Annotated in this window: 37 protein-coding genes, 1 pseudogene and 1 other annotated feature; of the genes and pseudogenes, 5 read left to right on the top strand and 33 right to left on the bottom strand. The window is 43.8% G+C overall.

The window, feature by feature from the left end:
- From AC1DVJ_RS23105 to AC1DVJ_RS23085, 5 genes and pseudogenes are all read right to left on the bottom strand, one after another.
- A pseudogene (locus AC1DVJ_RS23105) lies at nucleotides 1-275 on the bottom strand (toxic anion resistance protein); the annotation flags it as partial.
- A gap of 15 nt (nucleotides 276-290) precedes the next feature.
- Nucleotides 291-953 carry a hypothetical protein gene (locus AC1DVJ_RS23100; RefSeq protein ID WP_477593715.1) on the bottom strand — a complete coding sequence of 221 codons (663 nt, stop codon included), beginning with the start codon at nucleotides 951-953 and terminating at the stop codon, nucleotides 291-293.
- Between the two features lie 335 nt (nucleotides 954-1,288).
- Nucleotides 1,289-1,897 (bottom strand): LysE/ArgO family amino acid transporter, encoded by a 609-nt coding sequence (locus AC1DVJ_RS23095; RefSeq protein WP_477593713.1) that lies wholly within the window; start codon nucleotides 1,895-1,897, stop codon nucleotides 1,289-1,291.
- A gap of 65 nt (nucleotides 1,898-1,962) precedes the next feature.
- Nucleotides 1,963-2,865, bottom strand: a complete 903-nt coding sequence (locus tag AC1DVJ_RS23090; protein ID WP_477593711.1) for an aminoglycoside phosphotransferase family protein — start codon at nucleotides 2,863-2,865, stop codon at nucleotides 1,963-1,965.
- A 50-nt stretch (nucleotides 2,866-2,915) separates the two neighbouring features.
- Nucleotides 2,916-3,824, bottom strand: coding sequence for a DUF3221 domain-containing protein (locus AC1DVJ_RS23085; RefSeq protein WP_477593709.1), 909 nt, complete (start codon nucleotides 3,822-3,824; stop codon nucleotides 2,916-2,918).
- Nucleotides 3,825-3,979: 155 nt separating this feature from the next.
- On the opposite strand from AC1DVJ_RS23085, the gene AC1DVJ_RS23080 reads away from it, so the two are divergent.
- A complete protein-coding gene (locus AC1DVJ_RS23080; RefSeq protein WP_477593707.1) occupies nucleotides 3,980-4,408 on the top strand; it encodes a DUF1801 domain-containing protein in 429 nt (142 codons plus the stop codon).
- A gap of 42 nt (nucleotides 4,409-4,450) precedes the next feature.
- Here the strand turns inward: AC1DVJ_RS23080 and asd are convergent, their stop codons facing one another.
- The 12 genes from asd to AC1DVJ_RS23020 all read right to left on the bottom strand — a co-directional run bounded on the left by asd (nucleotide 4,451) and on the right by AC1DVJ_RS23020 (nucleotide 17,683).
- Nucleotides 4,451-5,536 carry an aspartate-semialdehyde dehydrogenase gene (gene asd, locus AC1DVJ_RS23075; protein ID WP_477593705.1) on the bottom strand — a complete coding sequence of 362 codons (1,086 nt, stop codon included), beginning with the start codon at nucleotides 5,534-5,536 and terminating at the stop codon, nucleotides 4,451-4,453.
- A 150-nt stretch (nucleotides 5,537-5,686) separates the two neighbouring features.
- Nucleotides 5,687-5,948: a binding site (T-box leader), on the bottom strand.
- Nucleotides 5,949-6,007: 59 nt separating this feature from the next.
- On the bottom strand, nucleotides 6,008-7,102 hold the full coding sequence (locus AC1DVJ_RS23070; RefSeq protein WP_477593703.1) for an S-layer homology domain-containing protein: 1,095 nt from the start codon (nucleotides 7,100-7,102) through the stop codon (nucleotides 6,008-6,010).
- 118 nt (nucleotides 7,103-7,220) lie between these two features.
- Complete coding sequence (locus tag AC1DVJ_RS23065; protein ID WP_477593702.1) at nucleotides 7,221-8,501, bottom strand: L-cysteine desulfidase family protein; 1,281 nt, start codon at nucleotides 8,499-8,501, stop codon at nucleotides 7,221-7,223.
- Nucleotides 8,502-8,589: 88 nt separating this feature from the next.
- Nucleotides 8,590-8,898 (bottom strand): hypothetical protein, encoded by a 309-nt coding sequence (locus AC1DVJ_RS23060; protein WP_477593701.1) that lies wholly within the window; start codon nucleotides 8,896-8,898, stop codon nucleotides 8,590-8,592.
- 31 nt (nucleotides 8,899-8,929) lie between these two features.
- A complete protein-coding gene (locus AC1DVJ_RS23055) occupies nucleotides 8,930-9,460 on the bottom strand; it encodes a hypothetical protein (RefSeq protein WP_477593699.1) in 531 nt (176 codons plus the stop codon).
- A gap of 211 nt (nucleotides 9,461-9,671) precedes the next feature.
- Complete coding sequence (locus tag AC1DVJ_RS23050) at nucleotides 9,672-12,194, bottom strand: winged helix-turn-helix domain-containing protein (RefSeq protein ID WP_477593697.1); 2,523 nt, start codon at nucleotides 12,192-12,194, stop codon at nucleotides 9,672-9,674.
- Nucleotides 12,195-12,399: 205 nt separating this feature from the next.
- The gene (locus AC1DVJ_RS23045) at nucleotides 12,400-12,834 is read right to left on the bottom strand and encodes a hypothetical protein (RefSeq protein WP_477593695.1); all 435 of its coding nucleotides are present in this window, start codon (nucleotides 12,832-12,834) and stop codon (nucleotides 12,400-12,402) included.
- Nucleotides 12,835-12,843: 9 nt separating this feature from the next.
- Nucleotides 12,844-13,389: a VanZ family protein gene (locus AC1DVJ_RS23040; RefSeq protein WP_477593693.1), complete on the bottom strand. Its 546-nt coding sequence runs from the start codon at nucleotides 13,387-13,389 to the stop codon at nucleotides 12,844-12,846.
- Nucleotides 13,390-13,426: 37 nt separating this feature from the next.
- Nucleotides 13,427-14,290: a M15 family metallopeptidase gene (locus AC1DVJ_RS23035; protein WP_477593691.1), complete on the bottom strand. Its 864-nt coding sequence runs from the start codon at nucleotides 14,288-14,290 to the stop codon at nucleotides 13,427-13,429.
- Between the two features lie 94 nt (nucleotides 14,291-14,384).
- Entirely contained in the window at nucleotides 14,385-15,473 is a 1,089-nt protein-coding gene (locus tag AC1DVJ_RS23030) for a sensor histidine kinase (RefSeq protein WP_477593689.1), read from the bottom strand.
- Nucleotides 15,466-16,161: a response regulator transcription factor gene (locus AC1DVJ_RS23025; protein ID WP_477593687.1), complete on the bottom strand. Its 696-nt coding sequence runs from the start codon at nucleotides 16,159-16,161 to the stop codon at nucleotides 15,466-15,468. The genes AC1DVJ_RS23030 and AC1DVJ_RS23025 overlap by 8 nt, the downstream gene beginning before the upstream one ends.
- A 142-nt stretch (nucleotides 16,162-16,303) precedes the next feature.
- Complete coding sequence (locus tag AC1DVJ_RS23020) at nucleotides 16,304-17,683, bottom strand: exosporium glycoprotein BclB-related protein (RefSeq protein WP_477593685.1); 1,380 nt, start codon at nucleotides 17,681-17,683, stop codon at nucleotides 16,304-16,306.
- Nucleotides 17,684-17,890: 207 nt separating this feature from the next.
- Here AC1DVJ_RS23020 and AC1DVJ_RS23015 point away from each other — a divergent pair, with 207 nt between their 5' ends.
- Complete coding sequence (locus tag AC1DVJ_RS23015; RefSeq protein WP_477593683.1) at nucleotides 17,891-18,925, top strand: YheC/YheD family endospore coat-associated protein; 1,035 nt, start codon at nucleotides 17,891-17,893, stop codon at nucleotides 18,923-18,925.
- A 50-nt stretch (nucleotides 18,926-18,975) separates the two neighbouring features.
- Here AC1DVJ_RS23015 and nasC read toward each other — a convergent pair whose 3' ends face one another.
- The 5 genes from nasC to nirB (AC1DVJ_RS22990) all read right to left on the bottom strand — a co-directional run bounded on the left by nasC (nucleotide 18,976) and on the right by nirB (AC1DVJ_RS22990) (nucleotide 27,541).
- Complete coding sequence (nasC, locus tag AC1DVJ_RS23010; protein WP_477593681.1) at nucleotides 18,976-21,111, bottom strand: assimilatory nitrate reductase catalytic subunit NasC; 2,136 nt, start codon at nucleotides 21,109-21,111, stop codon at nucleotides 18,976-18,978.
- Between the two features lie 4 nt (nucleotides 21,112-21,115).
- A complete protein-coding gene (gene nirB / locus AC1DVJ_RS23005) occupies nucleotides 21,116-23,497 on the bottom strand; it encodes a nitrite reductase large subunit NirB (protein ID WP_477593679.1) in 2,382 nt (793 codons plus the stop codon).
- 66 nt (nucleotides 23,498-23,563) lie between these two features.
- Nucleotides 23,564-24,739 carry an MFS transporter gene (locus AC1DVJ_RS23000; RefSeq protein ID WP_477593677.1) on the bottom strand — a complete coding sequence of 392 codons (1,176 nt, stop codon included), beginning with the start codon at nucleotides 24,737-24,739 and terminating at the stop codon, nucleotides 23,564-23,566.
- A gap of 19 nt (nucleotides 24,740-24,758) precedes the next feature.
- On the bottom strand, nucleotides 24,759-25,094 hold the full coding sequence (nirD, locus tag AC1DVJ_RS22995; RefSeq protein WP_477593675.1) for a nitrite reductase small subunit NirD: 336 nt from the start codon (nucleotides 25,092-25,094) through the stop codon (nucleotides 24,759-24,761).
- 14 nt (nucleotides 25,095-25,108) lie between these two features.
- Entirely contained in the window at nucleotides 25,109-27,541 is a 2,433-nt protein-coding gene (gene nirB, locus AC1DVJ_RS22990; protein ID WP_477593673.1) for a nitrite reductase large subunit NirB, read from the bottom strand.
- A gap of 622 nt (nucleotides 27,542-28,163) precedes the next feature.
- Here nirB (AC1DVJ_RS22990) and AC1DVJ_RS22985 point away from each other — a divergent pair.
- On the top strand, nucleotides 28,164-28,625 hold the full coding sequence (locus AC1DVJ_RS22985) for a GNAT family N-acetyltransferase (protein WP_477593671.1): 462 nt from the start codon (nucleotides 28,164-28,166) through the stop codon (nucleotides 28,623-28,625).
- A gap of 93 nt (nucleotides 28,626-28,718) precedes the next feature.
- Here the strand turns inward: AC1DVJ_RS22985 and AC1DVJ_RS22980 are convergent, their stop codons facing one another.
- Complete coding sequence (locus AC1DVJ_RS22980) at nucleotides 28,719-29,600, bottom strand: hypothetical protein (RefSeq protein WP_477593669.1); 882 nt, start codon at nucleotides 29,598-29,600, stop codon at nucleotides 28,719-28,721.
- 40 nt (nucleotides 29,601-29,640) lie between these two features.
- Nucleotides 29,641-31,134, bottom strand: coding sequence for a hypothetical protein (locus AC1DVJ_RS22975; RefSeq protein ID WP_477593667.1), 1,494 nt, complete (start codon nucleotides 31,132-31,134; stop codon nucleotides 29,641-29,643).
- Nucleotides 31,135-31,310: 176 nt separating this feature from the next.
- Between AC1DVJ_RS22975 and araC the strand changes: the two genes are divergently transcribed.
- On the top strand, nucleotides 31,311-32,156 hold the full coding sequence (gene araC / locus AC1DVJ_RS22970) for an arabinose operon transcriptional regulator AraC (RefSeq protein ID WP_477593665.1): 846 nt from the start codon (nucleotides 31,311-31,313) through the stop codon (nucleotides 32,154-32,156).
- Between the two features lie 52 nt (nucleotides 32,157-32,208).
- Here the strand turns inward: araC and AC1DVJ_RS22965 are convergent, their stop codons facing one another.
- The 3 genes from AC1DVJ_RS22965 to AC1DVJ_RS22955 all read right to left on the bottom strand — a co-directional run bounded on the left by AC1DVJ_RS22965 (nucleotide 32,209) and on the right by AC1DVJ_RS22955 (nucleotide 36,820).
- Nucleotides 32,209-34,101, bottom strand: coding sequence for a rhamnogalacturonan lyase (locus AC1DVJ_RS22965; protein WP_477593663.1), 1,893 nt, complete (start codon nucleotides 34,099-34,101; stop codon nucleotides 32,209-32,211).
- A gap of 278 nt (nucleotides 34,102-34,379) precedes the next feature.
- The gene (locus AC1DVJ_RS22960) at nucleotides 34,380-35,363 is read right to left on the bottom strand and encodes a phosphotransferase (RefSeq protein ID WP_477593661.1); all 984 of its coding nucleotides are present in this window, start codon (nucleotides 35,361-35,363) and stop codon (nucleotides 34,380-34,382) included.
- 158 nt (nucleotides 35,364-35,521) lie between these two features.
- A complete protein-coding gene (locus AC1DVJ_RS22955; protein ID WP_477593659.1) occupies nucleotides 35,522-36,820 on the bottom strand; it encodes an NCS2 family permease in 1,299 nt (432 codons plus the stop codon).
- Between the two features lie 238 nt (nucleotides 36,821-37,058).
- Between AC1DVJ_RS22955 and AC1DVJ_RS22950 the strand changes: the two genes are divergently transcribed.
- Nucleotides 37,059-37,277 (top strand): hypothetical protein, encoded by a 219-nt coding sequence (locus AC1DVJ_RS22950; RefSeq protein WP_477593657.1) that lies wholly within the window; start codon nucleotides 37,059-37,061, stop codon nucleotides 37,275-37,277.
- 7 nt (nucleotides 37,278-37,284) lie between these two features.
- Here AC1DVJ_RS22950 and AC1DVJ_RS22945 read toward each other — a convergent pair whose 3' ends face one another.
- From AC1DVJ_RS22945 to AC1DVJ_RS22920, 6 genes are all read right to left on the bottom strand, one after another.
- Nucleotides 37,285-38,019, bottom strand: a complete 735-nt coding sequence (locus AC1DVJ_RS22945; RefSeq protein ID WP_477593655.1) for an MBL fold metallo-hydrolase — start codon at nucleotides 38,017-38,019, stop codon at nucleotides 37,285-37,287.
- Between the two features lie 28 nt (nucleotides 38,020-38,047).
- Nucleotides 38,048-39,064: a Gfo/Idh/MocA family protein gene (locus AC1DVJ_RS22940; protein ID WP_477593653.1), complete on the bottom strand. Its 1,017-nt coding sequence runs from the start codon at nucleotides 39,062-39,064 to the stop codon at nucleotides 38,048-38,050.
- A 167-nt stretch (nucleotides 39,065-39,231) separates the two neighbouring features.
- Nucleotides 39,232-39,834: a class I SAM-dependent methyltransferase gene (locus AC1DVJ_RS22935; RefSeq protein ID WP_477593651.1), complete on the bottom strand. Its 603-nt coding sequence runs from the start codon at nucleotides 39,832-39,834 to the stop codon at nucleotides 39,232-39,234.
- Nucleotides 39,835-40,027: 193 nt separating this feature from the next.
- Nucleotides 40,028-40,210 carry a twin-arginine translocase TatA/TatE family subunit gene (locus AC1DVJ_RS22930; RefSeq protein WP_477593649.1) on the bottom strand — a complete coding sequence of 61 codons (183 nt, stop codon included), beginning with the start codon at nucleotides 40,208-40,210 and terminating at the stop codon, nucleotides 40,028-40,030.
- Between the two features lie 33 nt (nucleotides 40,211-40,243).
- Complete coding sequence (locus tag AC1DVJ_RS22925) at nucleotides 40,244-41,452, bottom strand: ZIP family metal transporter (protein WP_477593647.1); 1,209 nt, start codon at nucleotides 41,450-41,452, stop codon at nucleotides 40,244-40,246.
- Between the two features lie 20 nt (nucleotides 41,453-41,472).
- Nucleotides 41,473-42,522 carry a multicopper oxidase domain-containing protein gene (locus tag AC1DVJ_RS22920; protein ID WP_477593645.1) on the bottom strand — a complete coding sequence of 350 codons (1,050 nt, stop codon included), beginning with the start codon at nucleotides 42,520-42,522 and terminating at the stop codon, nucleotides 41,473-41,475.
- Nucleotides 42,523-42,651 lie beyond the last annotated feature (129 nt).

Below are 42,651 nucleotides of genomic sequence, written 5' to 3'. Positions count from 1 at the left end.
CTCTTACTCAACGAATCAATTTCGCCGCGCAGCTTTAAAATGTTGTTTTGGACCTCTGAGCGTTTACCAGACATCAATTCATTTACTGGACGTTCTAGCATAGCTAAGGATTGTCCAGCCTGCTCCATGGTTTTGGAGCCCATTCGTCCGATTGAATCCATTAAGGTTTCTAATTCCATTGTATCCGTCGAAGAGACTTTCTCGAGCAGTTGTTTCGCTTCTTGTTCAACTTTCTGCAAATCTGTCGACTTTAATTGCACCAATTGGGTTGTCATGGTTCCATGCCTCCTTTAGTCTGTTGAACGATAGCGCTGTTGGATCAAATCCATGCGTGTTTGTAACTCAATCAAATCTTTTTGTTCAATGGTTTCTACATAATCCGAAAGTTTAGAGTTTATATCTTTGATACCGGTAAGCAAAAGTCGACGATTTAATCGTTTCGCTTCCCCGCCTAACTTCAGAAAGGGGTTAATCGCACTATTTAGGTCCTTGAAGATCAATCGTTGTATGTTATGATTCATATTTGCATCGTTTAGCTCTTTTAGTTGCGGAATTAATCGACCTACMCTGGCAAGTAAGCTAAGTGTCTTTTCGACGATTTCATCATCTAACGTATTCTTCTGCCCCTCTGATATGATCGTTTCTTCGATTACATGTATATACTCAGAAATGGGCTCCCAGAAGGGATCATTTTCCGCTTTGTGTTCTATTTCCCTTGAAAGAGGATTGGTACTAGAAGCCTGAGGCTTATTCGCGTTAGGCTCACTTATAGGAACTGGCATCGTTGTCCCTTTTAAGACACTGGAAGATCGAGTAAGCACGTAAATACTTCCGATCGACAACGTAGTTGGCACTAATAAATTAATGGACTCTGGTAAAAATCCAGCCGTAATGAGACTGACGACATATCCTGCAATCGAGATGCCTGCAGCGACTTTGAATTGCTTTTGCATGATACCTTCACACCCCTGTTCCATCATGTTACCCAATAAAATCATATATGCACTAGCGATTGATGTCAATTTCTCACAGTAAAATAAAAAGCTAGAAAGAGAAAAGTCGGAAATTGTCACTTCCTTTTACCTTAAATCTGAATGCAAAAAACCAGCAAAACGCGTCTGCGTCTACTGGCTGAATGAAACCTGCTCAGAGAAAGCGCTGAAATTACCTTCAGAAAGTCCAGTTATTTTCCTTTTTCAAACAAAATAGACGAAATTAGATGTATTTTTACCAGTTATTGGCGAGAACTAGGGGAATTCGATTCGAGAGAGTCCTTTTTTGGCGTTCTTCACATTAATTGTGACATTAAATAAACCGAAGTCCCCCACATAATGAGCGCAGAAGCCTTATTCAAATATCTTATAAAAGTTCTAGATTTGTCTAATTTGCCAACTTGTCTGCCTACTAACGCAAGCGCCAAAAACCATATCCATGAGACCACGATACACGCGATGGCAAATACTAGCTTTTCTTTTCCTACATAGTGAATAGAGCTTGTTCCAATGACACCGATTGTATCCAAGATCGCATGGGGGTTTAATAATGAAACAGATGCTGCAAAGGCGATCTGCTTCTTCGGCGATAATGCTTTTTCTTCAGAATCCGTTGCGGTTGGTTTACTCTTCCATGTCACTACCCCCATATAAAGGAGGAACAATATACCTAGTAAAAATAGAACGGTTTTAACCATTGGCAGCGTAACTATTATTACAGATATACCCAATATAGCTAAGGAAATGAGTGCCGTATCACAAAGTGATGCTGTAATAACGACTGGCAGAGCCCGACTAAATTTCGGTTGTGTCACACCTTGATTAAATACAAATACATTCTGAACACCTAACGGCAAGATGAGACCTGCTGATAGAAGAATTCCTTGAAGTATGGCCGAAAGCATGATGTTTTCTCCTATCTATGTATCGTTAACTACTACTAAGCTGAATACAATTGATTTGATTCCAATTATACCCCATTCTTGTGGTCACTTAGAACTTCATCGATCGTGCGTCGGGATATGGCGGCGAGCCCAGGGTTCTTGTCGATGTAGTAGGCGTATGCAATCAATCCAAAGGAAAGTGCCCATCCGCATCCACGAGTCCAAGTGGCTTCGTCGACCGTCAGCAATCTACGGAATAACGCTCGGCTTTCAGTGGAGAGGAACGTCCAAGCGACCATGTTGTCGCAGGCAGGATCACCAACGCCTAACGTACCGAAGTCTATCACCGCACTTAGTCGCCCCTGCTCGACTAACAGATTCCCTGGATGAAGGTCTCCGTGGAGCCAAACTCGCCTGCCCTGCCATATGGGTGCCTGCAGTGCCTCGTCCCACACAGTTGTTGCTACATCTGTATCGATAATGTTAGTCAAGTTTGATATGGCTTGACGGACTGACGCATCTCGCTTAGCCAAAGGCTCACCTCTGCCGGAATTATGAGAACCGTGCGCCGGTCCATCCGTGGAATCGATTCGTTGGATGGCGTTAATAAATTGGGCTAGTACAGTTGCTGCTTGGCGCTGGTCGGCGATCGGTGCGATCACTGCGTTCTCGCCTTCAATCCACCGATACACGGACCAGTTCCATGGGTAACCTTCAGCGGGTACCCCCATCGCGAGCGGAAGTGGGATTGACAAGGGTACAAGAGCTGCTAACTTCGGCAGCCATCGTTGCTCCTTCTCCACTTGCCCGATTGCCCAATCGGCACATGGTAATCGTACCGCCATCTCTTCCCCAAGGCGAAAAATCGCATTATCTGTTCCTGCGGAGTCAACCCGCCGGATAGGAAGGTGTGCCCATTGCGGGAATTGTGAAGCAATCAACGCTTGAACGAGTTTTACATTTATATTCATCTCATTAACTTGGCTCATTGAACACTTCCTTCCGCCTATTATGAGTTCCACTTCGTTTACCTAAGTATTTATCCCTCAATGACGACCTTCGTCACGAATTTCTCCACGCCGAACTCATACCCTGCAAACCAAACTTTTATCTGTTTTCCGACTGTGATGTCGGAGAATTGCGCATGTTCGCTTCCCCTCCATACTTGAGTAAACGGTAGTAGTCTATGTTTCACACCATCGACTTCAAGGATGCGTTCCACGTTCACGCCCTCGCCTGTTGTGACTAATCCTGTGACCTTTCCGCGTGCATCACCAATTCCTTTGTCCAGTGCGATGATTTCGAGGCGAAGCCCCGCGGTTTGCCCAGGGTAACTCGATAACATTATTCCCTCACCCCATACTTTGACGGATGATCCAATCTGAACCTCACTCGGGTGTAGCTTCTTCCCTTCAAATTCAATGCGTGCATCGTCAGACATGCTATACCACGCAGCACTTGGCATTTTCTTTTCTTGATCAATGAATTTATCGCTAGAAACGACTAAAAAACTTCCCTTATCATTAATCGCTGTGATTTTACCACTCATGCCGGATTGCTCATCAATCGTATAGACCGATATGTTTAGCGGAAACTGGGCGCCAATCGCCTCATAGATGGCTTGTTTGAGTTTGTCTTTCTCTGCGTCCGACAGCGATTTGGCATGTTCGCCTACGCGGCGCACCTCCAGAAAAGCTTCTTGGTCATTACTATAGGAGGACTGAGGTTTGACTTGATGTTTTTCATAGACTGCATTCAAAGTGGCTAGCTGATTCGCATATTTTTGTAAGTCCTCTTTTGAAACGGACTTCTTCTTTGTAGGCGTCTCTTGCTGCTGAATAGATCCTCCGTTAGGATCCCCTGCATTTCGCTCACCGCAACCAGCTAACAGGGCACCAACAAGAATTGTACATTGAAGTGTTTGAAACCAATATGCCTTATTCCACATGAAATAACCCCTACTTTCTTCCACGCATTCATTCTCAAACCTGTGATATGTATTAGACGATCATTCCCTTATAAAGGTTTCTAATTCAAACACTTCTTTGCTAAAATGAGAAGGTCAAGCCATCACATAGAAAAATCGATAAGGGGTGTTTTCTAATGGCGTACGAAGCCAAAATGAAAGAAACGGATAGCAGCGTCCTTGAGTTCATCGAAAGTGTTGAAAGCCCTAAGAAACGCGATGACGCATATCGATTATTAGATATTTTCACCGAAACGACAGGTTACGAAGCGAAGATGTGGGGTCCTAGCATTATAGGATTTGGTGCTTATCATTACAAATATGAGTCCGGTCATGAGTGCGATGCACCACTAGCTGGTTTTTCCCCGCGAAAAGCTAAAATCAGCTTATACTTTGCAACAGGTGATACGGGACGTGAAGAATTATTGAAGAGCTTTGGAAAACATGAGGCTGCGAAAGCCTGTGTCTATATCAATAAAGTCGCCGATATCGATGTTGAGGTGTTAAAGGCATTAATAAGTCAATCGGTAGARATTATGAAAGAACGTTATCCGAGTCATGCGTGAAATAAAAACAGCAAGCATCTCGGATGCTCGCTGTTTTTTTCCTTACTTCGCTTGAATGTACCCTTCCGCTTTAAGCAACTCGGCGATTAGAACAGCACCACCTGCTGCTCCGCGTAATGTGTTATGCGATAATCCTACAAATTTATAATCAAACATGGAATCCTCACGTAAACGGCCTACCGAAACACCCATACCGCGCTCAATCTCGCGATCAAGCTTTGTTTGTGGTCGATTCTCTTCTTCAAAATAAGTGATGAATTGTTTTGGCGCGCTTGGCAAATTGAGTTCCTGCGGACGTCCTTTGTAATTCAACCAGCGAGATAGAATTTCTTCCTTCGAAGGTTTATGCTCGAAAGAGGCAAAGACAGTAGCCAAATGTCCGTCCGTTACTGGAACGCGGATACATTGCGTTGTAATAAGTGGTGAACTCGCTTTAATGATTTCATTATTTACGATACTTCCCCAAATGCGCAGCGGCTCCTGTTCGCTTTTCTCTTCTTCCCCACCGATGTAAGGAATAACATTATCCAACATGTCCGGCCAATCTGTAAAGTTTTTACCAGCTCCGGAGATCGCTTGATACGTCGAAGCAACCACGTTCGTTGGTTTGAAATCTAATAAGGCATGAAGGGCTGGCACATAGCTTTGGATGGAACAATTCGGTTTCACAGCAATAAATCCAGTTGAGGTACCAAGGCGTTTTCTTTGCGCAGCAATGATATCAATATGCCCAGGATTCACTTCTGGGATAACCATCGGAATGTCAGGCGTCCAGCGATGAGCCGAATTATTGGAAATAACAGGCGTGCCCGTTTTGGCGTAGGCTTCCTCCAACGCTTTAATTTCATCCTTTTTCATATCAACCGCACAAAAAATAAAATCAACCCCAGTGGCAACCTCCTCCACTTTCGATGCATCTTGAACGATGATTTGTTTCACATTTTCAGGAATCGGAGTAGACAATTTCCATCTGCTTTTAACAGATTCTTCATACGTTTTACCAGCTGAGCTGCTGCTTGCTGCAATAGCCGTTACTTCAAACCAAGGATGTTGATCCAACAACTCCACAAATCTCTGGCCAACCATGCCAGTTCCTCCGACGATACCAACTTTTAATTTACCCGACATTATATATTCAAATCCTTTCAAATTAAATGATACTGAAGATAAGCATCTAACTAGTTAATTCAAACTGACTGATTAGGTGTGCCCATGTTGCAGCACGTGCGCAAAGTTACTTACGCCATAACAAAAAAATCCCACCCCCAAGACTAATGTCTCAGGGACGAGATTAATATCCTCGTGGTACCACCCAGTTTCGCCAATATGTCGCCATATCAGCCTCTTCAAGTACGACAAGCCAATGGCAAGCGTATACTTTAGCTCTGTAACAGGAGCTCCTGTCACACCATCCCCAATGAATAGGTTCCGATGTACTGCTCTGAGGCTTTTTTCAATAAAGTTCTCTTTACTCCTTTTCAGCTAACGGAGCTCTCTGTGAAAGATTTCATTTATTTACTCTTCTCTTCAACGCATTTATTATTGCGATTATTTTATCAAATATCCAGAGGTACGTAAACAATTAATTTTGAAAATTTATTATTTCTCCATGACTGCACCCTTTGGATTCGTGATCCATTTAGGTCCTAACCACGTCTCGATCAGATAGCTTTCAGTGAATTTACTGATCAAATGCCCAATAACATGAACTTTCTGCGGCGAAAGTGAAGTGGTAAGCGCCCAATCAGGATGAGGTTTATCCTGTAGTCTAGCTGGTTGTTGAAGCAGCAAATATGTGTCAGTCTTTACTAGGTTTCCGACCTGTTGAAGCTCCAGTTGAATCCATTGATTTCCTAGCCAGGTTTCAATCTGGAACCACCTTCGATCCGTTACTTTATCATAAGTGAACCAGTCCTTTTGAGCCGAAACGATCCGAACATCCTGCGGTGAAATCATACCAATCGGGCCCAGAGATTCATCTGTGGAGCTGTATATGGCTGTGTTGTCGAAAAGGGTAACAACGGATGAAAACGCCGTTTCAGAGGGTGGGTTGAGCTTGGCTGCCTCCTGCTCGAATTTGATCATGACTTTCTCCATAATCGAAATAGCTTCCGCGTTCGTCAGGTTGTCTTTCGGCCGAAAATTAGTTTGCGTTGTGCTGTCCAAGAGGCCATCCCGATACGCAATTTGAATGAGTCCTTTTTGCATATCACTTATATCCTTAAAATCAGTGAAAACTTTACTCGCATCCGCTTGCGTGTTACTCCAGCTACCTGACACAAGACTTGTTGTCAGCAACTTGATTAATCCGCCGACGGCTGTCTCGCGGTTCATGTGTTGGGCATACATCGGAACAAGGTTGTACACATACCCTTTGATCAACTCGTCTTCCTTGCCTTTTGGCAGCTGAACGCCCATCTTGATCATCGTTACCCAGTTTCCAATATCGATTGGTTCATCGTAACGCTCTGGGTTAAGTACATAGAAATAGAATGAATTCCACTCTTCTCTCGTGATTGGTCCTGCGATAGAGCTGCCGTCTTTATACGGCACAATCTTCTGTTTATAAGGCTTTAGCTCAGGTTCAACCCAATGAACAGTTGCCGAATAAGCAAATAAAGGAACTGCTAGGAGCATGATTACCATCAGGATTGTTACTTTTTTGATTGATAGACCTAAACCAACATTCTTCAATGTGATCACTCCAGACGTTATTTTCTACTAAATTAGACGGAGCTACCCACTAAAAGTTTCCATTTTATCTATAAATAAAGGAAAAAGGACTGCCTCGCGGCAGCCCTTCCTTCTTCATCTATAAATCTTTATTCATCATCATTTCGAGGATAAGCTTGTCTATATCGGATGTAGCTTCATTCCCGATCCGACAGAAGTTGTCGATCGTTTTTTCAGCGTCATTTTCGATAAAACCGTTGGTCGAGGATATGGTCATCCCTTTCGAAGCAAGAAGCGCTGATTGTACCGCTGCACTCGTACACGTTGCGACTTTCATGGCACAGCCACCCTTTGCACCGTCACACATCATTCCCGTTACATTGCCGAGCATGTTTTGGATGGCGGCTTTAATCTCCGTGTTCCCTCCACCTAGCAGATAGGTGATGCCGCAGCTTGCACCAGTGCCAGATACCGTAACGCCACATAAGGCAGACAATCGCCCAAATTTGGACTTGATATGAATCGTGACTAAGTGGCTTAATGCCACGGCCCGAATGAGTTGTTCCTCCGTAGCGCCCAGTTTCTCTGCTGCTGCAATAACAGGGTTTGTCGCGGCGATGCCTTGGTTACCACTACCCGAATTTGCCATAACGGGCATACTGGAACCAGCCATGCGTGCATCCGACCCAGCCGCGGCAAGCGCCATGGCATGAGAGATTAAGTCATCTGACAAAATGCCTTTTTGTACATTCTCTTTAATCGTCTTTCCTACTTCGAGACCATACGCATTCGTTAATCCGTCTAATCCAGCTTTACGGTTCAATACAATGCTTTGTTTGACCAACTCTAGTTCAACAAGATCGACAGTATTCACGAATTCCACGATGCCATCGATCGTTAGCTCGCCGCGTTCCTCTTTGGAACTCTTGAAGCTCGCGTTCGCGCAGCCTCCTGATTCAACAACCTTACCATCAACTTCAACAAGCGTGATATTCGTGTGATTATCCGTAATGACAACTTTCGCATAATTTTGCTCTGTTGTAACAACGACCTCAATATATAACTTCCTTGACGTATCAGCTAGATGGACCACAGAAATGCCACGCTCAACCATATCCTGTGCCGCAGTAACATCGTTAGGTTGAATATCTGCAAGCACTTCCAATTGTTTCTCCGCATTTCCACCAATAGCACCTAATGCAGCAACAAAATCGATCCCTGTCAGGTTCGTACCTGGAATCCCAACGGCAAGTGCGTTCTTGATGATACCAGCGCTGGCATGAACGGTTATTTTCTCAATAGGACCATCTACATAGCTTCGTGCTTTCGCAGCAGCTAAGGCTATAGCAACAGGCTCAGTGCAACCGAGAGCGACGACGAGTTCGTTTTTCAATATGTGAATGAATGTATTCGTATTCAAAGATATACCTCCATAAGCTTAGTCAACTACTACTATAACGGAAATGTATGAGGAGAGTATGTTGAAAATATGTGTAAACCTTCCGAAATTACCCTTCTGTTACGTCGGCTCCCAATGCACTTGCAACCTCTAGCATTTTGGGAATGACGACTTCATTTGTACCAGATACGTAAAGATCCCCTTGATAATGCCGGAATGGAATTTTACTATCGCCATAGCTCCACATGAAAAAATCCCCTTCGATGGACATCGTAGTCGCACCAGTCACTGTAAATACAGACGTATAAGTGAAATCAGGTTGTGTTGCGAAATATTGTTTGCACGCTTCCAATGAAATGGTTTGTGCGGCAGGTTCAATTTGTTGAAATGCTCTCGTAATGCGGTAGCGTTGACTCATAGTACGGCCTCCGTGATTATATATTTTCATGCTATGTCAAAAAGCTTTTCAACGCCTCGATGCTCTTATTGGCTCTGAGATTGAGTGATTTTTTATCCTTCAATTTGTAGGACTTTAAATCATGTCCAGGATCCAAAACCAATTGATTTAACATGATATCATCGATGATTAGCTTCGTCGCTTGCAGGGTTTCGTACAACGCATCTCTCGTAATGTCACCCTTCACGGAAGTAAGCATACGGATGATTGATTCCGCAAATAGGAGTTTGACGATGCTATCAGCACTCTTAATATGCCTGGAAGCAAAACTTACGACATTCTTTAGAACGCGTACTTCCTTAAAATCTCGAGCAATCGATTCCAAACTGTTTAGAACTTCCGCATCTCGAATGGAAAGTTCAGCCGAGTAGTGATCAATCATTTCTTGTACCCATTGCATTTCAGTTTCTTTGGAAATCGTAAAAGTCTTATATTCATCGTGTGCACCTTCTCGATACATCTGAAAAGTGCTGCCGAGATAATAGGTAAATAGTTCCTTAGCTCTTTGTTGCTCTGATTCCATGCATGAACCGCCCMGACATTTCATTGCGAATTTTGTGATTTCTCACATTATAGTACCATATTCAAGGCGGGATCAGCCATTCGTTCCGTTTTGAACCCACCATTCCCCCATAAATAGATTAATTTTATGTTGTGACTCGTTTATATCTATACAAAACAAAAACGCCTCCCCCAAAAGGGGGAGACGCCAAGAAAAATTTTTGGACTATCACTCAATCGTGCGTCTGTAACTGTTTCGCACGTTGAACCGCTTGAACACGATTCCTTACGCCAAGCTTGCTGTATACATTTTTAATATGAGACTTTACCGTTTCACCTTTGACATTCAGGAGAAAAGCGATTTCCCTATTTGACAATCCATCGGCGATCAACCGTAATACCCTTGTTTCCTGTCCTGTCAGGTTTTTTTTGTGTGACAGTTCATCTTCCGGAGTAACATTCAAAGCACGTAAAAGCTGCTTGATGTACTCCGCGGAAACCGGCGAATGTAGGCTGTCTTGCCGCACATTTAAACTAACTTCAAGCATCTCCACCATCACAGGGCCTTCGTCAACAAAGCTGCGAATATACCCCTGTGGTTCAGCCAGTTGTAAAGCAATTTCTAACTTTACGAGCGCAGTCTCTGTTTGACCCGAAAGCCAAAGCGTTGCACTTTGCACGATTAATACCCTGACTCTCTCACGGAGACGTTCTTCCCTGTCAACTAAGAGATACAACCGTTCCAATAGATACAGCGCTTCTTCCATTCGTTCGCCCGCCGCAAGCACTCTGGAGAGCACCAGATACTCTGCCAAATCACTCATTACTACTTCATCTTCATCCGTATGTGCCAAACCGCACCCGTTCAACCAATCAAGCGCATCTTGGAGCGCCCCCTGCCGCAGAGACAGATAAGCTTGTTCCGCTTCGACCTTAGCGATAAACAAATCATAATCGGGCGAATCTATTTTGGACTTTACCTGTACTAGCAATTCCGATGCTTGCTTTGCATTTCCTTCGGCTTGCTGAATCCGCGATGCAGCGATGCCGATTTGTACCATAAGCCGTGCAAAGGGCTGGATTTCTTGGCGTCCCCATGACTGAGCGATGTACAACATTGCTTCCTCCAACCGATTCCACTCGTACATCAAATTGATATACATCAAGTACATATAACCGATAAAAGGATAATGCTTCTTATGCTCCCATGCTTTAATCCATTTCAATAGGTATTCTTCCACCGCATTCAGATCCTGGATTAATGTTAATTGGTCATAATTGGAACTATAGCCTTGATATCGGTTCTGCCCCATCATTTGAAAGAAACTTCCCTCTGGCATATATCGTTCTGCAAGCTCCAAGTAATCTGATGATTGCACCAAATCATTTTGTACATAAGAGGCGACCCCGCAATAAAAATAGATATTGCCCATAACCTTGTTCCAATCTTCCTCAGGTATTTTCCCTTGAAGCGCTTCAAACCGGACTTTGGTTTGCCACATTTGCTGAAAAGCAGTTGCCCATTGTCCACCAAGCAACATAACGGATATATAAAACATCTCGAGCATTGGCGTCTCCACAAAGGAGGCTTCCGGTAATACGGATACCCACCTCATCAACGCATCACTCTTCGATTGCATCAAAGCAGGCGGATTTTTCTCGATTAATCTAATGGCATCAGCGAACTGTTTTCCTTCTAAATAGTGCTCCACCGCTTCTTCATAAAATCCATGACTTTCCAGCCAATTGGCCGCACGGATATGCGATTGTATCAATTGATCCGGATCCGTACTCGACCACAGATGCCGCAAGAAATCGGAAAGCAAATGATGATAGCGATACCAATTACGCTCCTCATCGAGAGGAATGATGAACAAATTCAGCTGCTCTAGTCTCACTAATTGCTCTTGAGAGTTCGGTTGACCCGTTACAGCCTGGCACAGCGAACGATTCATTCGGCTTAGTATGGACGTTTCCAATAAAAAAGCACGCATGGACGCTGATTGATGAATGAGTACTTCTTCGAGTAAATAGTCGAATATTTGATTCTGCCTGCCTCTAAATTGATGAATAGATTCCGCTATATGCTTGCTGCCCTTCAGAGAGATCGCCGCAAGCTGCAGACCGCTAATCCATCCCTCTGTCTGCTGAAACAGTTCCGTCACTTGCGCGGTGGTGAGTACTAAATCGGTTTTATCCCGAAAAAAAACGACGCCCTCATCCAGTTGAAAACGCAAATCCTTCTCCAGAATTCGGTGCATTTCCCTCTTCGCCAGAAGTCTAGCAGTAGGTATAGTCAGATCCGTACGACTCGCGATATACAGATGAATATGGCGAGGTAATCGTTCCAGCAGATAGCTTAAGGCATGATGAATATCGGGAAGTTCAATGATATGAAAGTCGTCTAGAATGATAACCAGTTCGGCTGTTACAGCATTCAGCTCATTCAAAATCCCCTTAATCATATGCTCTGCAGACACCAAAGAACCTGCATCAAGAAGTGGCCCAATTGTTTGGCCAAAGCTTGAGATTTTCTCCTGAATGGACGCATTTACGCAACTCCAAAAAGAAATCCAATCATTATCCTGCCGATCCAACGAGACCCACGCAGCTAGTACGCCGCACTGTTTCACCCACTCGCTTAACGCTGTTGTCTTCCCATAACCCGCCTGTGCGGAAACAAGCGTCAGCTTGGTCTCCAGACCCTCATTCAGCTTGTGGATCAACCTCGGACGTGATACCAAAGATTTGCTCACATGGGGGACATAAAGTTTGGTTTTTACAATCACTCAGAATTCCACCCTCATGTACGATATGGCTAATACTAATATATTCGACCATTGACTAAATTCTCCCTTTAACTAAGTTTGAAATTTAATCGCTGCTGTGATGTTAGGCAAGCTAGAAACAATACAAAAAGACTGTCATCAGTAGATGGTTCTACCGAAATGACAGCCACTTCTATACCCTTTTACATGACGTCACATAGAATCCTTTATCATAATGGTGACGGAAGGTTACTTGGAAGCTATCCGCCTTTTTCACCATCTCATTGTTTATTATTTGGTGAACTCTCACTATCACATCTAATTCAACAAAACCAGCTTCGATTTCTCGCATACTTTTGACATGAAACGGGTCCAAACGATATAAGTGTTCCTTGCCTGGATATAAAAACTTATGATCCTGGAGTGCAAGAAGTATTCTTCTTTGCAACTCAGTCGTCAACAAGCGCTCCAATTGTCCTTCACGCGTTTGCGGAAAATCCCAAAAAGCAATCCATTCGATTGCATCCATCGACTTTGTTTCTTCGATCGGTTGTGCGCTAACTAACTGACTGGATGCAAGCACTATGACACCGGACAGAAGTAAACTCCATTCCCATTTTCCTCGCATTTCATCACCTTAGGATATTTTTCCCTCATCTGAAAATTTCATGTATGGAGACTCGATCATACTTAGCATCCTAGCTCCGATCTTAATGGAGAGTCTATACACACAATACCCAAGTATGCCCCCAAAACCATTTAAAATGAGATCATCCACATCAAAGCTACCCATGCTAAGAACAACTTGTAAACCTTCCAAACTTAAGCTTAAACCCAACGAGCGCGTGAGCACACCGAAAACTGTCATTCGCTTCTGTCTCGACATCAGCACTAAGAAAATGCCATACGGCATGAATACTGCGATATTCCCAAACAAATTAACGATATCATGATGGGATAGGCTTTGAATATTGTTAGATATGGATACGAAAGGCTTGAAATTGGCAAATCCCAGCCGATTTGTGATATGAACAGGATTCTCTACATTTCGTTGAAGCTGATGCCATATTGAAGGTAGGTCAATAGAACTGAACTTAAATAGAATGATTTTGAACACAACGTATATATAAAAGGCGAATAAAGCCGACAGCATCATCTCATTCCATACTTTCATTTGTTTCATATCGTAAGCTCACTCTCCTCGAATTCTTGTTTGCACTTCATGGAAGCACAGTTACTATAATGCCATCCATATTATTACCTGATAGGTGATAGGAACGATCGCTAGGCACATGAATGGTCGTATTCTGGGAAATTGTATAATACGAAATCTCGTAAATCTTCCCTTTAATCTGCGTTGAGATGTTCTTCTGTTCTTTCAAATATTCTAAATATTGTTCCAACGATAAATTCTTCTGCTGCATAATCACACTGTGAGGTATACCAACATAGCGAAAATGCCAGGGTTCATATTGGATGCCCGTGATGGCCGTTTTGTCCTTGGGATAACGTAATATAAACCCGTATGCCGCGGCATTTCTCTCCAACCAATCCCCTTCAGGTGTGTGATTCATATCACCTTGCGTAGAGCCAATATCAAGCGCCAAGCCTAAGTTATGCTCACTATGTCCTGCTGGCAAAGCATAATTAGCGCCCATTTCTTTATACAATTGACTCTGTTCTTTGTTGTCTCGATAGCCACTGTTAATCATAAAATGACGAACCCCATCTTGCTCAGCTGCACTGACCATGGTCGCAAATGATTGAACCACACTTTGTGATAACCGAATGGTGTTATCTAACAATCCAAATCCTTGGATAAGCTCTTTATGTTGAGTAAGATTAAGCACATCCGTCTGCATGCCCGCTTGATGAACCGGATACTCCTGATTAATTAACACAAGATTTCCTTTGTAAATCTGATCTTTGGTCACTTTTATCGCAAGTTCCTTTCCAGGGGAAGTCACTACATAACTGTCATCTACACGCGATCGGTCATCTCTATTATCTGGCGCTGAATGTTGCTGTATCGCTTCATAGCTTAGCAGTACTACTATGACAATCCAAAAAACCCACTTCTTCATCTTCAATTTCCCTCCTAAACCTTGCATGCGTTTAGAATAAAGAAAACTGTTTAAATTAGAAGTGGGACAAATATAAAATTTTTCTTAAACTTCATCAATCCAGGGGTAATCTCACTTCAAAAAGCGTGCGAATCACATTACTTTGGACCGTAATGGTCCCCTTATGCTGCTCCACAATATTCTTCGCGATGAATAGGCCGAGTCCCGTACTCCCGTCCTGATACGTTCGGGCTTGATCACCTGTATAAAACATTTCAAAGAGATGAGGAAGTTCATCCGGAGGTATACAATTGCCATAGTTAATGACTTGAACAACCGCTTCTTCCCCATCTCGATGTCCGATAATATCAACAAACTGACCATCTTTCCCATATCGATTGGCATTCGTCAATAGATTTTCAAATACACGCGCTAACAGCTCCCCGTCAGCCGAAATTTCCAATTGCGGAGCAACCTGTAATCTAGTAATCAAGTTACTTTTTTCAAAAACGGGGTACAATTCCTCATTTAGTTGAATGAGCAGCTCACTTAAATCAATTTGCTTCTTTTCAATGGTCAACATGCCAGATTTCATTCGTGTAATTTCAAATAGCTCATCAATGAGCTTCTCTAAGCGTTGCGATTTGTTAAAAGCAATCGTTGTATAATGGATCATTTGCTCCCGCGATAACTGATCATCCTGAAGAATTAAATCTAAATAACCAATCACAGAGGTAAGCGGCGTGCGCAAATCGTGTGCTAAGTTCAAAACGAGCTGATCCTTACTGCTTTCTGCAAAATCCCCACGTTTTACCGCTTGCTGCAGTTTCTCACTTGCCATATTGATATCATCCGCAATATCCTTGAACTCGTCATCCGAAGCAATGTGAATACGACTATGAAAGTCACCGCCAGCAAGTCGATGAATCCCCATCGATATCTCATTAAAATAAGTGGCATAGCGCTTAGTTAGGAAAAAGAAACACAAAATGGAAAGTGGGATAAACACGATCAAGAAAAAGTTTAAATCACCAATCGTGTTAATAAAGTGACGCAATCTAGCTACAGGATCTTCCCTTCGAACGCCAGCGTAATAAAGCTTCAGCACTCTATACAGAATAAAGGTAAAAGTACCGGACAACAGCATGCTGAGTCCTAATAAACCGATCATTTTGGATCGAAAGCTGCGTAATAGATTAGCCATTGAATGTATATCCCACACCCCATACGGTTTTGATTAGTTTATGTTTGTTGGTATCTTCACCAAGTTTTTTGCGCAGCGTACGAATGTGCACCATGACCGTGTTCCCACTTTCATAATAAGCTTCTCCCCACACGTGCCCAAAAATATGCTCCGCACTAAACACTTTCTTCGGGTGACTCGCTAAAAGATGTAGAATATCAAATTCTTTCGGGGTAAGTTCAACTTTCTCACCATATAGAAGAACTGACCTTTGATCAGCATCAATGGTCACGCCGCCAGCTTCCAACACAGGACTGCTTACTGCTGTAGGTTGGATCAATTGCATGGAGCGCCGCAGCTGCGCATTCACCCGAGCAACCAATTCCATAGGGTTGAAAGGCTTGGTCATATAATCCACAGCACCCATGACCAAACCCGTTATTTTATCCAAGTCAGAGGATTTCGCACTCAAAAAAATAATCGGCAATGAATAGCGCTCTCGTATTTGCCGGGTTACTTCGTACCCATCCATCTTAGGCATCATGATGTCTAAAATCGCCAAATCAATAGCGTGAGATTCAATGGCTTGAATAGCCTCTTTCCCATCCGATACTTTAATAAGATGATAGCCTTCTTTTTCTAAATGCAACGCAACCAAATCAGCGATCTCCGCCTCATCATCTGCGATTAAAATCGTCGTTCGCTTCATTTCGATCCCACCCCTAAAATAACTTGTCCTATTCTTGTAAAAGTAAGTTTATTCCTATTATAACCGATCCTGAAAAAAACAGCTCTGCCATTGGCAAAGCTGTTATTATTTGTTGCATAGAAACAACATAGAAGTTAAGTTCTTAAGGAGAAGGAGTATACGATAGACTGGCGCTAAACGAGAGTTGGGTAATATTAGCTGCTGAGGGATCAGACGCTACACGCGTCCTTATACGAATACCAATACGATCACCCGCTGTGACATTTAATGGTAAGACATTTAAATTGGTTGCTGTATAGAAAGTACCGGCAATAACCGTATTACCAGGACCTCCAAAAGTAAGCGAGCTAGTTAGTAGTGGTACAGCTGTCACGTAAGATGAAGAAGGATGACTAATCCCATTATTAGGAAATGAAGGTGCTTTGAAAACTGTAAAATCATATACAAGAGGTGTCACATTTATTGAAGTCACTGAAGCAACCAATAAATCTGCGCTTATTTGTAAATTTTGAACGGTTCCATTAAAGGGAATTGGGAAAGCAAAACCACCTGCTTCTGGTGGGCTAGTTGATTCTCCAGAAGCATCAATAACTTCAACCGTGTGACTACCAAAACCCATTAAAATTGGATCAGCTGATACTACTGTAGCACCACTGAGGATGATACCCGTTGAAAACGGAATTAATCCTCCCGCACCCGGTGCTCCTGTTGCGCCCGGTGCTCCTGTTGCTCCTGCTGCGCCCGGTGCTCCTGTTGCTCCTGCTGCGCCCGGTGCTCCTGTTGCTCCTGCTGCGCCCGGTGCTCCTGTTGCTCCTGCTGCGCCCGGTGCTCCTGTTGCTCCTGCTGCTCCCGGTGCTCCTGTTGCTCCTGCTGCTCCCGGTGCTCCTGTTGCTCCTGCTGCGCCCGGTGCTCCTGTTGCTCCTGCTGCTCCCGGTGCTCCTGTTGCTCCTGCTGCTCCCGGTGCTCCTGTTGCTCCTGCTGCTCCCGGTGCTCCTGCTGCTCCTGGTGCTCCTGTTGCTCCTGCTGCTCCCGGTGCTCCTGTTGCTCCTGCTGCTCCCGGTGCTCCTGTTGCTCCTGCTGCTCCCGGTGCTCCTGTTGCTCCTGCTGCTCCCGGTGCTCCTGTTGCTCCTGCTGCTCCCGGTGCTCCTGTTGCTCCTGCTGCTCCCGCTGTTCCCGTAGGCCCCGCAGGCCCCATAGGTCCCATAGGTCCCATTGATCCCCCTGTTCCCGCAGGCCCCATAGGTCCCATAGGTCCCACTGATCCCGCTGTTCCTGTTGGTCCCACAGGTCCCATAGGCCCCATTGATCCCGCTGTTCCCGTAGGTCCCGTCGATCCTGCTGGTCCTTCTGGTCCTTTGTGACCTCTCGGTCCTTCTGGCCCCGTAGCTCCCTTTGCTCCTGCTGCTCCCGTAGCTCCTGCTGGCCCTGTTGCTCCTGCTGCCCCTGGTGTTCCCGCAGCTCCTTGGGGACCTCGTGGTCCTTCTGGACCTGGAGGTCCTGGGGGGCAATTACATTTCCCCATACTAATCTCAACTCCCTATTTTCAAAGTTATTTCATCATATTAAAAGCCTAAATAGATAGACACAGTACATGCCTACCAAATCAATAAAAATGGAAAATAAAGATAATTATTCAAAAGAAATTGCTTTTTTATGTGATTGTCCCATACCAAAATGACAATGCTTGCATTAGTTACTAAAGAGGGTTCGATGGCTAGGAGTGATTAGAATGGACAAGCGCCCATTAATAGGAATTATGGTTACTACAAGAAATAGTAGAAAGAGAATTTTGTATCTTTGTCAACGATTTAAAAATTTAAACCTGAGACTTTACGCTTTCACTCCTGCGGATATACGTTGGAAAAAGCGACGTATTATTGGACTTAGCCTGAAAAATGGTAAATGGACACAAAGTTTGTACCCCTTTCCACTTGTCGTCTATAACCGTTGTTACAACAAAGAATCCATAACAATTCAACATCTAGAGAAAATAATAGGGAACAATAAGTGTTTCAATAGGATCAATCATTTCAATAAATGGGATCTCTATAACCAGCTACAACAATCGAGTCTTTCGCAATATGTTCCCAACACATTTCAATATAATGAAGTGAAGATATCAGAAGAATTAGATAAAAACAATCTTCTCTTCATAAAGCCGATTTATGGATCTAAAGGCGCATCTGTCTATCGAATTGAACGTCTGGATAATGAAGATATTCATATTTCCTTACACAGCTTAGCGCCAAGAGTTATTTGCAGGAAAAATGAAAGCATTCAAGAAAAGTTAGATAAACTTCTCGGACGAAAGAAATATTTGCTCCAACAAGGGATTCAAATGAGTCAACTCGATCGTCAATATTTTGACATCCGGGTCCTTGTTCAAAAGGGGAATGTTGGTCAATGGATGATTTCCAACGTCACTTGTAGAGTGGCATACGAGCGTTACTTTAACACTAGTATGTGTGAACGCGTTTATGATGCAGCAGAAATTCTCACTCGACTATATCCGCTTGAAAAAACAAATGAAATCCTACATTCTCTGAATGAAGTAAGTGTTATTGCCGCACATGAAGCAGAAACACTTATGGGTACCTTGGGAGAACTGAGTGTGGACTTTGTGTTGGACAAACAAAGTAAGCTATGGATTGTGGAGCTTAACGGAAAGCCCCAAAAAAATATTTACGGGGATCTTAAGGATTTTAAACATAAGGATCTGTATCGAAGACCAATGGAATATGCTTATCATCTTACGCAATCATGAAAAAACCGAACTCATCGCAGCAAGTGCTCGACGAGTTCGGTTTAATCATTTTAAGCATATTCTGATACTAAAGGACTTACCTGCACCGCGCATACCTTAAAACCAGGCATTTTACAGGTTGGGTCGAGCGCGTCATTCGTCAATTTGTTGACGTTTTGCGTATCCCCCCAATGCATGGGCACGAATACCGTGTCTTCGCGAATCGCGTCGCTGAAACGACAACGCACATAAATTTCGCCGCGCTTGGAAGACAGCTTTACCAGTGTGCCATCTTCGATATGGTACTTTTTCGCCGCTTTTGGATGAATCTCTATGAAGGATTCAACGTCTCGTGCGGCTAAAGAATGACTTTTGCGAGTTTGTACACCCGTCAGATAATGCGTGAGCACACGGCCTGTGGTTAAATACAGCGGGAAATCTTCGCTGACCAATTCCTTTGGCAAATGATTCTCCACGGTTGTGAGAAGCGCTCTTCCCGCAGGAAGTGGAAATGAGGATTCGAATAAGCGCTTCGCACCTGGATGCGACTCTTCCGGACAAGGCCAATAGACGCCTTCTTCCTTTCGCAATCGATCATACGTAATGCCATAGTAATCTGCCGTCCCGCCACGACTTGCAAGGCGGAGTTCGTTAAAGATGTCTTCGACATCCGCAAATTGAAAGAATTGTTCTCTGCCGAGCTTCTCAGCTAGCTCACAAAGAACCTGCCAATCGTGCTTAGCTTCACCAGGCGCAGGACGACCAGCTTCTCTCAGAAGGACGCGTCCTTCTAGGTTAGTTAACGTACCGCCATTCTCTAGGTAGGCCGTCACTGGTAAAAGCAGATCAGCTAGCTGTGCTGTTTCGGAAACGAGGAAGTCAGCGACGACGAGGAAATTGAGTTTCTTCAACCCTTCTTCCACGAAGTTCGCGTTCGGGTTCGAAACGAGCGGATTAGAGCCCATAACGAATAAGGCTCGTATTTCCTGCTCGTGAACCTTCTCCATCATTTCATAGGCAGAGACACCCTTGCCTGGGAGCTCACTGGGATCGATTCCCCAGACATTCGCCACGTAAGCGCGATCCTCAGGATTTTCAATGAGGCGATAGCCGGGAAGCTGATCTGCTTTTTGACCATGCTCCCTTCCGCCCTGACCGTTCCCTTGACCTGTAACAGCCCCATAGCCGCAGCCAGGTTTACCGATTTTACCAGTGAGGAGTACAAGATTCAGGAAGTTTCGAACCGCCATATGACCATCCGTTTGCTGCTCCACACCTCTTGCGGTGAATACCATGCCCGTATTCGCTTGGCCATAACTTAGCGCTGCTTTACGAATCAGCTGGGCTGGCACCCCTGTTAATTGGGCGATATCACCCATATCAAGCGAATCTAAATGTGACTTCAATTCAGCAAATCCCGTTGTGCGTTCAGCAACGAAAGATTCATCAATCAATCCATCCTCAAGCAGAACCTTGAGCATCCCATTTGCCAATGTCGCATCCATGCCAGGCTTCACGCGCAAATGAATATCCGCGATACGCGTTGTACCAGTTTCCCGCGGGTCGATGACAATGATGACAGCACCCTTCTCTTTCGCTCTTGTAAAATAAGGCATGAGCGTCGGTTGGCACTCCGCTATATTCGTTCCCGCCAGCAGGATACAATCGGCTAATTCAATGTCTGATAATTGGTTCGTTAACCCACGGTCGATCCCGAATACTTTAACACCTGCAGATGCGGCCGCCGACATACAAAATCGCCCGTTATAATCAATAAACTTCGTTTGCAGCGCTACTCGAGCGAACTTACCTAGTAAATAGGCAGATTCGTTCGTTAGTGAGCCGCCGCCATACAGACCCACTGTGTGATTGCCATAGGCCTCGCGGAGCGTATTGAACTTATTTACGATAAGTTCATAAGCTTCTTCCCACGAAATACGCTCGAACTGACCATTTCTCTTCACCATCGGATGAAGTAGACGTTCGCCCGTAAGTACATGCTGATAGGCGTTCATCCCCTTGATACAGAGGCGCCCTTCTGACGCCATATTCGGCTTTGGAACAACGGAATATACAGGCCGTCCGTCAGAAGTGTTGCGATCTTCAATCACTTGCATTTTACACTGCACACTGCAAAAAGGGCATTGCGTATCTATCACATGTAAAGTACCAGTTAATGCTTGTTCTTGCTGGGCGAATGGACTCATATGCTCACCTTGCCAATGCAGCTGTTGGCTGCGGATTTATTTGCTGCTGATCCCTAGATATCATTTCTATGTTCATTCTCGCGTTAAGCTCAGTACGTAACACGAGATCAAAGAGTCCTTCTCGAAGTTGTGTAATCCCTTTGCGTTCAACCCACTGCCCCGTTGTTTCGCCGAAATTCGCTTCTTCACGGTACCACTGCAGGAATGCGGTAGATAGCTCTATGGCTACCTCCTCGATTGGCTCCATGCACAGTAATTCGGCTTGTCGAAGCTTCGTTCCTCCGCTGCCGCCAACATAGATTTCCCATCCACCTGGAACACCTACAAGACCTAAGTCCTTAGTAAGCGTGCCTGCACGATGCAACGGGCTTGCTGAAACGCCAACACTTACTAGTGCGGGCATTTGCAGTCCTTCTAATCGACGTTCTAGATTTACACCCAGGCCAATCGAATCTTGCAGTGCACTTCGATCGTATTGAATCCCCGTACACGTAGCAACAGATGAGATTATTCGACCATATCTAGGAGCTGGTGATGCCAGCTGTCCGATCTCAGCTCCGAGTGTGCTAACTTCATCTGCTGCAATGCCAAGCAGATCCAGTTGCGCACCGCCTGATAACTTCACAAGCGGAATGTGATACTTGTCGATCACATCAGCAAGAAGCCTTAATTGTTCGGCGCTCGTGACGCCGCCGTACATGCGCGGCGTGATGGCGTATGTGCCATCGGCGAGCAAGCTCGCTACTGAATCTGCCGAAGCTGATTCAGCACCAACTTTGTCGGCGGCAGCACCTAGCGTCTGGCCGACATAATACTGCACGGCCGGACGGCATATCGCGCATCCGTCTGCCTTGCTCCAGCCTAGCGCATGCATCGCGTCATGCGCGGTCTCAAAGCTTGCGCTGCGCACCGCTTCGCGCAGCTCCTCATGACTGTGCGACGTACAGCCGCACACGGTTTCTTTCGGCGCTGCCGGCGCATCCTTGCTCTGCAGCGCCAACTGCAGCATCGCCGCGACGAGCGGCTTGCAGCCACCGCAGGTGCTCGATGCCCGCGTGCAGGCGCGAACATCCTCGACGGATTCGCAGCCGTTATCACGGACCGCATCCAGGATGCCGCCCTTAGTCACCCCGTTGCAAGAGCACACGGTTGCCGTAAGTGCCAGCGAAGCCGCGTACGCTTCATCGGCACCGCCGCCGACTGCCGATGCTTCCTCCAACACGGACACATCCGCTTGTTGCTTAATATAGCCGAGCAGCTTATTACCCTCGCTGCTGTCTCCGAAGAGGACGGCTCCTACGATTTTGTTATCACGGATAGCGATCTTCTTATACTTGTTTTTAACACCATCTATTACTTTCAGTGAAGTATTAATTTCGGAATCACGAATTTCTCCCGCCGAGAAAACTTCTACGCCGGATACTTTTAATTGAGAATACAGAATCGACCCCTGATAGCCTTCGGTCTCTACTTCGCAAATCTTCTTAGCCAACACTTTACCTTGTTCATAGAGCGGGGCTACGAGACCATAAACCATATTGCGATGCTCGGCACACTCTCCAACTGCATAGACACCTGGCACGTTCGTTTCCATATAATCATTGACCATGATAGCTCGATTGGTTTCGATGCCACTATCGGCCGCTAGTTTAATGTTCGGGCGTACACCGACTGCAATGACGATCAGATCTGCCTCTACTTTGCTTCCATCTTTAAATAGGAGTCCTTCAACTCGTTTTTTACCATAAATTTTCTCAGTCTGCTTCTCGAGTAGAAATTTCATCCCTTGATTCTCCAACTCTTTACGCAGCATCCCTGCTGAAGTCGGAGTGAGTTGGCGCTCCATCAAATAGTTGAAAATATGCACGACATGGACGTCCATCCCCAGATTAAGCAAGCCGCGAGCCGCTTCTAAACCGAGTAGACCTCCGCCGATTACAACAGCCTTCTTATAGGATTTGGAAGCCTCCAGCATTTTATTGCAATCGTTAATGTCGCGAAACGCTGTCACACCCGGTTTATCTGCTCCTGGCAACGGAAGCATGAATGGTAATGATCCCGTTGCCAGGAGCAATTGATCGTAGTCAACTGTCCGCCCTTTTTCGCTCACGACTTTGCGATTAGCGGTATCGATGCTAATCACGGAGTCCCCCGTATAAAGCGTTATTCCTTTATTTTGATACCACTGCCAATCATTAATGGTAATATCATTCACTGTTGTACTTCCCTGAAGCACCTTCGATAACATAATGCGATTATAATTGGGATGCGGCTCACTGCCGAATATTGTGATTTCAAAACGATCTGGCGCAAGTGCAAGAATTTCTTCCACGCAGCGAACGCCAGCCATCCCGTTACCTATTAAGACAAGTTTTTGTTTCCCCATAACTTATTGACCTCCACATTCCCATGCTGAAGTTCCATAGAACGTATTCTTACGCGCCGATCTAATTTATACCATCGTGCTTTGTTTGTTAATCACCATACGTCTCGTTGCCAGATTCATCCATAGGCAAGCACACGCGAATACCATAAGCAAGATGAAGCCCAACGTGTAGGCACCTGACAAATCTCTCACAATACCTAATACAATAGGTGGAAAAAATCCGCCTAAACCGCCTGCTGCACCAACAATTCCTGTGACTGCTCCCGTATTTCCAGAGGAAACTTCTGGAACCATTTTGAAAACCGCTCCATTTCCAACGCCTAGCAAAGCAGCAGCCACCAGACAACACATGCTAAAGTATGTGAATTGGTGTAACGACGCTGACAAGGCGATCGAAGTGATAACCATACCTGTGAATACAACTACGAGTACACGCCGTGAACCTATGCGATCGGCCATATAGCCGCCTAACGGACGAATGAGCGTAGCAATCAGTACAAATCCTGCGGTTTTCAGTCCTGCATCTGTTGCAGATAGTTGAAATAAATCTTTCAGAAATGTTGGTAAATACACGCTGAATGCAACGAAACCGCCGAAAGTTAAAAAATAAAAAAACGATAAATACCAGGTTGATTGATCCTTAAGCACAATCATCGATTGCTTGAAGGTCTTCTTTTGAGCTGGTGAAGGTAAATCCTTGGTTCCAATCCAAAAGATGGCTGTAACGATCACGATCATGATGGCTAAACTCCAGAACACCCATTGGAAACCATAATGGTTAAATACGAATGGCAATGAGAAACTCGCTGCAGCACCGCCTAGATTACCAAGTCCAGCTAATCCAAGCACAAGACCCTGTCTCTCAGGTGGAAACCATCTCGATACATAAGTAAGGGAAATGGCGAAGGTCGTCCCTGCCATCCCAATAAATAGCGCGCAAAGCAGCAACATCCAGTAAGTATGCACGTATCCAACGATCAAAAGCGGAATCGTTAGAAACAGCATCGTGATGGCAAATACTCGTTTTCCGCCGAACCGATCGGTATATATCCCCATCGGGATTCGCAGAATCGAGCCAAGCAGCACTGGCGTTGCGATTAGCAGACTTTTTTGAATCGTGCTTAACTGAAACAATTCCTGGATTTGTCCAGCAATCGGTGCAAAAACGCTCCAGATCACGAAGGATGCCATCATAGCTAACGTGGATAATCCTAATGCAAGTGCTGATCCATTCTGTCGCATGATTCGGTACTCCCCCTTGCTAGGATGCTAGGATACTTTCTTCTGAAATATGCAAATACATTTCTCCGGTGTCGTCCTCAATTTCAACTTCGAATTTGGTCACACAGCCATCATCTGGTGCCTGAACAAGTCCGTTGTGCAGATCTATTTTCCAATCATGCAAGGGACAAAAGACATGATGATCACACACAATACCTTCAGAAAGCTTACCCGCTTTATGCGGGCAGCGATTTTCAATAGCTTTGATAACACCGTCAGATAGCTTGAACACGGCAATTTCTAACTCACCGATGCGTACAACACGCGATCTTTTTACTGCAATTTCTGAAATATGGCCAATGTGTAAACGTTTCATATGCCTCATCCCTTCTATTTCAAAATCGACGCTGTTGATTGTTCTTCAATGGGTGAAAATGTTTGGTGCAATGCCTTTTGCTCAATGATCTCTTTCCATGGATCTTTCATCAGTGATAATGCTTTATTAATGCGATCATTAAAGGCAGCGCGATCTTCACTTGACGCCAATGTCTCTTTAATTGTCTCTAGACCTACGCGCTCCAACCACTCCGATGTACGTTCATTGTACTTCCCAGTTTCCCGATAGTACTGCAGGTAAGCGCCAGACCATTCGAGTACTTCCTCTTCCGTCTTCACTTTGCATAAAAGATCCGTTCCACGCAGCTTCGTTCCTCCGTTACCACCAACATGAAGCTCCCAACCGCCATCAATAGCGACGACGCCAAAATCTTTGATGGTCGCTTCCGCACAGTTACGCGGGCAACCCGAGACAGCCATTTTAACTTTGGCTGGTGTATATAGGCGCTCGAACTTCTTCTCGAGCTGAATGCCCATTCCAATAGCATCTTGCGTTCCAAAGCGACAGAACTTAGAGCCCACGCATGTTTTCACTGTACGAAGTGACTTGCCGTAGGCATAGCCTGAAGGCATATCTAGATCAGCCCACATGCCAGGCAGGTCTTCCTTCTTCACACCGAGCAAATCGATACGCTGTCCGCCTGTCACTTTCACTAGGGGCACTTCATATTTCTCAGCGATCTCTGCAATTTTCTTTAAGTCCTTCGGTGTTGTTACACCGCCGTACATTCTCGGAACGACAGAGTACGTGCCATCCTTCTGAATGTTCGCATGATTGCGCTCGTTCACGAAACGAGACTCTCTTTCGTCCTCATGCTCTTCTGGCCACACCATACCCAGATAGTAATTTAATGCTGGACGGCACTTGGAGCACCCTTCTACATTGGACCATTCGAGAACATTCATAACTTCTTTCGTTGTCGTAAGTTGCATGGTGCGAATCGCCTCAACAACTTCATCACGTCCGAGTGTCGTACAACCGCAAATACCTTCCTTCACGGTTTTCACGCCGTCTGCACCAAGAACATATGTGAGCACATCGGCTACAAGCGGTTTACACCCTCCGCAAGAAGCGGAAGCTTTGGTACATGCTTTGATATCATTAACGCTGGAGCAGCCTTTCTCTTGAATCGCCTGGACGATGGCACCTTTGGAAACACCATTACAGCCACATACGATTTCATCTGCGCTCATGCCAGCAACTAAATCAACACCAGACTTCGTCTTGCCTCCGCCTTCACCAAGAAGGACGGTCTTTTCTTTGCCAGTTACATCCTCGCCGTTGCGGATCATTGCGAACAGTCTGGAACCATCACTGATGTCACCGAACAAGACAGCTCCGATAACTTTCCCTTCTCGAATGACAACCTTCTTATAAATGCCTTCGAAATCGTCTTGTACACGAACAGCGCGAGTACCTGGTTTATCTGCATATTCGCCTGCTGAGAACACATCAACGCCAGATACTTTGAGTTTCGTGGAAACAACGGAACCCTGATAGCCATCTGTGCCAACGCCCGCTAGTCTTTTAGCAAGAACTGCACCTTGTTCATATAGCGGAGCCACCAGACCGTATGCAACACCACGATGTTCTGTGCATTCGCCAATGGAGTATATATGTGGGACACTCGTTTCTAGGAAATCATTGACCACAATCCCTCGATTGATTTCAATTCCGTTATTTTTAGCAAGCGCAATATTAGGTCTTATCCCTACAGCCATAACAACGAGATCCGCTTCAACTTCCGAACCATCCGTAAACCTGAGACCTGTAACACGCTTTTTACCTAAAATCGTTTCACTATTTTTCTTGAGCAGGAACTTCATTCCTTGCTGTTCCAGTTCTTGCTGCAACAGCAAGGAAGCTGTTCTGTCGAGTTGGAGATTCATTAAGTACTCGTTAATATGCACGACCGAAACTTCCATGTTCAGGTTCAGTAATCCGCGTGCTGCTTCAAGCCCGAGTAGTCCCCCGCCGATGACAACCGCTTTTTTGTATTTCTTAGCTGTTTCCATCATCGTCTCGCAATCTTGAATATCACGGAATGCGATCACGCCATCTTTGTCTGCCCCAGGTAATGGAAGCATGAACGGCAGCGATCCGGTTGCCAGAATCAATTCATCATAAGATACCGTGATTCCACCGTCTGTGCTGACAATCTTGCGATCCGTATCAATCTTGTTTACGGTATGACCCGTATGCAAGGTAATGTTATTATCCGTGTACCAGGACCAGTCATTAATAACGATATCCTTCATATCCGCATCTCCGGCCAAAACCGATGACAACAGGATACGGTTATAGTTAGGATGAGGTTCTTTCCCAAAGATCGTGATTTCGTATGAGTTTGGTGCAAGTTTTAGTAATTGCTCGATACAATTAACACCAGCCATGCCATTTCCAACTAAAACTATTTTTTTCTTCATCCTATTTCACGCTCCCATTTAAAATAAAATAACATATTGTGTTATATTACATCTAAAATATGTGATGATGACAAGTTTCGAATTTTAATGTAAATATAGCTAACATTTGTTTCTTGTTACTAATATACTCTGGAACATCGTCTTTTTCAACAAAATTTGCCAATTTATTGTTTTAAAGTACACATATTTATAAAAACACGAATTATCCATGGATTTATAATAAGTATTATTCGTCTTTTTATGTTTGATTCCGCTTTCACAACTCTGACCCCCATCAATTTATGGAACATATTTTCAATTTTTAATCAAATTCATGTTATATATATTTACAGAAAATTGATGTCAATGTCATTCATTTGTTTAAAAATAAACATAATTTTCCATTTTAAATGTTAGCTCTTACTGTTTCGAAAAAATCAAAGTGTGACTTAGATGATTGTTAGCTTTAGAAAATACGCCAAGCTAATCATCCATGTTAGTTTTAATTTGAATCCTATCAGTTATATTTGATTTTTCATGACAACCTATAAGAAATGGTTATTTGTTATCAGTTACACGTTAGTTTATATTACATATATAGATGATTTATAAGAGAGAATTTTGGAAAGAGGAGGACATACTTATGATTAAAACGCGACGTTACTCCACGGTAGATACAGATGATTTATGGAGAATTCATTTATTAGTCATCTCTGAAGCAAAAGTAGAACCTACTCATCAGCATTATCACGATATTTTGCATATACCTGAACAATATTTGAACGATGGCGGAGAGTTCCTAGTGGGTACAGGGCCGGATGGCAATGTACTGGCAATGGGAGGGTTAAAGCTTCTTAAGGAAGGCAAAGCCGAAATCAAACGTCTTCGCGTTCATCCTAGTCACCAGAAGAAGGGCTATGGTCAACAAATCCTAACCCTCTTAGAAGAAAAAGCCAAAGAACTTGGCGTCCAACATCTCATTCTCGACACACTTTCCAATCAATTAGGCGCACAAAAGCTGTTTGTGAAAAACGGTTATCTGCAAAAAGGCCCAGCTACCATTGACGGTTTCAACGTAATTCTCTATGAAAAAGCACTTATTTAATCAATTAGACAACATAAAGAGGTTGGTCCAAAGTCTTCTTAAGACTGATGGATCCAACCTCTTATTATTTGCATTCTTATTCCTGCGCCCCCGCTAACCTGCAGTGAGTACACTCCTGAGCTGCAACGGCRCATCACTATCCACTTTGTACCAAACTTCCTCATCACCAGATACAATCTGGATATGTGCATTGAACAGTTTCATTGTTATTTTATCGCCAAAAGAATAGAAAAATAGACTCTCGACAGAATCACCCGCATCCAAAGGACGCGGAACCACAATGATCTGAGCTCTTAACAAGGCATAGATGACTTCCTGAATGCGATTTTCCGAGAAGTATATGGTCCCATCTGATTCTGTAATTAGCATGCCGCTATCGGCCATTTTTGCTAAAAGTGTTTGATCAGGCAGGAAAGTCGGTCTCTTCACTAAAGCATTGCAAAGTTGATGCAGATATGGATTTGTTTCGAAAGCATGATTAGCCAATTGATCGAAAGTGAGGACTCCGCGTGCAGGTACGCTGATCCCATAACTTTCATCATTTTCTAATATCACTTGATAATTACAAGGAAGAATGTCGGAGTTGTAGCTGCCACCCGGATTTAACCCGAAGAGCTCGCGCCGTATGACCAATTCACCAGAAAAAGCTTGCAATAGTCCACGATCCGTCACGGTAACAGAAGTATCCTCATTGCTTGCTAGTGTGACTTTCAGGCTTTTTATTGAACTTCCTGGTTGCCTAAAAAGCTTTAACCAAGGCTGATTCGTAACTATTTCATCTAGATTTCCAGATTCATGTTTTAGTTCGGCAATTGTTCTGGTTAACTCATCCATTTTCACTGTTAGTTGGCGTTGGTCAATGCTACTTATTGTATTAGTAGTTTCTTGAATAACGGGTACAACATTCTTTGAAGAGTTTTGTGAAATATAAATCATAAGTATCATTGCTAACACGAACAAAATAATTCTATTCAATTCGTTTCACCCCTGGCTAGAACACTGTCCGTTTCTTTTCTCATAAATCATTTCCAGTAGAAACATAAACCCAACGCCCATCGCTACTACTGCCAACCAAATTAATTTCACCTTGAGGGAATTTTATTATCGTTTGCTCGCTATGCTCATCGACGTTATAACTAACTAAAGTTTGTGATGTGTTTGAGCTAGCGTCAGTGCCTTTGAGTGACACAAAACGATGTGTTCCTTTCAACCAAAAGTAAGGAAATAAATGATCTGGCAAGGTAATTCTTTCACTTCCACGAAACACAGCACCATTATAATAATATCGATATGCTCCATCATCTGTTACTAAGAAACCATTCCAAGCATTTTCTCCTTCGGGTGATTTCCACTCCTCAAACATCCCACTGCTCCAAGAGTAGCGATATTGCTGTAAATCAGAGCTATCCTCGTTTATCATATACGTGTAGACGTACGTTGCGTCATCTTTGAATTGAACCGGAATTTTGGCTGAGCTTACCTGACTATCAGGAACCCGACCGATAAGTTTTTTGGGCATGTTCATTGTTCTCTTCGTTTCTAAATTATAAATGGCAAAATCCAAATCAACTTCCTGCTTTTCTTGGCCGATTGCGAGAATTAGATTTTTGCGGTCATGGCTAAATGTCGCACCATGTACATAGCCAGCGACATGAATAATCTCTGCTGTATCACTTGGAGGAATCACTTCCCCGCTCTTCGGTTGCTCATAGAAAAACCCCCGTTTATCAGCGACAAAATCGCCATGTCCCTTATATTGCGTCATGAGAGGTACAGGGTAGGTTATCATTTGATCAAGTCCGATGTTGTAAATGGAGGATGATAATGGCAATGTCATATCGCATTCACAGTAGTCAAGATATTGTGTGGCTAGCATATAATCGGCATTATCTAATGTCTGCAAATTAAATGGTTCTAAAAACTTGCTTATCTTTTCCGAATGTCCATCTGTTACGGAGATACGCCATAATTGTCTGGGACTTTGAATTAATGTTCGGAATGTAGGGGTCTCTATGAGTACTTTGCCAGAACTCGTTAATGCTCCGTTCACATCAATTGTATATCCATAGATTGGATACGTTTTATCCTCGATGCCTTTTATCGAGATCGTAAGGTTTAACTCCTTTTCATTTTGCCAATTGAATGCTAGGTTTACTTGTGGAGGTGTCTCTCCTTCAATCTTAGTTGATTTACGTAATATATCCTCCACAGAATTGCGATTCATTCCTTCGCGAAATTTAATTGTGAATGTTTGCGGCGTGTCAGCGACTACCGTTTTGATCGGTGCCTTTAAGAATCCTCTTGGCTCTAATTGAATACTTACAGCTTGCGTGGGCGCTTCCACGTTTACCGGTACTTCAATCGGCTTAGCGGATGGAGAGACCATTGGGAATTCGAGCGGTGCCGCGCTCTCTTCAACAGTCTTTACCGGTAAAACCTGCACTTCCCTTTCGCATCCAATTATGAAAATAACGGATAAAATGAYCCAAATCATACGCCTGTTTATCATCAAGCAAAACCACCCCTGCATCCAAAGTATTCCATTTTAATTAGACGTATGGGACTTCGAAATTGTTGTGTATAACGAACTGTGTTTTTTCGTAGGAGATGTTCAAGAATTCCAAAACACTTTGGTATAACATCCTATATACTTGTAGATATCTGGGAATTGGAGGCGTCCAACTTATGACTAATTTCATGCCCTTTTCTGCCAAAGAAAATCTGATTACCATACCTGGGAAGCTGATATCAGGCCATTACCGACAGTCATTTGGCTACCAAGTTAAACGCTCCAACGGTACGAAAGATTATTATCTCACCTTGACTCTAAAAGGATCCGGACTATACAACAACGGCAAAGAAACCTATGAATGCCAACAGAATGAGGTTACCTTAATCACACCAGGAACACCCCATTATTATGGGACTCCGGAGAATACCTTATGGGAATTTTATTGGTGTCATTTTGTTCCTAAGGAAGAATGGTTACCGCTTTTACAGCTGCCAGAGGCGATTAAAGGAATACGATTAGCTCGTTTTGATTCAGAAAAAGAGTTGCAACGTATAATTAACGCTTTTACTAATTTAAATCAATATAACGAAGAAGCTGATCACTTTTCTGAAAAGTTGGCCATCAACGCGTTGGAAGAAATACTCCTTCTTATTTCCCAAAGTGCTATTGAAAAGCAATACCCGCTAGATAAGCGTGTAGAGCAAACGATAGAGCTGATTTCACAGCATTTTAACCAACCTTATACGGTTGCTGAATTGGCTGCTATGGTTAACCTATCCGCTTCTAGGTTCGCCCATCTCTTTAAAAGTCAGACCGGTGAATCCGTGATGGAATTATTAAATAAAATACGACTTCGTCAAGCGAGAAAGCTCATAGAAACAACCTCATTAAACATTGCCGAAATCGCTGAGGAAGTAGGATTTAATCATCCTTTCTATTTTTCACGTCAATTTGCCGCTTTTTATGGGACATCTCCTGCAGCTTTTAGAAAGCGTATTCAACAAATGAGGATAGAATGAAAAAAAAGAAACGCCCAAGTGTTTCGAACGTTTCCCTTTACCATAAACGTAGTTATGGCGTGGTATAAATATTCGGTTGTGTAGGTGTTGCCATACCTGTACCGAGATAGTAGCTAGTATGCGGCGGTTGGTTGTAGGCCACATTCTGCCACGCGATGTCTAAGCGGTAAAGCGGATCATGCATTAAGGTCCAAAGGCGCGTACTTGTGACATACGGAGTTGCATAGATGCGTAAAGCCGTACTGTCCGACTTCCGCCAAATGACCTCTTCTCGCCAGTCGCCTAATAGATCGGCTTGCAAGCTAGGATTTCCTTTCGTGTAGTTATTCGAATTAGTGCCTGTTGCCGTTAATAAGGTCGTTGTATTGAGACTTGTATAATTCCACTTATCTATGCGGCCGACACCGTTCGTACCATCCCAATTATGATCAAGGAGCTCACGGGAAACATCACCGTCCCACCAGATGCCGAAGTTGATGGATGAAGGAATGGTGGAACTGATTTTGGTGCCATTGATTTGGTATAGTCCGACACCGTTACTTGCCCATACTTCTTCACCGGCATACCGAGGGTCAATATCAGCAGCCATGCCTCTTCCCGTGTCAGCGCCTGTATTCACACCCCACTTGATGGCTCCTGTACCAGCATTCCACACGGCTGCGCCATAAGTAGCACTAGTGCTCTCCATGACTTTGAATACTTCGAGCCCTGCATTGTTCGGATCCAAATCGCCAACATGAAGCGCGTCACCATGTCCTAAGGCCGTGTTGTATTTCTTGGCTCCGTTATCATCGATCGTCATCGCACCATATACGATTTCATCCTTACCATCACCGTCGACGTCGGCTGCTGTTAAGTTATGGTTTCCTTGACCTGCATAAGCTGAGTTGCCCGAAGTGTTGCTGTCAAATGTCCATAATTTGGATAATGCGCCACCCCGCCAATTATACGCAACTAGAACTGTTCTTGTGTAATAGCCGCGCGCCATAACGATACTTGGCTTTTGCCCATCTAGATATGCCACTGTTGCTAAGAAACGATCTACCCGATTGCCATAGGTATCGCCCCAATCGCCGACTGTTCCACGAGGAGGATCATAGCTTGTAGAGGTCAATGCTTTTCCTGTCGTTCCTGCAAATATCGTTAAAAATTCAGGCCCAGTCAAAACTCTACCAACACTGTTACGATAATCCGCCGTTGAACTGCCGATGACTACGCCAGTACCGTCCTTGGTACCATCGGCTGTTTTCATTGCAATTTCTGCTTTGCCATCCCCATCCAAATCGTAGACCATGAATTGCGTATAGTGAGCGCCAGCCCGAATATTTTTCCCCATACTGATCCGCCATAATCGCGTACCGTTCAGCTTATAAGCATCGACAAATACTTCACCGGTATATCCATCCTGCGAATTATCTTTGGAGTTGGTAGGATCCCATTTCAAAATAATTTCATATTGACCGTCGCCATCCAAATCACCAACACTTGCGTCATTGGCGTTGTATGTATAGCTCACACCGTCTGGTGTTGTGCCACCTGCTGGTTTTTGTAAGGGAACATCCAAATAGTTATTCGCCCATGGCGTAGCTGCGGCTGACGCTGCCTGCTCAACGCCGCCAACGACAGCTTTAATCGTATAGCTTGAGCTCGTAGTACCTGAGTTATCTTGATAATTCGTGCTGGTCGTTATAGGAGAAGCATTGAGCTTAACTCCATCCCGATAAACGTTGAAAGAAGTAGTTGCAGCTTCTGTTCCTAGAAGTCTCCAACTGACGAGGACGCCGGTGCTTACCTTAACAGCTACTAGTCCGCGGTCTAACTTCTCCATCTGCCGGGCTACCGCTGCATGTGCGGAAGGCGCTTGGATACCGAAAGAGGTTACGAGAAGCGAACCCAACGTAATGATGCATGCTGTTTTTATGAAATTCTTCGTATTTTTCAACATTTCTACAACCTCCAGGTAGTCAAAGTAGTTTCAAATTTACCTAACCTCGGGATGTTAACGAACTCCCGTTTCACCTCCCAATCAAATTGATCACCTTAGATAAGATTGCGCTTACATTTCCGTCTTGTTCCTTATTATAACGCGAAAATATCTGAGACTTAATGCAGACAATGGCTAACTTCCTACACAAAACTGCTACTTTTCACTTAGCTTGATGTCCCTGAAAAATGAAAAAACAACAGCCCGCTCACAATGTGAGTTGCTGTTGTTTAGAGGTATTACTTTCTGTAAGCCTCAAGTAAATATACTGTCTTATCCTGTTCTTTCTGTAACAGGTCATTGATTTGATCCCCTGTCATTCGATTGAATTTTCCCCAAATGAGGTTCCTGCAGAGATTGTGCGGAAATGCCAAATCGAGATACAGCAATTTCATTTCATGATTCGAGAGCTTGTTCTGCTTGAGATATGCGCGTATCACCTTGATAAAAACTTGATGATTCCAAGCTCTCGACTTTCTTAACATTGCGTACAGCAGCCGATTTATATCTCTTGAAGGAAAGTCCAGTCTTACAAACTCCCAATCAATGATATAAATATCAATTGACTCATGAAGTAAAATATTTTGTGTATGAAAATCATTGTGACTTAGTACAAAATTAGGTTGGTTTTCCTTCCAAGAAAGGAAATAGGCGTTTTCCCTAATATTTTCCAACACATATTTGCCAGTCGTTATATAAAAATCTATATATGCTAACACTGCTGTTCGCCATGGTTCATCCGCGAAAGAACTGCTATTTTTCCATCTCTCCAAATAACGAAGAGCTTCCTCGTACTCGCGCTCCCACCGAGCACTACCATTACAAAAAGAAGCAAATGCTGGTTGATATTCTTTTGAAATGGCATGGATATTGCCCAATATTTCGGCTAACCTAAGCGTCTTGTCTAAGCTGGTCAGCGGATATGGCACGGCACAGATCCACTGCTGTAAGACACACTTATAACCCTTATAGGTAAAATATTTCTTGTTTGTATTTGTAGGATAAATGGTTGGTATATGAATGCCTCGACTCCTGAGAAAGTCTTCTGCTTCAAGAATAAATTGCAAACGATGTTCATCGATATACATTCTTTTCAAAATAAATATGCCTTGCGTTGCTGTAATTTTTACGACAAAAGTTCGCGATGTGTCACGAATAACTTCAACCAATTGGATCGTTAAACCGTATTTATTCTCCACGGCTGCTAGAAGTCCATTATCCATCTGCACCACTCTCTCAATATAGTAGTTCTAAGATAGTTTATGCCCCTTGTCCACAAAGGTTTGGATGAAAGCGGATTACTYATTGCCCGAGTGAGAGAGTGTAGAGTAATAYGAAAAAAGCAGATCGCCGCGGCGTCTGCTTTACTAGAACTTAATTATTAATGTGTGAAAAAGACAATTTGCACAAAAAACAATATCGCAAACAGATAGAAAATCGGATGTACATCCTTCCTTTTTCCGCGAACAAATTTTAGAATCGGATACACTATGAATCCAATGCCAATGCCAGTTGCGATACTATAGGTCAGTGGCATTAGCACTACAATCAGGAAAGCTGGGAAGGCCTCTTCCAGGTCCTGCCATTCGATTTTCCGCAATACATTCATCATCAGAAAGCCAACAATAATTAATGTAGGAGCCGTTATCGCCGGGATACTCGCTAGAACCTCTATGATAGGTGAGAAAAATAAGGTCAGCGCCAATAGCAGGCAAACCATAATTGCTGTAAGTCCCGTTCTCCCGCCTACTGCGACACCAGAGCTGGATTCTATATAAGCTGAGGTCGGACTAGTACCTAGGAGTGCACCGGTCGTTGTGCCAACCGCATCTGCCAGAAGAGCGCCACGCGAGCGCGGGAATTTATCATCCTTGATGAGGCCAGCTTGCTCAGCTACACCCAGCATGGTCCCCGTTGTATCGAATAACGTGATCAATAAGAATGTAAAAATAACCGCATATAAGCCTCCCGTAAATACACCCTGAATATCGAGTTGAAAAGCTGTCGCTACTAGTCCCGTAGGGGCTGCAACGTATGTATCTGGTAAAGCTAAAAGCCCGAATATCCAGGCCAGAACGGCTGTGATCAACATACCGAAGAACAAATATCCGCGAACTTGATACGCCAGCAGTACTAGCGAAATAATGAGTCCAATCAAGGTAAGAGCCGTCATAGGCTCTCTCAAATTGCCTAACGTGAGTAAGGTAGCTGGTGAACCGACGATGATTTTCGCATTTTGCAATCCAATGAAGGTGATAAATAGGCCGATCCCGGCTGTTATTGCATGTTTAAGACTGGCGGGTATCGCATCAAGTAAAACATAACGGAAAGAAGTAAGCGACAACACAACGAACAAAAGACCAGCTATAAAAACAGCGCCTAAGGCAACTTGCCACGGCACTCCGTTCCCTCCCACTACTGTAAAGGCAAAATACGCGTTCAATCCCATGCCAGGTGCAATCACGATTGGATAATTGGCAAAGAGCCCCATGATGAGCGTTGCTACAATACTTGCAAGCACTGTAGCCATGAAAACGCCATGGAAATCCATGCCTGTTGTACTTAAAATCCCAGGATTCACGATGACAATATAGACCATTGTTAGAAATGTCGTCACACCAGCCATGAGTTCCGTAGAAATGGATGTCCCTCGCTCTTTCATTTTAAACAGTTGATCCATGGTCGTCCTCCTGAGAATAAGTTGAGTCTTACCCATTATGACCATTTGAATTGGGAGATAAACCGAGGTGAACGAATGCGCCAATTCTTGTTCAGAACAGAAAAAAGCCGTTACCAATAGGTAACGACTAGAATTACATAGTAATGTGAGAACATGTATCGTTTAGTTCGCATGACATACATAATTGCGAATATACTCAATTAACTACTGAACGATTTATAAGGAGAGGGCGATAATCATGATGATGACATTGACTTCAGATGGAGATCTATTTACAGCCGCGCTATCTCAAACGACAGTATCCGTCTGGCAAACAGACGCTAATGGTGTTTATTGCGAAGTCGATCGTGGAATCATTGAAGAATTCACTCGAATATCGATAAGAATGAGCACGATTACCGATGAGATTGCCTTTTATTTCCGTGATGATGGGACTGTGTTTCGCGCTGAAACATAGAGCCGTTCTATAGTTCAATCTGCATGCCAACATCCGCTAACACTACTTTTCCGCTAAACATCGTCTCTGCTTCATCCTTCAATAATCGAATATCTCCAAAGCGAGGCAAGTGAGAGAGCAATAATGTCTTGACTCCTGCACTTGCTGCAAGCCTTCCTGCTTCTAAAGATGTCATGTGTCCATATTGGCTCGCATTAAACTCAGCGTAAAAGGATGCTTCCGTAACTAGTAAATCAGCATTGATTAGGTAAGGTAAGATTGATTCATCGTAGCGTGTATCTGCTGTATATACGAGTACTTTATTGTCCGCTTCAATCCGAACGCCCAAGCAATAAGCATCATGGTTAGTTCGGAAAAAGGAAAGATGTACGTCGTCTCCCAACGAGACTTTAGCATTTTCATTGAGTCCAATGCCAGATGTGCCTTTCATTACTGGCATTGACCAATCTTCCTCTTTTTCTTCAGATAATAAGATTCTGAGCGGCTTATCTCGGCGTTTCAAATCCGTATCAATTAAACAGGCATATTGCAAACATCCTAAGTCTGCCATATGATCGTGATGTTGGTGCGAGAGGAAAACGGCTGTTAGTTCACTGATTTCCAAATAATTCTGTAGGACAGACAAAACACCGCTTCCACAATCGAGTAATATCTTGTGTTTCCCTAMTTCTAGGAGGTAACCTGCAGTCGCTTCTCCTGCTTTGGGATAAGCACCCCATCTTCCGAGTACTCTTATTTTCATGCTAACCTCCATTTGATCTCAAAAACGGTTAATTATAAGTGATTCTTTTGCCTGATCTGGAAGATTCATAAATATCCATGACTAGATTGAAGGCCTTAAAGCCTTCAGGGCCGTTCAGACCATAGCTGCGGTCGTTTAAAATATGATCATAGAAATCTGCAATTTKAGTCCCATGACTGATTCCCCAATAAGATTTAACACCTAAATTAGAAGCTTCTGGTGAAGTTAGCATCGTTTGTTCCCCATTGATTACTTGATACAACGTATCTCCCGTGAGTACTAGCTTCCCTTTTTCAAAGACAAGCTCGATTTCAGGTGGTGAATTTACGCCATAAGCATTCGTAGCATAGAACACAGCCGTTGCACCGCTCCGATACGTGAGGTGTGCATGAACGGTATCTTCCACTTCGATAACACCCTCAAGTGAATCGTTCGACATCGTGCCTTTAATGCTTGTGACTTCGCCGCCTATCCATTGCAGCAAATCTAGGGTATGAATGGACTGGTTAATGAGGACACCTCCACCTTCCGTTGCCCATTTTCCTTTCCATTCCGTTTCGTAATAGGAAGCCGTTCTGCTCCAAGTTACGATCCCTTTTAGACAAAGTAAGTTTCCGAGTACACCCGACTGGACGGCTTTTTTCATGATCTGGGATGCAGGGTTATATCTATTTTGGAAAATGACACCAAGCTGTACATTCGGATTAGCTTCCGCTGCACGTAACATCTTTTGAGCAGCTTCTTTCGTTTCAGCCATCGGCTTCTCCGTCAGAACATGCTTGCCAGCGTTGAGAGCATCAACGGCCATTGGCGCATGCTGATAATGAGCTGTACAAATATGAACGACGTCAATGTCAGGATTCTTCAACATCTCGAGATAATCTGTGTAATAACTGCATGAATACGATTCAGCTATTTGGGCCGCCAAATCGGCGTTCGTATCGACAACAGCCACTAATTTCGCTGTCTGTATCTGTGAAATGGCTTTCAAATGTACGCTGGAAATCGCTCCGCAACCAATGAGTGCAATGCCAATCTGTTTCATGGGAAACCTCTTTTCTGCTTAGATAGGATAGTTCGAGTCTTTGTTTCAAATCTATATAGTAGAGGTTCGCCCATACGGCACCAATTCCTTTAGGAATTGACATGCGGAAATTGACTACTTATTGCTTTATCATGACTAATTCATTCGAGTTCTAATGCGCTCCGTTTTCACCGAGGTTTCAGCGCAATTTCMCACAGCATCTTCTTGTTCGTATATCGATCCATTTCGTATTCCTCGACATACAGGTAAGTCCACTTTTCTTTATCAAAAAATCGCTCCATCTCATCTCGATCAAAAAACCTTCTGTAAATCCCGTCGATTTCCAGTACATTGCCCATTTCATTTGTAGAGTTCAATCTACACAGCAGTATGCCATCTCTCTTAATCACGCTATGGAGATCACTGATGATTTCACCAGTGGTGACTTCATCGAAATAATGAATACTTAGATCAGCGATCAGTGCTTGTACAGATTCCTTTGCAAAAGGAAGCCCATCTGTCATATCCAAACAGAGCGTTTGAATTTCTGGCAGGAATGACTTCAATGTCTTAATTGCCTCTTCGGAGATATCGCAAGCAATTGGGGACAACCCATGTTCAAATAAATACTGTGTGTTATTTCCGACACCACAACCCAAATCAACAATTAGGTCGGCTTCACTATACTTCGATAGGTATGCATCCCAATATTTGTCCAACCAGTTATCGTATTTAGGTGTGAGGTCAAGCCGATGATACATGTCATTCCAATATTGTTGTAATGATTTCATTTCGATGCTCCTTCCACTACTTTCATTATTCTTTGATATTCTTCTTTTAATTCCGCATCCTCTTTCTTACTTCTCTCTGGCACCATTTTCGTGTCGTGAATACAAAAACTGTATATAGGTGCAAAACAAAGGAGCTAAGCGCAAACTTGCAACTTAGCTCCTTACTATTCCAGTATGGCTTTTTCTAGATCAATTAATTATCCTTCTGTTTATCTTTCGAATCTTCTTCTTCCAACAATCYCTTAGTTCCCTGTCTAAATTCCTTGATCGTAGTCCCGAAAGCACGACCTAATTGAGGAAGTTTAGTTGGCCCAAATAACAGTAAAGCAACGCCTACGATAATAACAAGTCCCGGTATGCCAATGCCTGATAACATGCAAATCACCTACCCTTTCATTTTATAATAACCTTAAAATTTCACCATTAACGCAGTCAGATACATGATCAGTATCCCTGCTGAAAGTCCACCAAAGTTTAACCAAGATACCGGAGATAAACCTTTCTTCTCCGATTCTCTGAGAATCATTTTCGAAATCACATAAATAACCTGTAAAATCGCACCCGCGCCTATACCGAAGAAGAGCGCAGCTAATGCATCGTTAAATATGAATCCACCCGCCCAAGTACCAATAATAGCTGGACCACCGGCGATCAAAGCTAACTTGACAAATGTCTTCCACGTTGGGCGATCTTTCAGTAATGGTGCTGCAATCCCTACGCCTTCTGTTATGTTATGAAGGGTGAACCCAATGATAAGGAAGGTACCAAGTGCTGCCTCTCCCACTGCAAATGCAGACCCGATCGCAAGACCTTCTCCAAAATTATGAAGTCCAATACCGGTTGCGATTTTGTTAGCTACACGTTTACCCACAAATAACTCACCGCTGAGTTTGCGATCATTCGACTGATCTACAGCTATCAAGAAGAGACAACTAAGCAATGCACCAAACCACACTAACCCCGTTCCTTGAAAAATGCCAGGTGCTTCAGCAGCCATCTCAAAACCTTCTCCGAAGGTATCAATGACTAGGAAGAATAATAACCCTACGGTCAAGGCAAGAATGGCATGCATGCCTCTAACCGAGAATCTACGTAGAAATGGATACCACAATAGGCCTAGCCCTACCGGAATAACCCCAACATAGAACCCAATTAACGCATATTGCCAAAATAGCTTGCCATTAGGTTCAGGTGTTGCCGCCGCGGCAGCAACTTCACCAACGAATATCAAACCATTGGACGTGATGAATTTCACTTCATGCGGGTCGCCTTGTACCCAAGGATAAGGGATATCGACGGTTCCGCGTTCAAATCTTTTTAACGTATCACTAGGTGAAAATGAAGCATTCCAAAAGGCGCCATCGACCACGACTTGCGCAATGGTTACATCCTCTGGCCCTGAGTTTAACACTTTAACATGAATACCATCGTCATTTAACGTGATTTTCTCTACATTCAGGACTTCAATTGGAGCAGCAGGCTCGCTCTCGACTCCTGTTCCTACTTTGGCAATTGTCGTAATAATGGCTATTAACAAGATTAAAGGAAGAAGGCCCCAAAGTATAGCTTTCATTTTAGATGAAGATGATTTTGTATTAGTTTGACCGTTCATACTCATAACGTACGCCGCCCCCTTTCTTATTCAGCAATGAAGAATCCCATCCAGCCCAGTTCAGCAAATTCACTTTGGTGCGCATGAAACATATATCGTCCTGGTGAAGGAAAAACAATTTCTAGAATGCCACGTTCGCCCTGGCACTGCATAATGGTATCGGTATACGCTGGGCGTGCTTCAGGATCTGCCCCCGTTGCGTAATAATTAAAGAAGTTGGCATGCAGATGAAACGAATTAATCAAATCAAATTCCGTCAGATTACTTAAATAAATACGATTAAGCTCCCCGACTTTCACTTTGATGGGTTCTTGCTGATAGGCAAAAGCATAGCCATTCACAGTGTAGATTTCATTTTCCCCATCTAGGTCCAGGTCATAGCCATTCATCAGCATACTGAATTCTTTGGCTGTTGCTCTTGGCTTCTTCGGGTCAATGATGAAATTGCCATAGAGACCTTTATGGATATGCCTTGCAAGCGGGGCTACATGGCAATGATAGACATGCATTCCAGCTGGTTTAGCTTCAAATTCATACGTGAACGTAGCACCAGGAAGAACGGATTCTAGACCATCCATATTCGTAGGATGCATACCATGGAAATGAATGGAATGTGGATGGGTTGAAGCATTGTGAAATTTCACGCGAAGGACGTCCCCTTCTGTACAACGGATTGTAGGACCTGGAATCGTACCATTGAATGTCCATCCGGGGAATTTAATTCCCTTCGCGATCTCCACGTTAGCTTCATAAGATGTGATCTCATATTCCCTTAACGTTCGACCGTCAGCAAGCTTGCTAACCTTGCCATAATCAAATGTGGTGAGCGCTTTTTGCGCGGCTGCAAACCCTTCCGTCACTTCCGTGCTCGGGACATAGCCATGCTTCATCCCTTCATGTAATTGTGATTTCATGGCTTGATGAATGTCATGCTTATCATGTGAGCTCGCCAGTGAAGTTTTACCGAATAACGATGAAGGATTCAACAATGCACTGCCAATAACAGCAAAAGCCCCTGTCGTTCCTAACTTCAAAAGATTACGTCTTGATAGCTTTTTATCTGATTTTTGAAACATCGCTTTGACCTCCTATAATAAATTGCTTGTTTACAATAGTTTTTACCTAGGGAAACATTTAGAGTGAAAATTAAGTTTCCGATGGGACAAAAAGTTTACCAAAGGAAACACCGTGTTTTAACTATATGC

The sequence above is a fragment of the Paenibacillus sp. P4_A9 genome (assembly GCF_056402415.1).
This window is presented reverse-complemented; position numbering and strand designations above follow the sequence as displayed.

What these genes read in the sequence shown, in the direction of transcription:
- AC1DVJ_RS23095 (WP_477593713.1), bottom strand. Translation starts at nt 1,897, where the DNA reads ATGCTTTCGGCCATACTTCAAGGAATTCTTCTATCAGCAGGTCTCATC.
- AC1DVJ_RS23090 (WP_477593711.1), bottom strand. Translation starts at nt 2,865, where the DNA reads ATGAGCCAAGTTAATGAGATGAATATAAATGTAAAACTCGTTCAAGCG.
- AC1DVJ_RS23085 (WP_477593709.1), bottom strand. Translation starts at nt 3,824, where the DNA reads ATGTGGAATAAGGCATATTGGTTTCAAACACTTCAATGTACAATTCTT.
- asd (WP_477593705.1), bottom strand. Translation starts at nt 5,536, where the DNA reads ATGTCGGGTAAATTAAAAGTTGGTATCGTCGGAGGAACTGGCATGGTT.
- AC1DVJ_RS23060 (WP_477593701.1), bottom strand. Translation starts at nt 8,898, where the DNA reads ATGAGTCAACGCTACCGCATTACGAGAGCATTTCAACAAATTGAACCT.
- AC1DVJ_RS23055 (WP_477593699.1), bottom strand. Translation starts at nt 9,460, where the DNA reads ATGGAATCAGAGCAACAAAGAGCTAAGGAACTATTTACCTATTATCTC.
- AC1DVJ_RS23045 (WP_477593695.1), bottom strand. Translation starts at nt 12,834, where the DNA reads ATGCGAGGAAAATGGGAATGGAGTTTACTTCTGTCCGGTGTCATAGTG.
- AC1DVJ_RS23040 (WP_477593693.1), bottom strand. Translation starts at nt 13,389, where the DNA reads ATGAAACAAATGAAAGTATGGAATGAGATGATGCTGTCGGCTTTATTC.
- AC1DVJ_RS23035 (WP_477593691.1), bottom strand. Translation starts at nt 14,290, where the DNA reads ATGAAGAAGTGGGTTTTTTGGATTGTCATAGTAGTACTGCTAAGCTAT.
- AC1DVJ_RS23030 (WP_477593689.1), bottom strand. Translation starts at nt 15,473, where the DNA reads ATGGCTAATCTATTACGCAGCTTTCGATCCAAAATGATCGGTTTATTA.
- AC1DVJ_RS23025 (WP_477593687.1), bottom strand. Translation starts at nt 16,161, where the DNA reads ATGAAGCGAACGACGATTTTAATCGCAGATGATGAGGCGGAGATCGCT.
- AC1DVJ_RS23020 (WP_477593685.1), bottom strand. Translation starts at nt 17,683, where the DNA reads ATGGGGAAATGTAATTGCCCCCCAGGACCTCCAGGTCCAGAAGGACCA.
- AC1DVJ_RS23015 (WP_477593683.1), top strand. Translation starts at nt 17,891, where the DNA reads ATGGACAAGCGCCCATTAATAGGAATTATGGTTACTACAAGAAATAGT.
- nasC (WP_477593681.1), bottom strand. Translation starts at nt 21,111, where the DNA reads ATGAGTCCATTCGCCCAGCAAGAACAAGCATTAACTGGTACTTTACAT.
- nirB (WP_477593679.1), bottom strand. Translation starts at nt 23,497, where the DNA reads ATGGGGAAACAAAAACTTGTCTTAATAGGTAACGGGATGGCTGGCGTT.
- AC1DVJ_RS23000 (WP_477593677.1), bottom strand. Translation starts at nt 24,739, where the DNA reads ATGCGACAGAATGGATCAGCACTTGCATTAGGATTATCCACGTTAGCT.
- nirD (WP_477593675.1), bottom strand. Translation starts at nt 25,094, where the DNA reads ATGAAACGTTTACACATTGGCCATATTTCAGAAATTGCAGTAAAAAGA.
- nirB (WP_477593673.1), bottom strand. Translation starts at nt 27,541, where the DNA reads ATGAAGAAAAAAATAGTTTTAGTTGGAAATGGCATGGCTGGTGTTAAT.
- AC1DVJ_RS22985 (WP_477593671.1), top strand. Translation starts at nt 28,164, where the DNA reads ATGATTAAAACGCGACGTTACTCCACGGTAGATACAGATGATTTATGG.
- araC (WP_477593665.1), top strand. Translation starts at nt 31,311, where the DNA reads ATGACTAATTTCATGCCCTTTTCTGCCAAAGAAAATCTGATTACCATA.
- AC1DVJ_RS22965 (WP_477593663.1), bottom strand. Translation starts at nt 34,101, where the DNA reads ATGTTGAAAAATACGAAGAATTTCATAAAAACAGCATGCATCATTACG.
- AC1DVJ_RS22960 (WP_477593661.1), bottom strand. Translation starts at nt 35,363, where the DNA reads ATGGATAATGGACTTCTAGCAGCCGTGGAGAATAAATACGGTTTAACG.
- AC1DVJ_RS22955 (WP_477593659.1), bottom strand. Translation starts at nt 36,820, where the DNA reads ATGGATCAACTGTTTAAAATGAAAGAGCGAGGGACATCCATTTCTACG.
- AC1DVJ_RS22950 (WP_477593657.1), top strand. Translation starts at nt 37,059, where the DNA reads ATGATGATGACATTGACTTCAGATGGAGATCTATTTACAGCCGCGCTA.
- AC1DVJ_RS22925 (WP_477593647.1), bottom strand. Translation starts at nt 41,452, where the DNA reads ATGAGTATGAACGGTCAAACTAATACAAAATCATCTTCATCTAAAATG.
- AC1DVJ_RS22920 (WP_477593645.1), bottom strand. Translation starts at nt 42,522, where the DNA reads ATGTTTCAAAAATCAGATAAAAAGCTATCAAGACGTAATCTTTTGAAG.